Origin of the sequence: Streptomyces sp. NPDC005774 (assembly GCF_042871645.1) — a bacterium.
Taxonomy (GTDB): domain Bacteria; phylum Actinomycetota; class Actinomycetes; order Streptomycetales; family Streptomycetaceae; genus Streptomyces; species Streptomyces pratens.
The window spans coordinates 109637-161380 of record NZ_JBIAIV010000015.1; the positions used below are offsets into that span (position 1 = coordinate 109637).

45 protein-coding genes, 1 tRNA gene, 3 pseudogenes and 1 riboswitch are annotated in these 51744 nt (G+C 71.3%); of the genes and pseudogenes, 32 read left to right on the forward strand and 17 right to left on the reverse strand.

Annotation, left to right across the window (positions count from 1 at the left end; genetic code table 11):
• Nucleotides 1-207 precede the first annotated feature (207 nt).
• Together ACFYQA_RS16505 and ACFYQA_RS16510 are read right to left on the reverse strand one after the other, a co-directional pair.
• Entirely contained in the window at nucleotides 208-1227 is a 1020-nt protein-coding gene (locus ACFYQA_RS16505; protein WP_388917506.1) for a hemolysin family protein, read from the reverse strand.
• Nucleotides 1224-2579 carry a hemolysin family protein gene (locus tag ACFYQA_RS16510; protein WP_388917509.1) on the reverse strand — a complete coding sequence of 452 codons (1356 nt, stop codon included), beginning with the start codon at nucleotides 2577-2579 and terminating at the stop codon, nucleotides 1224-1226. Before ACFYQA_RS16510 ends, ACFYQA_RS16505 begins: the two co-directional genes overlap by 4 nt.
• Before the next feature lie 327 nt (nucleotides 2580-2906).
• Here ACFYQA_RS16510 and ACFYQA_RS16515 point away from each other — a divergent pair, with 327 nt between their 5' ends.
• The 8 genes and pseudogenes from ACFYQA_RS16515 to ACFYQA_RS16550 all read left to right on the forward strand — a co-directional run.
• Nucleotides 2907-3305, forward strand: a complete 399-nt coding sequence (locus ACFYQA_RS16515) for a cell division protein SepF (RefSeq protein ID WP_388917512.1) — start codon at nucleotides 2907-2909, stop codon at nucleotides 3303-3305.
• A gap of 161 nt (nucleotides 3306-3466) precedes the next feature.
• Nucleotides 3467-4732 carry an ATP-binding protein gene (locus ACFYQA_RS16520; protein ID WP_388917515.1) on the forward strand — a complete coding sequence of 422 codons (1266 nt, stop codon included), beginning with the start codon at nucleotides 3467-3469 and terminating at the stop codon, nucleotides 4730-4732.
• Nucleotides 4733-4781: 49 nt separating this feature from the next.
• Entirely contained in the window at nucleotides 4782-5093 is a 312-nt protein-coding gene (locus ACFYQA_RS16525) for a nucleotide pyrophosphohydrolase (RefSeq protein WP_388917641.1), read from the forward strand.
• Nucleotides 5094-5341: 248 nt separating this feature from the next.
• Complete coding sequence (locus ACFYQA_RS16530; RefSeq protein WP_388917518.1) at nucleotides 5342-5812, forward strand: DUF6099 family protein; 471 nt, start codon at nucleotides 5342-5344, stop codon at nucleotides 5810-5812.
• Between the two features lie 225 nt (nucleotides 5813-6037).
• Nucleotides 6038-6208 carry an HNH endonuclease gene (locus tag ACFYQA_RS16535; RefSeq protein WP_388917644.1) on the forward strand — a complete coding sequence of 57 codons (171 nt, stop codon included), beginning with the start codon at nucleotides 6038-6040 and terminating at the stop codon, nucleotides 6206-6208.
• Between the two features lie 48 nt (nucleotides 6209-6256).
• Entirely contained in the window at nucleotides 6257-6664 is a 408-nt protein-coding gene (locus ACFYQA_RS16540) for a hypothetical protein (protein ID WP_388917521.1), read from the forward strand.
• Nucleotides 6665-6747: 83 nt separating this feature from the next.
• Nucleotides 6748-7671: an LLM class F420-dependent oxidoreductase gene (locus ACFYQA_RS16545; RefSeq protein WP_388917524.1), complete on the forward strand. Its 924-nt coding sequence runs from the start codon at nucleotides 6748-6750 to the stop codon at nucleotides 7669-7671.
• Between the two features lie 438 nt (nucleotides 7672-8109).
• Nucleotides 8110-8319, forward strand: a pseudogene (locus ACFYQA_RS16550) (GNAT family N-acetyltransferase); the annotation flags it as partial.
• Nucleotides 8320-8417: 98 nt separating this feature from the next.
• Here the strand turns inward: ACFYQA_RS16550 and ACFYQA_RS16555 are convergent.
• On the reverse strand, nucleotides 8418-8549 hold the full coding sequence (locus ACFYQA_RS16555) for a hypothetical protein (RefSeq protein ID WP_388917527.1): 132 nt from the start codon (nucleotides 8547-8549) through the stop codon (nucleotides 8418-8420).
• A gap of 490 nt (nucleotides 8550-9039) precedes the next feature.
• Nucleotides 9040-9663: a TetR/AcrR family transcriptional regulator gene (locus ACFYQA_RS16560; RefSeq protein ID WP_388917530.1), complete on the reverse strand. Its 624-nt coding sequence runs from the start codon at nucleotides 9661-9663 to the stop codon at nucleotides 9040-9042.
• Between the two features lie 70 nt (nucleotides 9664-9733).
• Here ACFYQA_RS16560 and ACFYQA_RS16565 point away from each other — a divergent pair, with 70 nt between their 5' ends.
• From ACFYQA_RS16565 to ACFYQA_RS16575, 3 genes and pseudogenes are all read left to right on the forward strand, one after another.
• Nucleotides 9734-10342 carry a peroxiredoxin-like family protein gene (locus ACFYQA_RS16565; protein WP_388917533.1) on the forward strand — a complete coding sequence of 203 codons (609 nt, stop codon included), beginning with the start codon at nucleotides 9734-9736 and terminating at the stop codon, nucleotides 10340-10342.
• Between the two features lie 372 nt (nucleotides 10343-10714).
• Nucleotides 10715-10987, forward strand: coding sequence for a CopG family transcriptional regulator (locus ACFYQA_RS16570; RefSeq protein ID WP_388917536.1), 273 nt, complete (start codon nucleotides 10715-10717; stop codon nucleotides 10985-10987).
• Nucleotides 10984-11440: pseudogene (locus ACFYQA_RS16575) on the forward strand (PIN domain-containing protein). The gene ACFYQA_RS16570 and the pseudogene ACFYQA_RS16575 overlap by 4 nt, the downstream one beginning before the upstream one ends.
• 184 nt (nucleotides 11441-11624) lie before the next feature.
• Here ACFYQA_RS16575 and ACFYQA_RS16580 read toward each other — a convergent pair.
• Both ACFYQA_RS16580 and ACFYQA_RS16585 read right to left on the reverse strand, forming a co-directional pair.
• A tRNA-Gly gene (locus tag ACFYQA_RS16580) sits at nucleotides 11625-11740 on the reverse strand.
• A 1283-nt stretch (nucleotides 11741-13023) separates the two neighbouring features.
• Nucleotides 13024-13296, reverse strand: a complete 273-nt coding sequence (locus ACFYQA_RS16585) for a hypothetical protein (protein WP_388917539.1) — start codon at nucleotides 13294-13296, stop codon at nucleotides 13024-13026.
• A gap of 259 nt (nucleotides 13297-13555) precedes the next feature.
• Here ACFYQA_RS16585 and ACFYQA_RS16590 point away from each other — a divergent pair, with 259 nt between their 5' ends.
• The 4 genes from ACFYQA_RS16590 (at nucleotide 13556) to argF (ending at nucleotide 20289) form a co-directional block, all read left to right on the forward strand.
• Complete coding sequence (locus tag ACFYQA_RS16590) at nucleotides 13556-15019, forward strand: 3' terminal RNA ribose 2'-O-methyltransferase Hen1 (protein WP_388917542.1); 1464 nt, start codon at nucleotides 13556-13558, stop codon at nucleotides 15017-15019.
• Nucleotides 15016-17619 (forward strand): polynucleotide kinase-phosphatase, encoded by a 2604-nt coding sequence (locus ACFYQA_RS16595; RefSeq protein WP_388917545.1) that lies wholly within the window; start codon nucleotides 15016-15018, stop codon nucleotides 17617-17619. Before ACFYQA_RS16590 ends, ACFYQA_RS16595 begins: the two co-directional genes overlap by 4 nt.
• A gap of 312 nt (nucleotides 17620-17931) precedes the next feature.
• Nucleotides 17932-19155 carry an arginine deiminase gene (locus ACFYQA_RS16600; protein ID WP_388917548.1) on the forward strand — a complete coding sequence of 408 codons (1224 nt, stop codon included), beginning with the start codon at nucleotides 17932-17934 and terminating at the stop codon, nucleotides 19153-19155.
• A 126-nt stretch (nucleotides 19156-19281) separates the two neighbouring features.
• Nucleotides 19282-20289 carry an ornithine carbamoyltransferase gene (argF, locus tag ACFYQA_RS16605; RefSeq protein WP_388917551.1) on the forward strand — a complete coding sequence of 336 codons (1008 nt, stop codon included), beginning with the start codon at nucleotides 19282-19284 and terminating at the stop codon, nucleotides 20287-20289.
• A gap of 27 nt (nucleotides 20290-20316) precedes the next feature.
• Here the strand turns inward: argF and ACFYQA_RS16610 are convergent, their stop codons facing one another.
• The 3 genes from ACFYQA_RS16610 to ACFYQA_RS16620 form a co-directional block, all read right to left on the reverse strand.
• Complete coding sequence (locus tag ACFYQA_RS16610; RefSeq protein WP_388917554.1) at nucleotides 20317-20766, reverse strand: ATP-binding protein; 450 nt, start codon at nucleotides 20764-20766, stop codon at nucleotides 20317-20319.
• Nucleotides 20767-21062: 296 nt separating this feature from the next.
• Nucleotides 21063-21875 (reverse strand): PaaX family transcriptional regulator C-terminal domain-containing protein, encoded by an 813-nt coding sequence (locus ACFYQA_RS16615; RefSeq protein WP_388917557.1) that lies wholly within the window; start codon nucleotides 21873-21875, stop codon nucleotides 21063-21065.
• Between the two features lie 127 nt (nucleotides 21876-22002).
• Nucleotides 22003-24291, reverse strand: coding sequence for an LLM class flavin-dependent oxidoreductase (locus ACFYQA_RS16620; protein WP_388917560.1), 2289 nt, complete (start codon nucleotides 24289-24291; stop codon nucleotides 22003-22005).
• Between the two features lie 92 nt (nucleotides 24292-24383).
• Between ACFYQA_RS16620 and ACFYQA_RS16625 the strand changes: the two genes are divergently transcribed.
• Together ACFYQA_RS16625 and ACFYQA_RS16630 are read left to right on the forward strand one after the other, a co-directional pair.
• A complete protein-coding gene (locus ACFYQA_RS16625; RefSeq protein ID WP_388917563.1) occupies nucleotides 24384-24908 on the forward strand; it encodes a MarR family winged helix-turn-helix transcriptional regulator in 525 nt (174 codons plus the stop codon).
• Nucleotides 24909-24964: 56 nt separating this feature from the next.
• Complete coding sequence (locus ACFYQA_RS16630; RefSeq protein WP_388917566.1) at nucleotides 24965-25444, forward strand: DUF6299 family protein; 480 nt, start codon at nucleotides 24965-24967, stop codon at nucleotides 25442-25444.
• An 80-nt stretch (nucleotides 25445-25524) separates the two neighbouring features.
• On the opposite strand, the gene ACFYQA_RS16635 is transcribed toward ACFYQA_RS16630, so the two are convergent.
• Nucleotides 25525-26586 (reverse strand): PucR family transcriptional regulator, encoded by a 1062-nt coding sequence (locus tag ACFYQA_RS16635; protein WP_388917569.1) that lies wholly within the window; start codon nucleotides 26584-26586, stop codon nucleotides 25525-25527.
• Nucleotides 26587-26883: 297 nt separating this feature from the next.
• Here ACFYQA_RS16635 and ACFYQA_RS16640 point away from each other — a divergent pair, with 297 nt between their 5' ends.
• The 3 genes from ACFYQA_RS16640 to ACFYQA_RS16650 all read left to right on the forward strand — a co-directional run bounded on the left by ACFYQA_RS16640 (nucleotide 26884) and on the right by ACFYQA_RS16650 (nucleotide 34843).
• Nucleotides 26884-27258: a hypothetical protein gene (locus ACFYQA_RS16640; RefSeq protein WP_388917572.1), complete on the forward strand. Its 375-nt coding sequence runs from the start codon at nucleotides 26884-26886 to the stop codon at nucleotides 27256-27258.
• Nucleotides 27259-27546: 288 nt separating this feature from the next.
• A complete protein-coding gene (locus ACFYQA_RS16645) occupies nucleotides 27547-29592 on the forward strand; it encodes a flotillin family protein (protein WP_388917575.1) in 2046 nt (681 codons plus the stop codon).
• A gap of 73 nt (nucleotides 29593-29665) precedes the next feature.
• Nucleotides 29666-34843 carry a DNA repair ATPase gene (locus ACFYQA_RS16650; RefSeq protein ID WP_388917578.1) on the forward strand — a complete coding sequence of 1726 codons (5178 nt, stop codon included), beginning with the start codon at nucleotides 29666-29668 and terminating at the stop codon, nucleotides 34841-34843.
• Between the two features lie 233 nt (nucleotides 34844-35076).
• Here the strand turns inward: ACFYQA_RS16650 and ACFYQA_RS16655 are convergent, their stop codons facing one another.
• Both ACFYQA_RS16655 and ACFYQA_RS16660 read right to left on the reverse strand, forming a co-directional pair.
• Entirely contained in the window at nucleotides 35077-35502 is a 426-nt protein-coding gene (locus ACFYQA_RS16655) for a Fic/DOC family protein (RefSeq protein WP_388917581.1), read from the reverse strand.
• A complete protein-coding gene (locus tag ACFYQA_RS16660; RefSeq protein WP_388917584.1) occupies nucleotides 35499-35849 on the reverse strand; it encodes a type II toxin-antitoxin system Phd/YefM family antitoxin in 351 nt (116 codons plus the stop codon). Before ACFYQA_RS16660 ends, ACFYQA_RS16655 begins: the two co-directional genes overlap by 4 nt.
• A 565-nt stretch (nucleotides 35850-36414) precedes the next feature.
• On the opposite strand from ACFYQA_RS16660, the gene ACFYQA_RS16665 reads away from it, so the two are divergent.
• Nucleotides 36415-37215 (forward strand): SGNH/GDSL hydrolase family protein, encoded by an 801-nt coding sequence (locus tag ACFYQA_RS16665; RefSeq protein WP_388917587.1) that lies wholly within the window; start codon nucleotides 36415-36417, stop codon nucleotides 37213-37215.
• A 22-nt stretch (nucleotides 37216-37237) separates the two neighbouring features.
• Nucleotides 37238-37663, forward strand: coding sequence for a cytochrome P450 (locus tag ACFYQA_RS16670; RefSeq protein WP_388917590.1), 426 nt, complete (start codon nucleotides 37238-37240; stop codon nucleotides 37661-37663).
• Nucleotides 37664-37739: 76 nt separating this feature from the next.
• Here ACFYQA_RS16670 and ACFYQA_RS16675 read toward each other — a convergent pair whose 3' ends face one another.
• From ACFYQA_RS16675 to ACFYQA_RS16690, 4 genes are read right to left on the reverse strand one after another with little or no spacing between them, the layout of a single operon-like run.
• Nucleotides 37740-38591: an energy-coupling factor ABC transporter ATP-binding protein gene (locus tag ACFYQA_RS16675; protein WP_388917593.1), complete on the reverse strand. Its 852-nt coding sequence runs from the start codon at nucleotides 38589-38591 to the stop codon at nucleotides 37740-37742.
• Nucleotides 38588-39337, reverse strand: coding sequence for a cobalt ECF transporter T component CbiQ (gene cbiQ / locus ACFYQA_RS16680; RefSeq protein ID WP_388917596.1), 750 nt, complete (start codon nucleotides 39335-39337; stop codon nucleotides 38588-38590). Before cbiQ ends, ACFYQA_RS16675 begins: the two co-directional genes overlap by 4 nt.
• 6 nt (nucleotides 39338-39343) lie before the next feature.
• Nucleotides 39344-39733 (reverse strand): energy-coupling factor ABC transporter substrate-binding protein, encoded by a 390-nt coding sequence (locus ACFYQA_RS16685; protein WP_388917599.1) that lies wholly within the window; start codon nucleotides 39731-39733, stop codon nucleotides 39344-39346.
• On the reverse strand, nucleotides 39733-40509 hold the full coding sequence (locus ACFYQA_RS16690) for an energy-coupling factor ABC transporter permease (RefSeq protein ID WP_388917602.1): 777 nt from the start codon (nucleotides 40507-40509) through the stop codon (nucleotides 39733-39735). Before ACFYQA_RS16690 ends, ACFYQA_RS16685 begins: the two co-directional genes overlap by 1 nt.
• 29 nt (nucleotides 40510-40538) lie before the next feature.
• Nucleotides 40539-40747, reverse strand: a riboswitch (cobalamin riboswitch).
• 249 nt (nucleotides 40748-40996) lie between these two features.
• On the opposite strand from ACFYQA_RS16690, the gene ACFYQA_RS16695 reads away from it, so the two are divergent.
• From ACFYQA_RS16695 to ACFYQA_RS16735, 9 genes and pseudogenes are all read left to right on the forward strand, one after another.
• Nucleotides 40997-42604 carry an ABC transporter substrate-binding protein gene (locus tag ACFYQA_RS16695; RefSeq protein ID WP_388917605.1) on the forward strand — a complete coding sequence of 536 codons (1608 nt, stop codon included), beginning with the start codon at nucleotides 40997-40999 and terminating at the stop codon, nucleotides 42602-42604.
• Nucleotides 42605-42624: 20 nt separating this feature from the next.
• A complete protein-coding gene (locus ACFYQA_RS16700) occupies nucleotides 42625-43593 on the forward strand; it encodes an ABC transporter permease (RefSeq protein ID WP_388917608.1) in 969 nt (322 codons plus the stop codon).
• 5 nt (nucleotides 43594-43598) lie between these two features.
• Entirely contained in the window at nucleotides 43599-44510 is a 912-nt protein-coding gene (locus ACFYQA_RS16705; RefSeq protein WP_388917611.1) for an ABC transporter permease, read from the forward strand.
• Complete coding sequence (locus tag ACFYQA_RS16710; RefSeq protein WP_388917614.1) at nucleotides 44507-45499, forward strand: ABC transporter ATP-binding protein; 993 nt, start codon at nucleotides 44507-44509, stop codon at nucleotides 45497-45499. Before ACFYQA_RS16705 ends, ACFYQA_RS16710 begins: the two co-directional genes overlap by 4 nt.
• A complete protein-coding gene (locus ACFYQA_RS16715; RefSeq protein WP_388917617.1) occupies nucleotides 45492-46196 on the forward strand; it encodes an ABC transporter ATP-binding protein in 705 nt (234 codons plus the stop codon). The genes ACFYQA_RS16710 and ACFYQA_RS16715 overlap by 8 nt, the downstream gene beginning before the upstream one ends.
• A gap of 118 nt (nucleotides 46197-46314) precedes the next feature.
• Nucleotides 46315-47151 (forward strand): helix-turn-helix domain-containing protein, encoded by an 837-nt coding sequence (locus ACFYQA_RS16720; protein ID WP_388917647.1) that lies wholly within the window; start codon nucleotides 46315-46317, stop codon nucleotides 47149-47151.
• Nucleotides 47139-47348: a DUF397 domain-containing protein gene (locus tag ACFYQA_RS16725; protein WP_388917620.1), complete on the forward strand. Its 210-nt coding sequence runs from the start codon at nucleotides 47139-47141 to the stop codon at nucleotides 47346-47348. Before ACFYQA_RS16720 ends, ACFYQA_RS16725 begins: the two co-directional genes overlap by 13 nt.
• A 111-nt stretch (nucleotides 47349-47459) precedes the next feature.
• Nucleotides 47460-48221, forward strand: a pseudogene (locus tag ACFYQA_RS16730) (IS5 family transposase).
• 42 nt (nucleotides 48222-48263) lie between these two features.
• Complete coding sequence (locus ACFYQA_RS16735) at nucleotides 48264-48887, forward strand: DUF4291 domain-containing protein (RefSeq protein WP_388917623.1); 624 nt, start codon at nucleotides 48264-48266, stop codon at nucleotides 48885-48887.
• A gap of 320 nt (nucleotides 48888-49207) precedes the next feature.
• On the opposite strand, the gene ACFYQA_RS16740 is transcribed toward ACFYQA_RS16735, so the two are convergent.
• Nucleotides 49208-50536, reverse strand: coding sequence for a vanadium-dependent haloperoxidase (locus ACFYQA_RS16740; RefSeq protein WP_388917626.1), 1329 nt, complete (start codon nucleotides 50534-50536; stop codon nucleotides 49208-49210).
• 830 nt (nucleotides 50537-51366) lie between these two features.
• Between ACFYQA_RS16740 and ACFYQA_RS16745 the strand changes: the two genes are divergently transcribed.
• A complete protein-coding gene (locus ACFYQA_RS16745; protein WP_388917629.1) occupies nucleotides 51367-51543 on the forward strand; it encodes a hypothetical protein in 177 nt (58 codons plus the stop codon).
• Nucleotides 51544-51744: the final 201 nt, after the last annotated feature.

Consider the following 51744-nt stretch of genomic DNA (forward strand, 5'->3'; position numbering starts at 1 on the left):
CGGCCGGCCAGGCGCTCCCCCCCCCCCGCCCCCGCACCCCCACCCGCCCCCCCCCCCGCCCCCCCCCCCGGCCCCCCCCCCCCCCCCCCCCCCCCGCCCGCCCGCCCCCCCCCCGGGGGGCCGGCCGGCCTTCTTCGTACTTGTGGTGCCGGTGCCGGTGCCGGTGCCGGTGCGGGTGCCGGTGCTGGTTCCGGTGGAGGCGGTGGGTCAGCTCCTGGCCGGCAGCATCAGCCGGGCCAGCAGGTCGTCCAGGGTGACCAGGCCGGTCAACCGGCCCGTGTCGTCCCGGACGACCGCGAGGGTGCCCCGGCGGCGGCGCAGCACATCGATCGCGTCGGCGACCGTCGTGGTGTCCGTCAGTTCGGGCACCGGGCGGGCCAGCTCGCGGGCGCTCGTGGCGCGGCCCCGGGCACGGGCGACCAGCGCGTCGCGCGCGTGGAGCGCGCCGAGGACGGTGGTGCCGTCACGGACGAGCAGCCGGGTCCGGTCGTACGCGGTGGCCACCCGCAGCACCTCGTCGACGTCCGCGTCACCCTCGACGGAGTCGATCTCGTCGGCCGGGATCCGCAGGGCGGAGACCGGGGTGTCGGGCTCGGTCAGCGAACGGGTGAGCAACTGCGAGTCGGTCTTGCTGATCAGACCGAGCCGCTCCGACTCCACCACCAGATGGGTGAGCTGTTCACGGTCGTGGACCGAGGCCAGCTCGTCGCGCGGGCTCACCCGGCACAGCCGTACCAGTGCGTTGCTCACCACGTTCAGCACGTGGATCAGCGGCCGCACGACCTTCACCACCGCCCGGAACGACGGGGCGAGCAGCATCGCGGAACGCTCCGGGTGGGCGATCGCCCACGACTTGGGCGCCATCTCGCCGACCACCATGTGCAGGAACACCACCACGGTCATCGCGACGGCGAACGCCACACCGTAGCTGACCGCGCTCGGCAGACCCAGGCTGTGCAGCAGCGGGTCCAGCTCGTGCGAGATCGCGGGCTTGGACACCGAACCCAGACCCAGCGTGCACACCGTGATGCCCAGCTGGGCACCGGCGAGCATCAGCGACAGCTCGCGCATGCCCGCCAGAGCGGCACCGGCGCCGCGCCGACCCTCGGACGCCGCCTTCTCCATACGGTGCCGTTTGGCGGCGACCAGCGCGAACTCGGCCGCCACGAAGAACCCGCTGCCGATCAGCAGCAGCACGGTCACGAAGAGAGCCATCGGGAAACTCATGCGGGCTCCTCCGTCTTCCCGGCTTCCTCCGCTAGGGACACGATCCGGGTGAGGCGCACCCGCTCGGCGACATGCCGGTCCAGGGTGCGTACGTCGATCACCGCGTGGCCGTCCTCGGGCAGCTCGACGGTGACCCGGTCACCCACGGTGGGGAAACGGCCCAGCCGGTCCACGATCAGCCCGGCCACGGTCTCGTAGTCGTCCTCCTCGGGCAGCCGTACACCGGTCGCCTCGGCGACCTCGTCCAGCCGGCGGCCCGCGTCCACGAGCCAGCCGTCGCCGTCGGAGACCGCCAGTTCGGAGACCTTGTCGGACTCGTCGGCGATGTCACCGACCAGCTCCTCTGCGATGTCCTCGTAGGTGACGATGCCGGCCACGCCGCCGTGCTCGTCGAGGACGACCGCGAACTCGTCGTCCTGTTCGCGCATCCGCGCGACCGCGTCCGGCAGCGGAAGCGTGTCCGGCAGCAGCAGGGGCCGCCTGGCCATCGCGCCGGCGGTGGCGCCGGCCAGCCGGCCGGCGGGCACCGCCATCAGCTCGCGCACGCCCAGTACCCCCGCGACGTCGTCGGGGTGGTCCCCGAGCACGGGGTAGTTGGAGTGGCCGTGCGCCGCGATCAGGCCGACCGCCTCGTCGGCGCCCGCCTCCCCGCGGACGAAGACGGCGTCCGCGCGCGGCACCATCACCGTGTGCAGGGTCCGCTCGGAGAACTCCAGCGCGTGGTCCAGCAGGGTGGCGGTGTCCCCGGGCAGTGCCCCGCTCTCGTGGGACTCGCCGATCAGATGGCCGAGCTCCTCCAGCGTGGCCCCGTGGTGCAGCTCCTCGACCGGCTCGATGCCGATGCGGCGCAGCAGCCGGGAGGCGGCGTTGTCGAAGATCCGCACCAGCGGTCCGACGACCTTCAGATACGCCAGGGTCGAGCCGGCCAGCGCCTTCGCCAGCCGCTCGGGCACGGCGATGGCGAGGTTCTTCGGGGCCAGCTCGCCGAGCACCATCTGGACGACCGTGGCCAGCACGAAGGCGAGCACGACGGAGACGCCGCTCACGGCCGCGTCCGGCAGTCCGAGGCCGGACAGCGCCGGCCGGAGCAGCGCGGACACCGACGGCTCGGCGATGAAGCCGACGACCAGACCGGTGACGGTGATGCCGAGCTGGGCGCCCGACAGCATGAAGGAGAGCCGCTCCAGCACCTTCAGGGCACGGGCGGCCCTGCGGTCCCCGGCCTCGGCCTCACGGGCGAGGGCGAGCCGGTCCACGGAGACGTAGGCGAACTCCTGGGCGACGAAATAGCCGGTGCCGGCGGTGAGCACGAACACGGCGAGCAGGCCCAGCAAGGCCTCCAGGGCACTCATCGAACACCACCCCGCCGGGTGCCGGTTTCAACAGGTGTGTGACGGGATGGTCGGGGACTGTGTCCCGGGGGGTCCGTCGATCTGGCGGACACGTGCGTGGCTCCTCGTATATGTGCTGGTGGGGTCTGTCAGCGGTCCAACGATTCCGACGGGGGTCATGTTCCCGCAAGAGGCCGGACCGCACCCGTCCGGGTGCGGGGCGGGCGGCTTCACGTCTTGCGGCATGCCGGGCGGCCCGGGGTGGTGGAGTGTGTCGCATTGGGCCGAACGGGTGGCCATGCGTAAGAATTGCCCGATGCAGACAGTCAGCGCGACCCAGGACGGAGCATGCCGGTGAACAGCCACGATGTCACCGACGAGCAGTGGGAGGGGCTCGCCCAGGTCGTGCCGCTGCGGGGCCGCGACGCCTGGCCGTCCTCGGTGGGCCACCGGCCCATGCCCGAGGCCGAGACCGAGGCGCGACGCCGCTTCGTGGTCCTGAGGGTGAACGTGTTCGCGGACGCCCGCGACGTCGCGGAGACGCTGATGGCCGGGATACCGGTCCTGCTCGACCTCACCAGCGCGGAGGGCGACGTCGCCAAACGGATCCTGGACTTCAGTACCGGCGTCGTCTTCGGCCTGGGCAGCGGCATGCACCGCGTCGACCGCAACGTCTTCCTGCTGACCCCGGCCGGCACCGAAGTGGCGGGCCTGATGCAGGGCGTCGGGATTCCCGGGGACGGTTAGGGCCTGCCCGCCGGGCAACCCGCCGGGCAACCCCCCGGGCAGACCCCCAGGCAGGCCCCCGGCTCCCGGGAGTGAACGAGCGGGCGCCCGCTTCGCCCGATCGTGGGAAGTCCGCACAAGCGGAACGGTTCGCCCCGCGCCGTAGCCCTAACGTCCCGCACATGACCCTGCCTCACCCGTCACCACCGTCCACGTCATCCCTGTCCCCCTTCCCGCCCCTCTCCCCGCCCTCCGTCGCCCCGTCCGCCGGGGCCTCCTACGGGGAGGGCGGTACCCAGGGGCGCCCGGACCGGCCGCACCTCACCGAACTGCTGCTGTCCGCCTTCGCCGGGCACCGCAACACCGGGCTCCCGCTCGGGCCCCTCACCCTGCTGGCCGGGTCCAGCGGCAGCGGCAAGACCAGCGCCCTGCGAGCCTACGAGGCGCTCGCCCGGCTCGGAGGCGGGGCCGAACTCGGCGAGGCGTTCACCGAACCGGACGCGTGCGTGCCGGAACGGGCCCGCGCCGACGCACAGGACCGCCGGGGCTTCCGCATCGGCTGCACCGCCGACGGCCCCGAGGGCCCGGTCCGGCTCGAGATCGCCGTCCAGGCGGAACCCGGGCTGCGGATCGTGGGGGAGCGGCTGACGGCGAACGGTGTGGTCCTGCTGGAGACCGCGCTGCGCGACCCCCGGCGCCACACCGTGCAGGCCGCCTGGCACACCGCCGGGTCCACCCCGGTCACCCGCGGCCCGCTGCCCGACGACCGGCTGGGCACCGCGCTGCTGCCGCTGCGCGTCGCCGGCCGGACACCCGGCGAGCGCAGAGTGCTGGCCGCCGCCGAGCAGATGGTGGTGGCCCTGCGCTCGGTCTTCGCCTGCGATCCCCGGCCCGACGGCATGCGTGACCCGGTGCCGACCGGCACCGGGCGACTGCTCGGCGGCTGCGGCAACCTCGCCGACGTGTTGTGGCGCACCCACACCGAGTGTGCGATCCGGTACGGGCTCCTGGTGTCCGCCGTGCGCGCCGGATGCGCCGGGCCGGTCGCCGGCCTGCTCGCCGAGCCGTACGGCGGTGGACTGGTCCGCGCCCTGCTCGACCGGGGCGACGGAATCCGTACCGAACTCGGACGGCTCGGCGACGGCGAGCTGCGGTACGTCGCGCTCGCCCTGGTGCTGCTCACCGGACCCGGCGTACTGGAGGTCGACGCACCCGGCGAGGTCCCGGCCGCACTACAGACCCTCACCGTGCTCGCCGACGGGCTCGACCGGGGTATGGACCCGCACCAGCGCGCGGAAATGCTGCGGCTGGCGGCGCGGATGTGCGAGCGCGGCCACATCCGGCTGGTCGGCTCGGTGAGCGACGCCTCCTGGGTGGCGGGAGTGGACGGCGTCACGGTGGTACACCTGGGCCGTGACCGACACGCCCGAACCGACGCGCCCCAGTGACCCCGCCGCACCCGCCGCCTCCACCGCCCCCGCCGGCCCGCCCGCCCCGCTGGACGTGCCCGGACTCCAGCGCAGGCTCGCCGAGTTCGCCGCGGCGCGGAACTGGGAGCCGTACCACACCCCGAAGAACCTGGTCGCCGCGCTCAGCGTGGAGGCGTCCGAACTGGTCGAGATCTTCCAGTGGCTGACGCCGGAGGAGTCGGCCCGCGTCATGGAGGACCCCGACACCGCGCACCGCGTCGGCGACGAGGTGGCCGATGTGCTCGCGTACCTCCTCCAGTTGTGCGAGGTGCTCGGTATCGACCCGCTGGCCGCACTGGACGCCAAGATCGACCGCAACGAGCACCGCTTCCCGGTCTGAACGGCCCTCCGCGGAATTGCTCCTCTGCGGACTTGCCCCAGGGGACTGCCCCTCCGCGGACCGTCATTCTGCGGAGGGGACTTCTCCGCCATCACTCTCCGCAGTCGACATGTCGACCGTTTTCGAATTGTTGTCCCCGGTTTCCCACCTTCCGGCAGGTGTTCTGTCTCAAACGGTCTCACTCTGGGTAGTGAACAGGGAAGTTGGGTGGACGCGTGGGCAGCGCGTCGGACAGACAGGGGCGGCGCATGGACGCTGTGCGGCTCATAGAGGCAAGCAGAAGGGCCCTCACCACCGCCGGCGGCGTGCCGGAACTCTCGGCCGAGGTGTGGCAGGCGCAGGCACTCGCGCAGGCCATAGGCAGTCGCCTCGCGGTCACCGGCCCGCCCGAACTGCGCGGCGAGGCCTTGGGACTGACCGAGCTGGCGGGCCGCGGCTGCGGTGTGCTGGACACCCCGAGGCTCGGGGCGGGCGAACTGCGCGCGGCCCTGCTCACCGACCTGGGCGACGCCCGGCAGGTCCTGCTGCACCTGGGCGGACTCCTCGGCGAGGTCGGTATCGCGCTGGTCGGCATGGCCTCCGCGGCGGACGGCGAGGCCTCGTACTGGCAGTGCGTGGAGGCCATTGACGCGGCGGACGAGTCCCGCGACCGCGTCCTGGAGATGCTCCGCAAACTGGCGGACCGCGACCGCACCCTCGCGGAACGCGAGGCGGGCTAGGGCGTGCCCTGGAAGTCGGTGAGCCGGCTGGTCGGCCGTCCGGGGTGATCACGGGCGGCCGACCAGATGCTGAGGTCGCTGATCATCATGAACAGCGCGTCTTCGGACGGGTCGCCGATACGGTCGACGGCGCTGCGGTGAAGCCCGACACCTGCTACCGAGGAAAAGTCACCTTCGCCGTCGAGCAGGGCAGCCGGCCCACGCGGCCACGACGTCGGCCACGGCCTGGACGCCCGGCACCCGTTCGGCTTCACCTCCGACCACCTCGTCCCGCTCTCCCGCGGCGGCCAACCGCTCGACCCGGCCAACGCCCGGCCCGCACACCGGCGGTGCAACAGCAGCCGCGGCAACCGCACCACCACCGCCAAGACGGAACGACGTTCCAGGCAGTGGTGAACCTCTCGGAGGCGGTAGTTCCGACACCGCGACGGGAAGAACCAGTCCATGGACGATCCACAGACGAACCGCACACCTGCCGATCAGGCCATCGACCAACGTCTGTGGGAGTGGGTAGTACACGAAGACTCCATGATCTACGAACGCGGGAATCTCTTCCTGGTCGCACAGTCCCTACTGGTCGTGGCCTACTCAACCGTACTGACAACCGATCAGACAGCGGCCCGGGTGATCGCCGCGTTCGGGCTCCCCCTCACGTTCGTCTGGCTGTACGCAGGACACCGACACCTTCGGTACTCAACTGCAGTACAGGCCCGAACAGCAGAAAAGCTCCCAGACTATGCCGCGACGCGAGAAGCGACACGGCAAGCAGGCGTGCGCGCCACACCGGTGATCGTCTATGCCCTCCCGTCCCTGGCCAGCGTCATGTGGGTCGTGCTCTTAGCGATCAGCTAGGAGCGACACGGGCAGAGCACGGGCGCGACACGGCACGACGGACCGGCCGGGTCCTGCCGGGTCCGAGCAGGCAGGATGGGGGGATGGATCTCCGTATCTTCACCGAGCCCCAGCAGGGGGCCACCTACGACACCTTGCTCACCGTCGCCAAGGCCACAGAGGACCTCGGCTTCGACGCCTTCTTCCGCTCCGACCACTACCTCAAGATGGGCTCCGGGGACGGTCTGCCCGGCCCCACCGACGCCTGGATCACCCTCGCCGGTCTCGCCCGCGAGACCAAGCGCATCCGGCTCGGCACCCTGATGACCGCGGGCACCTTCCGCCTCCCCGGCGTCCTCGCCATCCAGGTCGCCCAGGTGGACCAGATGTCCGGCGGCCGCGTCGAACTCGGGCTGGGCTCGGGCTGGTTCGAGGAGGAGCACAAGGCGTACGGCATCCCCTTCCCGAAGGAGAAGATGGCCCGCCTGGAGGAGCAGCTGGAGATCGTCACCGGCCTGTGGGCGACGGAGACCGGCCAGACCTACGACTTCCACGGCACCTACTACGACCTCACCCGGTCCCCGGCACTCCCCAAGCCGGCCCAGGCCAAGGTCCCGGTGCTCATCGGCGGCCACGGCGCCGTCCGCACCCCCCGGCTCGCCGCGCGGTACGCGGACGAGTTCAACATGCCTTTTGCCTCTATTGAGGACAGTGTGCGCCAGTTCGACCGGGTGCGTGCCGCCGCCCAGGAGGCCGGCCGTGACCCGGGCGACCTCGTGTACTCCAATGCGCTGATCGCCTGCGTCGGCAAGGACGAGCAGGAGGTCGCCCGCCGCGCCGCCGTGATCGGCCGCGAGCCCGACGAACTGCGGACCAACGGGCTGGCGGGCACCCCCGCCGAGGTCGTCGACAAGATCGGCCGCTACGCCGAGATCGGCGCCCGGCGCATCTACCTCCAGATCCTCGACCTGTCCGACCTCGACCACCTGGAACTGATCTCCTCCCAGGTCCAGTCCCAGTTGGGCTAGCCCCTCCGGCCGTGCGTGCAGCCCGGCCCCGCAGGCCTGCACGCACTCCCGGCAGGCCTGCGGACGGAGTCCCGGCAGGCCCCGCGCACGGAGTCCCGCCGTCCTCGCTCGTGATCCCGCAGAAGGGGGGCACGGGGACGATTCGCACTTCAGCTCGCCCCAGACCTGCTTGCCCCAGCGGTACAGGTCGGTACCCCAGCGCTCGGTGAGGGAGTCGACCAAGACCATTCCGCGCCCCCGGACTTGGTCGCCATTGGAGTCGGTCCGCATCGTCGGGACGACCTCGGAACGGTCGACGACCCCGAGACGGACCCGGTTCGCGGAGGAGCGCGAGACGATCACGCGGATCGACGCGAGACGCCCGTGGTCCACGGCAGTGGAGACCAACTCGGTGATGACTACCGTGGCGTCGTCGATCCGGTCCTCCAGACCCCAACGTGGCGGAAGACGGGAACGGCGGAGCTGGTGACGCGGGCGCTCCTGGAGGACCGGCACGAGGACCTCGTGGTCCTGCTCGTCGACACCGAGTACCCCGGAGTGCGGGCGATGTACGAGTCCTGGAAGTTTCGGAAGGTCGGTGACCGCCAGCCCTTCCCGGACTCGCCGTTGTACGCCGTGATGCCGGCCGAGCTGCCTCTGAAGCCATAACCCCGCAACGGGCCCGGCGGTACTCGGCCAACCCTCGCACCGCCCGGGAGCGAGGATCCTGGACTCAGGACGAGGCGCCCGATCTGCCCAGGCGACGCTCAGCCTTCCTGCGCGTCGTCCGCGAGCGGAGCGGTGTCCTCGGCCGGCGGGGCTTTGACGGTCACAGGCTGATTGATGTCGAGGAAGGTGATGGTCAGGTCGAGCGGTCCGCCATTGGTGTCGCCCCGCATGTCGGGCTGGGCCTGTACGCGGAACTGCTTGGCATGCTCGTCACTCTGCGTGGTACGGAAACAAGAGCGGACATTCCCACAACCCCCATGGTGGATGGCAGATCCATGCCGAGGCCGCGAGCCTGGCCGGGTATGTCGTGAGGTCTGATGGGGCCTTGTGAGGTAGGCGCGTCAGACGTACACGCACCACGTTCGGCGGTCGTACTCTCAGCTTGGGAAGCGACGGCGCTTGCGCGGACTTCATGGGGCTGACCTGCGTCGATTCGTTGGGCCGACGCCGTCGCGCGGGCCTGACCGCACCGCTGGTGACCGTGGTTGTCCGCTGTTACGGGCACGCTGTGGGCACGGCTTCGAGACATGGCGGGCGGAGTGCCCGCACGAACGGGCTCTGCGTCTGGCTCGGCTGGTTCGGACGGCCGGGTCGGGAAGCCTTCGCGAGCGCACAACCCTCTGCGCCCGCCAGGCGCGGTCGTCGGAAGAGGGCGCGGGATCAACCGCCTTGTGCGCCGAGGCCGTCGAGCAGTAGGGCGAGCCCTCCCAGGAACTCCTGGCCGGCGTCGACGTTTCGGGCGTCCCGGGCGGTCTCGGTCATGTGCGGGAACTCGGCGGGTGGCAGCTCGGTGATGGCTGTCGTCCCTGAACCGGACAGGGCCCCGAGGTGTTCCAGCTGGATCGCTCCGATGACATAACTGAGCAGGCCGCGCAGGGCGACGACCCGCCGCTCGCCCTCGATGCCCGCCTCGGTGAGGACGGCGAGCACGGCCTCCGACCAGCGCAGCACCCCAAGGGAGTGGTGCCGGTGAGCGATGGCAAGGGGGACGACCTCCGGATGGGCGCCCACGGTGTCGCGCAGACGCCGCACCATGACCTCGACCCGCTCACGCCATGACGCGCCGGGATCCGGCGGCTCGGTGTCCACGGCGCTCAGCACGAGTTCGACGACGAGCCTTTCGAGTTCCTCGCGGTCGTGCACGTACCGGTAGAGCCCCATGGTGCTCACCCCGAGCTCCTGGGCGACGGCGCGCATCGACAGCCCGGCTAGCCCGTCGCGGTCGGTGACGGCGAGAGCGGCCGAGGCGAGCTGACCGGGGGTGAGGGAACGTGGGCGTGGCATGACAGTTGACAGCGTACGGCATACGCTTACGCTGGTGGGCGTACGGCATACGCCTACGGAGGGAACGCCCATGCGCAGGTCCCGCAGTCCGGTGGAGCCCGGCTCCACCGTGGATGAACGCAGTCTCACCGCTGTCTCCGGCGACCAGGTCGCCGTCCCCGACCCCGAACGGCTGATCCACCTCCAGTTCCGGCGTTTCGCCGGATGCCCGGTCTGCAACCTGCACCTGCGGTCGGTGGTACGGCGGCACCGGGAGATAGAGGCCGCCGATGTGCGTGAGGTCGTGGTCTTCCACTCACCCACCGAGGAACTGGCGCCCCACACCACCGATCTCCCGTTCGCCGTCGTCGCCGACCCGGCCAGACGGCTGTACGCGGAGTTCGGCGTGGAACGGTCGCCCCGGGCCCTGCTCAGCCCGCGCGCCTGGGGGCCGGTCGTCCGGGCGGTCCTCAGCGGCGTTTGGAACGTCGTCCGCGGACGGGAGCACCTGCCCTCCATCAGCCCGCACGGCGGCCGACTCGGCCTTCCTGCCGACTTCCTCATCGCACCTGACGGCCGCGTCCTCGCCGCCAAGTACGGCGAGCACGTCTACGACCAGTGGTCGGTCGACGAACTGCTGGAACTGGCGGCCCGCAGGGGCGCACAGACGATCGACCGGGTGGCCGATGACGAACGCTAGGAGGCGGTCGGCGCGGGAGCGGCCGAGCTCGGTGCCGATGAGGTGCTGATCGGCCTGGTCAGGGCCCGGGTGCCGGCTCGCCCTCGGCACCGGCATGCAGAGCGTCGACTGAACCTCCGGGGAGCCGGCCGTCTTCCCGCCGTATGCGACGGTCGGCCCGGCAAGTCGCCGACCTCTTTCGTCATCATGGGCGAGGCGCTTCACGGGCGGAGGATCGCCGGAAAGCGGTTCTGGGGGTGTCGAGCGGCGAGCGGCACACGCCGGTGCTGCCTCCACTGGAACGGGGCCTGTCCGCGGTAAGGAGCAGGTTCGCGTGCGAGGGCCAGAGGGCTACTGGCATACATCATTCTGGTACATGGCCGGCTTTGGTACATGCCCATGAAGCGCACGAACGTCTATGCCGACCCCGAGGATCTGGCGATCATCAAGGAGGCGGCCAAGCGTCGAGGGATGAGCGAGGCCGAGATCATCCGGCAGGGGATCCATCTCGCGGCCATGGCGAACCGGGTCCGGGACGAGCCGTTGTTCTCACGCACGTTCGAGGGGCCGGGCCGTACGCCGTCCAAGGCGGAGGTCCGTGACGCGGTCGCCGACGCGGTCCGTCGCGAGACGGGCTCCGACCCGCATGCCGGAACCGCCACGTGATCATCGTCATCGCCGACACGTCCGGCCTCCTTGCCGCCCTTGACTCGACGCACCCGGAGCACGGGGCGGCGAACGAGGCGATCATGTCCGCAGGGCTCCTGGTCATGTCTCCGCTCCTGCCAGCCGAACTGGATCACGTCGCCACGCGCGAGCTCGGGCGTGAGGCCGCCCCCCAGTGCGGTCGACGACCTGCGGCGCTGGATGACCCGGGGCCGCGTCGTCATGCCGGAGACCACGGAGGACCACCTGGGCGCCGCTCAGTCCGTCCGTGTTCGCTACGGCTCCCTGGACCTCGACCTCGACCTCGACCTCGCCGACGCCGTGAACGTGGCCCTCGCCGCCTACTACGACACCGACGCGATTCTCACCCTCGACCGACGCGACTTCCGTGCCGTACGTCCTCTGGGGCGCCACAAGTCGTTCCGGGTCCTCCCCGGCGACCTGCCGCTCTGACGCGACCCTCCGGCATCGAAGTCCCGGCCGTCGGAGTGGAAGTCTTGGCTGCCGGAAGGAATTTGCCCGCCCAGCGCTCGTGCCCTCTGCGTGTCCGGTCTTCGTGTGGTTGACGGGCTGGAGACTGGTGGAGAATCTCCGGCAAAACACCAGCCCCAGGCCGCTGACCTGGGGCTTCGACAAGAGCGGGTGACGAGAATCGAACTCGCGCTCTCAGCTTGGGAAGCTGATGTGCCCATGGGCGAGTTCATGATCTGACCTGCAGCGGGGCGCTGTCGTCGCCCAACTGGCCGTCACTCGATGTTCCCTTGTTCCCCGTTGCTGCCCGTCCGTTCCTGCTGGATCGGGCACGCTGGGGCACGGGCGGCGCTCTCCCGACTTCCCGGGATGGAGGTCGGGAGGAGCCTCGCCGGGTCTAGTCGACGGTCACCCGGTCGTCTGCGGCCGTCGGGCTGATACCGCGCTCACCGCAGAGCCGCAGACCAGGACTGCTGACAGCGCGATCAAATTGGTCAGGACGTCTTGGATTTGTGCGACGGGGACGATCACGATCACGATGACGACGAGGACGGTAGCCCGGTCTCGCAGTCGGGAGATCGAAGGTGGGTTCGCTGAGGTCAGACTCATAGCAGTACCTCCTGGGTGCCCGCCCGCCGATGGCTGCTCTTGCCGGGAAGCCTGCGTGGCGATCGGTGGGCTTTCGCGTTGGGCCACTGTGGTGTAGGTCTCCCCTCGGTGCGCAGGGAAGTAACGATGCGTAAGGGTGATCTAATCCATGGTCACGAAATGCGGGAGGTGTGTGAAGTCATGACAGCTGCGATGTGAACGGTAAGGCTCACCCGACGAGGCCGGTGGAGTCTCCATGGTCGAGCCAAGCTCCCTCGAGTGCGATCGGTGGCCGAAGAAGTGGCATTGGGCCTTGCCGACCTGGGGCTTCCCGAGCGACCAACGCTGTGACCTGTGGCTTGGCCGTCGATGGTTGTCAATGTTGGTCGCCTTCGGCTGCCTTCGGACGGCCCCGTCACGGCCCGGATATCGTCTTGGTCCTTCGTCGGGCCGGGTCCGTCGGCATTCCGACATTGAGGGGGCGGGCATGGCGCTGGGCCGCAAAGGAACACGGCGCGTAGTTGTCGGCGGCACGATCTACCGCTGGCGGCTACGGCGCAGGCCCACCTACAGTCAGGCTCTCTGCTGGTCGCCGTGCACGTACGCCGTGGAACACGCGGATCATCCTGGAACGGTCCTCGTCGTCACCACGAACCAAGCTCATCCTGGCAACTGGCTCGGAGTTCCGGGCGGCCCGGTACTGCCCTCCGATGTCGCCGAGGCCATCGCAACAGCCCTACGGCAGGGTTGGACGCCCACTGATATGGGCTCACCGTTCCAGCTCGACCAGTCCGTTGGCTTCGCTCCCTTGCCTTGAGGCCGCTGGGAGAGCACCGCTTCAGGGGCGGGGCGGGGCGTTCTGCCCGTGACCCGCGGCTTCCGTGGCCGAGCCGACAGGCGCAGGGACGCGCGCCAGTTACCCCTCTTGGCCGGGGTGGACCGCTGGATCCGGCACGACTGTGGCACGCGGAGGCGGGCTAGCTCTCGTCCTGGTCCTCCAGGCCGAAGTTCTCCGGCAGCTCCCTCATGGAGGCTCGTACGTCCGGCCGTGTCGCCTGCTCCGCGGCTGTCTTGAAGAGTCCTGCCAGATGCAGACGGTCGGCCGGCGGAAGGCGCCCCAACGTGTCGGCGAGATCCTCGAACCAGGTGGTAGCCAGATCGGGGTCGACCTCTTCATCGCTCGTCATGTCGATGGCGGTGATCAACTGAGCCATGGCGGTGGCAAGGGTGGTCAACAGCCTGTCGTTCACGGCCCATGCCTCCTGGGAGATCAACAGGCTGTAGCGTACAAACAGCTGTAGGCCGCCGACGAGAGGGCTCTCAGCTTGGGAAGCTTGGGCCATCCACGGGTGGCTGCCCGGCTGACCTGCGGTGGAGCGGCGACGGGTGGAGCGGTGACGGATGGAGCTTCCCCGTGTGGCCGGGCGCCTGCCGGCCTGGTGGGGGTCCGCTGTTGTTGCGAGATAAACAAGTACCGGCATGGGCCCGACGCCACCCATACTCGGTTACGTGTTCCTGACGATCTCGACCACCGGCGACAAGACCAACCCCGCTACCGACATGGGTTTCCTCCTCCATAAGCACCCTGAAAGCCCCTTCTCGGCCCATCTGTCCTACGGCACCGCGCACGTCCTCTACCCCGAGGCGGACGCCGAGCGCTGTACGGCGGCGCTGCTGCTGGAGGTGGACGCGGTGGCACTGGTCCGGCGCGGCAAGGGCAAGGGCCGCGGCGGCGCCCCCGACGCGGCCCTCGCCCAGTACGTCAACGACCGCCCGTACGCGGCGTCCTCGCTGCTCGCCGTCGCGCTCAGCGGTGTCTTCTCCAGCGCGATGCGCGGCGTGTGCAAGGCCCGCCCGGAACTCCCCGGGCAGCCGTTGCCGCTGCGCATCGAGATACCCGCGCTGCCCGCGCGGGGCGGCCCGGCCCTGGTCGGGCGGCTCTTCGAGCCGCTCGGCTGGACGGTCACGGCCGACCCGGTGGCTCTGGACACCGAGTTTCCGGAGTGGGGCGACTCGCGGTATGTGCGTCTTGTTCTGGAGGCGGACACCCTCACTCTCGCCCAGGCCCTGCGGCACCTCTACGTGCTGCTCCCCGTCCTCGACGACGCCAAGCACTACTGGGTCTCCTCCGACGAGGTGGACAAGCTGCTGCGCGCCGGCGAGGGCTGGCTGCCCGGCCACCCGGAGCAGAAGCTGATCACCAGCCGTTACCTCACCCGCCGCTGGTCGCTGACCCGTCAGGCGCTGGAACGGCTCGAGCTGGTCCGGCTGGCCGAGGCGGACGACAGTGACGTCGAGGAGATCGACAACGCCGTCGGGGCGGACGCAGAGTCAGAGGAGAGGCCGACCCCGCTCGCCGTGCAGCGCCGGGACGCGATCGTTGCCGCGCTCGGTGCCTCCGGCGCCACCCGTGTTCTCGATCTCGGTTGCGGGCAGGGCCAGTTGGTGCAGGAACTGCTGCGGCACCCGGCCTTCACCGAGATCGTCGGCGCCGACGTGTCGATGCGCGCGCTGACCATCGCCTCCCGCCGGCTCAAGCTGGACCGCCTGGGGGAGCGGCAGGCGGCGCGGGTGAAGCTCCTCCAGAGTTCGCTGTCGTACACCGACAAACGGCTCAAGGGGTACGACGCGGCCGTGCTCAGCGAGGTGATCGAGCACCTCGACCTGCCGAGGCTGCCCGCCCTGGAGTACGCCGTGTTCGGCGCGGCCCGCCCCCGCACGGTCCTCGTGACCACACCGAACGTCGAGTACAACGTGCGCTGGGAGAGCCTGCCGGCCGGGCACGCCCGGCACGGCGACCACCGCTTCGAGTGGACCCGCGAGGAGTTCCGTACCTGGGCGGCCAAGGTCGCCGAACGGCACGGCTACGACGTCGAGTTCGTACCCGTGGGGCCGGACGACCCCGAGGTCGGTCCGCCCACCCAGATGGCCGTGTTCGTGACCGGAGAAAAGAAGGAGGCGAAGGCGGCATGAGCGACGAGACCACCGGCGCCCGGCCCGGCGACAGGGGCAGCGAGAACGAGGGCCGGATCCCGAGTCCGGGCCGCGGCCGGGCCCTGCCCGTCACCGATCTCTCCCTCGTGGTGCTGATCGGCGCCTCCGGCTCGGGCAAGTCCACCTTCGCCCGCCGCCACTTCAAGCCCACCGAGGTCATCTCCTCCGACTTCTGCCGCGGTCTGGTCGCCGACGACGAGAACGACCAGAGCGCGTCCGGGGACGCCTTCGACGTCCTGCACTACATCGCGGGCAAGCGGCTGGCCGCGGGCCGCCGCACCGTCGTCGACGCCACCAGCGTCCAGCAGGACGCCCGGCGTCAACTGATCGAGCTGGCCAAGCAGTACGACGTGCTGCCGATAGCCGTGGTGCTCGACGTGCCCGAGGAGGTGTGCGCCGAGCGCAACACGGCCCGTGCGGACCGTGCGGACATGCCCCGCCGGGTCGTCCAGCGGCACATCCGCGAACTCCGGCGCTCCCTGCGGCACCTGGAGCGCGAGGGATTCCGCAAGGTGCACGTCCTGCGCGGGGTCGAGGAGATCGAGAACGCCACCGTCGTCACCGAGAAGCGGTACAACGACCTCACCCACCTCACCGGCCCCTTCGACATCATCGGCGACGTCCACGGCTGCGCCGCCGAACTGGAGTCTCTGCTCGGCGCGTTGGGGTACGCCGACGGCGTGCACCCCGAGGGCCGCACCGCGGTCTTCGTCGGTGACCTCGTCGACCGCGGCCCGGACAGTCCGGGCGTGCTGCGCCGGGTGATGTCGATGGTGAAGTCGGGCAGTGCGCTGTGCGTCCCCGGCAACCACGAGAACAAGTTCGGCCGGTACCTCAGGGGCCGCCAGGTCCAGCACACCCACGGGCTCGCCGAGACCATCGAGCAGATGGACCGGGAGAGCGAGGAGTTCCGTTCCGAGGTGAGGGAGTTCGTCGACGGTCTGGTCAGCCACTACGTCCTCGACGGGGGCAGGCTCGTCGTCTGCCACGCCGGTCTGCCGGAGAAGTACCACGGCCGCACCTCCGGCCGGGTCCGCTCGCACGCGCTGTACGGCGACACCACCGGCGAGACCGACGAGTTCGGCCTGCCGGTGCGCTACCCGTGGGCGGAGGACTACCGGGGCCGTGCCGCCGTCGTCTACGGCCACACCCCGGTCCCGGAAGCCACCTGGCTCAACAACACCATCTGCCTGGACACCGGTGCCGTCTTCGGCGGCAAGCTCACCGCGCTGCGCTGGCCGGAGCGGGAGCTGGTCGACGTACCGGCCGAGCGGGTCTGGTACGAGCCGGCCCGCCCGCTGCGCACCGAGGCCCCCGGCGGGCAGGACGGCCGCCCACTGGACCTCGCCGACGTGCACGGCCGCCGGGCCGTGGAGACCCGGCACGCCGGCCGGGTGGCCGTGCGCGAGGAGAACGCGGCCGCCGCGCTGGAGGTCATGAGCCGCTTCGCGATCGACCCACGCCTGCTGCCGTACCTCCCACCGACCATGGCCCCCACCGCCACCTCGCGCCTGGACGGCTACCTGGAGCACCCGGCCGAGGCGTTCGCCCAGTACAAGGAGGACGGGGTCGAGCGTGTCGTGTGCGAGGAGAAGCACATGGGCTCGCGCGCGGTCGCCCTGGTCTGCCGGGACGCGGACGCGGCCGCCCAGCACTTCGGTGTCGAGGACGGCCCGGCCGGATCGCTCTACACCCGCACCGGCCGCCCGTTCTTCGACGACACCGAAGTCACCGAAGAGATCCTCGGCCGGCTGCGCACGGCGATCACCGACGCCGGGCTGTGGGACACCCTCGGAACCGAATGGCTGCTGCTGGACGCCGAGTTGATGCCGTGGTCGCTGAAGGCGTCCGGGCTGCTGCGCTCGCAGTACGCTGCCGTGGGCGCCGCCTCCGGCGCCGTGTTCCCGGGCGCGCTCGCGGCCCTGGAGAGCGCCGCCGCCCGGGGCGTCGAGGTGGGGGGACTGCTGGAGCGCCAGCGTGAACGGGCCGGCGCGGCCGAGGCGTTCACGCAGGCGTACCGCCGCTACTGCTGGACCACCGAACAGCTGGACGGCGTACGCCTCGCCCCGTTCCAGATCCTCGCGGTCCAGGGCCGCAGCCTCGCCGGGCTGCCGCACGACGAGCAGCTCGCCCTGCTGGACCGCATGATCGAGCACGACGCCACGGGTCTGCTGCAGACCACCCGGCGTCTGTACGTCGACCCCGCCGACCCCGAGTCGGTGCGGGCGGGCGTCGACTGGTGGCTGGAGATGACCGGACGCGGCGGCGAGGGCATGGTCGTCAAGCCGGTCGGGGCCCTGGTCCGCGACCCTAAGGGCCGTCTGGTGCAGCCCGGCATCAAGTGCCGGGGCCGCGAGTACCTGCGGATCATCTACGGCCCCGAGTACACGCGCCCCGACAACCTGGCCCGGCTGCGCGGCCGCTCTCTCGGCCACAAGCGGTCCCTGGCGATCCGCGAGTACGCCCTCGGCCTGGAAGCCCTGGACCGCCTCGCCGACGGCGAGCCGCTGTGGCGGGTGCACGAGGCCGTCTTCGGCGTCCTGGCCCTGGAGTCGGAGCCCGTCGACCCGCGGCTGTAGGGGACGGGACGGACGCGTACGGCGACCCGGCCGGTCCGGGCGGATCTCCCCCGCCGGGACCACCGGGACCGCCCGACGGCCGGGACCACCGGGACCGCCCGACGGCCGGGACCGTCCGACCGCCCGACGGCCGGGACCGTCCGACCGCCCGACGGCCGGGACCACCGGGACCGCCCGACGGCCGGGACCACCGGGACCGCCCGACGGCCGGGACCGTCCGACCGCCCGACGGCCGGGACCGCCCGGCCTGCGGCCGAGGTCCGTCCCGGCCGCGGAGGGGTGAACAGCCCGCCGGGTGGTCAGGATGGAGACATGACCTACCACGTCGACTCCGAGGCCGGAAGGCTGCGCCGTGTCATCCTGCACCGGCCCGATCTCGAGCTCAAAAGGCTCACCCCCAGCAACAAGGACGCCCTGCTGTTCGACGACGTGCTCTGGGTGCGCCGGGCGCGCGCCGAGCACGACGGGTTCGCCGACGTCCTGCGCGACCGGGGGGTCACCGTCCACCTCTTCGGTGACCTGCTCGCCTCCACGCTGGACGTCCCGGCGGCCCGCTCGCTCGTCCTGGACCGTGTCTTCGACGAGAAGGAGTACGGCCCGCTGGCCACCGACCACCTGCGCGCGGCCTTCGAGACGCTGCCGTCGGCGGAACTGACCGAAGCGCTGGTCGGCGGGATGACCAAGCGGGAGTTCCTGGACGCCCACCCGGAACCGACGTCCGTGCGCTTCCACGCCATGGAACTCGACGACTTCCTGCTCCGCCCACTGCCCAACCACCTCTTCACCCGCGACACCTCCGCCTGGATCTACGACGGCGTCTCCATCAACGCCATGCGGTGGCCCGCCCGGCAGCGCGAGACCGTGCACTTCGAGGCGATCTACCGGCACCACCCGCTCTTCCGCGACGAGGACTTCCACCTCTGGTCCGAGGGACAGGCCGACTACCCGTCCACCATCGAGGGCGGGGACGTCCTGGTCATCGGCAACGGCGCGGTGCTGATCGGCATGAGCGAGCGGACCACCCCGCAGGCCGTGGAGATGCTCGCGCACAAGCTGTTCGCCGCCGGGTCCGCCGAGACCATCGTGGCCCTCGACATGCCGAAGCGGCGCGCCGTGATGCACCTGGACACGGTGATGACGATGGTCGACGGCGACACCTTCACCCAGTACGCGGGCCTCGGCATGCTCCGTTCGTACACCATCGAACCCGGCTCGGGGGACAAGGAGCTGAAGGTCACCGACCATCCGCCGGAGCACATGCACCGCGCGATCGCCGCCGCGCTGGGGCTCAGCGAGATCCGGGTGCTGACCGCGACCCAGGACGTCCACGCCGCCGAGCGCGAGCAGTGGGACGACGGCTGCAACGTCCTGGCCGTCGAGCCGGGCGTCGTCGTCGCCTACGAGAGGAACGCCACCACCAACACGCATCTGCGCAGACAGGGCATCGAGGTGATCGAGATCCCCGGCAGCGAGCTGGGCCGGGGCAGGGGCGGACCGCGCTGCATGAGCTGCCCGGTCGAGCGGGACGCGGTATAGGACCTCTCGTTCGGATCGTGCCGGGCGCAGGCACCCGTCCGGTGCCGTCGGCACCCGCTTGCATATAAATTCTGATACTTGTATACAGTTACATTCATCCCCGTACCCGCAGCTCTGGAGCGCCCCATGGCGACAGTCCCGACCGCCCTCGCCGGCCGCCACTTCCTCAAGGAAGTGGACTTCACCGCGCAGGAGTTCCTCGGCCTGCTCGACCTGGCCGCGGAGCTGAAGGCCGCCAAGAAGGCCGGTACCGAGACCCGGTACCTCCAGGGCAGGAACATCGCGCTGATCTTCGAGAAGCCCTCGACGCGCACCCGCTGCTCCTTCGAGGTCGCCGCCGCCGACCAGGGCGCCTCCACGACGTACATCGACCCGAGCAGCTCGCACATCGGGAAGAAGGAGTCCGCGAAGGACACCGCGCGGGTGCTCGGCCGGATGTTCGACGCGATCGAGTTCCGCGGCGACTCCCAGGCCACCGTGGAGACCCTCGCCGAGTACGCGGGAGTGCCCGTCTACAACGGTCTGACCGACGACTGGCACCCCACCCAGATGCTTGCCGACGTACTCACCATGACCGAGCACAGCGCCAAGCCGGTCACGGGGATCTCCTTCGCCTACCTCGGCGATGCCCGCTTCAACATGGGCAACTCCTACCTCGTCACCGCGGCCCTGCTGGGCATGGACGTGCGCATCGTCGCCCCGAAGACGTACTGGCCCGCCCAGGAGGTCGTCGACCGGGCGCGCGCGCTCGCGGAGTCCAGTGGGGCCCGCATCACGCTCACCGAGGAGATCGCCGAGGGCGTCGCGGGCGCGGACTTCGTCGTCACCGACGTCTGGGTCTCGATGGGGGAGCCCCAGGAGGTCTGGGACGAGCGGATCACCGCCCTCGCGCCGTACGCGGTGACCATGGAGGTGCTGCGGGCCACCGGCAACCCGGACGTCCGCTTCCTGCACTGCCTGCCGGCCTTCCACGACCTGGGGACACAGGTCGGCCGCGAGGTGTACGAGAAGCACGGCCTGGAGTCACTGGAGGTGACCGACGAGGTGTTCGAGTCCGCCCACTCGGTCGTCTTCGACGAGGCGGAGAACCGGATGCACACGATCAAGGCGGTCCTGGTGGCGACCCTGGCCTGAGCGAGGACGGAACCCGCCGCGGTCCGCTCAGTCGGGCCTGCGCTGACGCGGCACCGCCGGCAGCCGGAACCACACGGCCTTGCCGGACTCGGTCGGGCGGTGCCCGCACGACGCGCTCAGGGCGCGGATCAGCAGCAGCCCGCGCCCATGCTCCTGCCAGGGGTCCGGCTCGCTGCGGGACGGGCGGGTCAGATCGCCGGGCGGCTCCGGATCGGTGTCGTGCACCTCGACCCGGCACCCGGTGGGCAGCAGCTCCACCACCAGCTCGATCGGATGGCCCCCGGAGGTGTGCTCCACGGCGTTGGCCACCAGTTCGGCGGTGAGCAGCTCCGCGGTGTCGCGGTCCGCGGCATGCTCCCGCTCGGCCAGCGCGGTACGGACCAGCGCACGGGCGACGGGCACGGCCGCGGTGGTGTGCGGCAGTGCGACGCGCCAGGAGGCGGAGGTCGAAGGTTCGTACACGCTGTATCCGATCATGGAGAGCAGGCAGGCGGTCCTGCTTTCAATTACTCAATGGTACGGCGCCACCCCCAGGAGGTGTCGTCGACCTGTGACGGACGTCATGCTTCCGGGAGTGCAGCCGTGAGGGCTTCCCTCGCCCGCCGGACAACCCCCGGAACCCGCCGCACCGATCATGCCCAGTCCACCTGTGGCGCAATCATGACGATGGTCACGGATGAGCGATGACGGCGGTGGTCACGGACGAGTGACGCCACCGGCGGAGGGAAGCCTCGCGAGCCGTGCGTCACCCGTCACATGTCACGTGGCACGTGTCACAGGCCCGCGAAGACCGCCCCCGCGTCCCGCAGGCGTGCGTGCAGACCGTGGAAGACGCTCGCCGAGCGGGTTCCCGGCCAGCCCTCGGGGAGCAGCCCGGGAGGCAGCCCGGGGTCGGTGTAGGGGAGGTGGCGCCAGGAGTCGAGGGCGAGGAGGTAGTCGCGGTACGCCTCCTCGGGAGGGGTGTCCTCGCGCTGCCGCCAGGCGTCCAGCACGTGTGCGTGACGGTCCAGGAACGCCTCGTGCTCCGCGGCGATCCCGGCCAGGTCCCACCAGCGGGCGACCGCCTCGACGGTGGGCGTGAACCCGAGGTGCTCGCCGCGGAAGAGGTCGACGTAACCGTCCAGCCCCAGCCGCTCCAGGGTGTGCCTGGCCTCCTCGTGCAGCCGGGCCGGCGCGATCCACACGCCCGGGGCGGCGGTGCCGAAGCCGAGGCCGGCCAGGCGGGAGCGCAGGAGGTGACGCTTCTGCCGCTCGGACTCCGGCACGGAGAACACGGCGAGCACCCAGCCCTCGTCCCCGGGACGCGCGGAGGCGTGGACGCGGCGGTCGCTGTCGTTCAGCAACCGGCGGGCCTCCGGCGAGAGTTCGTAGCCGGCCGCACCCTGGACGGTACGAGCCGGCAGGAGCAGCCCGCGCCGCTTGAGCCGGGACACCGAGGAACGCACGGCGGGAGCTTCGACGCCGACCGCGGCCAGCAGCCGGATCAGCTCGGCGACGGGCACGGGGCCCGGCACGAAGCGGCCGTACGCGCCGTAGAGCGTGACGATGAGAGACCGTGGGGCAGGCTGGTCGGACACGTTGATCATCTTAGGTCGTGCCGATCGGCATCCTTCCCCCGGGCATCGGTATCACACCTGGTCATCTCCCGTACCGGACAAGGAGGTTCCGGTACGGGGGAGGCGGGGCGAGGTGATCAGGGGGTGCGGGAGCGGTTCATGCGCCGGGCGACGCGTCCGCGTCCGCCTGACGGATCGGGAAGTTGGCGCTGAAGACGTTGTCAGGGTCGTAGGTGTGCTTGACCCGACGCAGCCGGGCGAGGTTGGCGCCGAAGGCGTCGGTGAGGCGTCCGGGGCGCAGGTCGGTGTCGAAGGACAGGTAGAGGCCGTCGGTGTGCGGCGCGACTTCCGTGTCCCAGGCCTCGTTCAGCCGGTCCTGCGATGCGCCCATGGCGGTGAGCAGGAAGTTCTGGTGCCGGTGCGGGTAGGCGGTCGCGTCCGGGGCCAGGTCGTGCGCGGCCCCGCCGGTGGCGCGGATCTGGAGGAAGTACGACAGCCCGGAGCCGGCGACCCGCCCGAAGGCGCGGGCCACGTCGTCGTCGAGGTGGGTGACCAGGCCGGAGCGCACGGCGGGGTTCCCTCCCCCGGAGTGCTGCCTGTCCCCCTTCTGCACCACGCCCGGGTACGGCAGCACGTAGCCCTGGTGGTCCAGCAGCGGACCGGCCCCGGCGAGCCGTTCCAGCTCGCGCACCGCGGCCGTGGTGTCGTCACCGGCGTACACGGTCATGAGCTGGGCGATCGCGTCCTGGTCCTTGCCGTGCCGGGCGGGGGACAGGATGAGGAAGCTCGTCAGCTCGCGCGGAGCCGCCTCCATGGCGGCGCCCCAGCGCCGCAGCAGCCCGGTCGTGTCCCGGGCGTCCAGGACCATCCGGGAGAAGACGACGTCGCCGAGTTCCATCGCCTCGACCTCCACCCAGGTGACCACGCCGAGGTTCCCGCCGGCGCCCCGCAGACCCCAGAACAGGTCCGGGTGCTCCTCGCTCGACACGCGCAGCACCCGGCCGTCCGCGGTGACGACCTCCGCGGCCACCACATGGTCGATGGTCAGGCCGTACGCGCGGCCGAGCAGGCCGATACCACCGGTGGTCGCCAGACCGCCCACGCCGACACCGCCGTAGTCCCCGGAACTGATCGCCCACCCGTGGGGGGCCAGGGCCTCGGCGACCTCGCCCCAGGTGGCGCCGGCCCCGAGCCGCACCCGGCGCGTCGCCGGGTCGACGACCTCCACGGCATTGAGCGCGGCGACGTCGAGCACGATGCCGCCGTTGTTCGTGGAACGGCCGCTGATTCCGTGCCCCGCCGACCGTACGGCGAACGGGACGTCCTGGGCGCGGGCGTACGCGAGACCCGCGACGACCTGCTCGGTGGTGCGCGGGCGGAGCAGCAGGCCGGGGGAGCCGGCGCGCAAGTAGTTATGGCGTACGGACTCGTAGGCGCGGTCGCCGGGTTCGACGGCGTCGGCGGCCAGGTCGGCCGGGACGCCGTCGTAGTCGATGCCGTCCCGGCGCAGGGCGACGGCGGCCTTGCCCCGGCGGGCCGCCGCGGGCACGACATCGGCAGCGGTCCGCTCGCGCGCCACCGCCTCGCGGACGGCGGGCGCGATCTCCTCGCCGTACACCTGGATGAACCGCGGGTCGTCCGAGCCGAGAACGAAGGTGCTGATGCCGTCCTGGAGAACGAGACCGGTCAGCTCCTCCACCCACTGCTCGACGGGGCCCCGCAGGAATCCCTGTCCGGCGGCGCCGATTTCGCCGTTGATGTTCAGCAGGCGGCGCACCTCGGAGGGGTGCCGTCCCGCCTCTTCGGCGGCCTCGTCGACGATCTTGTTGCCGCGTTGCAGGTCGCCGTCCTTCATGTAGCCGAGGGACGGCAGCCAGCCGTCGGCCTTCGCCCCGGTCAGCCGCAGCATCCTGGGCTTGTAGGCGCCCAGCCAGATGCCCACGTCGTGGGCGGGGGCCGGGCCGCGCTTCGCGCCGTCGACCCGGTGGTACGTACCGTCCACTCGCAGCACTGAACGGTTCCCGGCGTCCCACATGCCGCGGATGATGTCGATGGCCTCGCTCAGCGCCTGCACGCCCTGCCCCGGAGTGAGACGACGGCCGCCCATGGCCTCGATGGCGTCCCAGAACGCCCCGGCGCCCAGGCCCAGTTCGAAGCGGCCGCCGGAGAGCAGGTCCAGGCTCGCGGCCGAGCGGGCCAGCACGGCCGGCGGACGCAGCGGCAGGTTCATGACGTTGGCGGAGAGACGGACGCGGTCGGTGCGCGCGGCCACGTACGACAGCAGCGTCCAGGTGTCCAGGAAGGCCGGCTGGTAGGGGTGGTCCTGGAACGTCACCAGGTCCAGTCCCGCGCGCTCGGACACCTCGGCCAGCGCCACCACCTGCTGCGGCTCGCGGTTCTGCGGGGTGAGGAACGTGCCGAAGGCGGGTGCGTGGCCGTAGTCCATGATGCGGGCCCCTTTCTGCTAGATAATCTGTGTTACAGACTATATTTAGAGCAACTCATCTTGGCCGCATCGTATTCCGTTAGGGTGGAGAGGTGACTGTCCGAGAGCAGAGCCAGGGACGGAGCCGAGACGGCGAGCCGTCGATGTTGGGGTGGTCGCTCACCGTGCTGCTGCGGGAGTGGAGCGCACGCGTCGAGCGTGCGTCGCGCGACCTGCCGCACGGAGTGCGCGGCTACCAGGTGCTGGCCGCCGTCGTGCGCCAGGCGCCGCCCACGCAGGCCGCGCTCGCCGCCCGGCTCGGCATCGACCGCACCGTGATGACGTATCTGCTCGACAGGTTCGAGGAGTGCGGGCTGGTGGAGCGCCGGCCGGACCCCGCCGACCGGCGGGCCCGGCGGATCGAACCGACCGACCACGGCCGCGCCGTGCTCGCCGACCTCGACACACGTGTCGAGGAGGCCGAGGACGAGTTGCTGGCCGGTCTGCCGGCCGAGGACCGGCGCGTCCTGCTGGCACTGCTCGAACACGCCGCCACCGGGGCCTCCCCCGGCGAGGACCGATGCGCCGCCGTCGCCGACACCCTGTCTCCGAAGGAGACGGGGGCGGGGACGGTGTGAGCCGCGCTCCGGGGCTGCGGGGCGCTGCGGGACTGCGGGCGTCGTGCCGTCGTGCCGTGTCCGTATCCGTATCCACTTCGGCACCCGTGCCCGGGTCCGCGCGTCCCGTCCTCGTCCGCGCGGCGGCCTGTGCGGCGCTGCTGCTCGCCGCCGCCGTGGCCGCGCCCCCGGCGGCCGCCGCACCTGCTCCTGTCCACGAGACCGTGACGGTGGACTCCGGGGGCCTGATCGCCGACGACGGCACGGTCACCCTCTCCGGCACATACCGCTGCCTGGACGCCTCCGGGCCGGTCCTCGTCGGCTCCTCCGTCCACCAGGGCACCGCCCACACGTGGTACGGCGTCGGCGGCACCCTGGCGGTGTGCGACGGCGAGACCCACGAGTGGGAGAACACCGGACGGGTCCCCTCCGAGGCTTTGGAGGCCGGCACCGCCGACGTCGAGGCCACCCTCATCGAGCTGCGTTCGGTCGACGGCCTGCTGCTGCCCGTGTTCCACGCGGTCCAGCAGCAGGAGGTCACCCTGGCCCGCGGCTGAGTGACCCGCAACCGGGCGGGTGGCGCCCGCCTGCCGTTCGGCCGGACCGGACCGCGCCGGCCTGTCCGCCGGCCCCCGGATCAGAGCTGTTCGTCCGGCCAGGCCAGCAGGCGGGCGCCGATGACCGCGGTCTGGAGCATGTAACGGTGGGCGGGCTCGGCCGGGTTGGCGCCGGTGAGCTTGTGGATGCGTTCCAGACGGTACGTCAGGGCGCGCACGCTCAGTGAGAGCCGGCGGGCCGCCTCCGCCGCCACGCAGCCCGAGTCGAAGTACGCGGTGAGCGTGTCGAGGAGCGGTTCGGCGCCGCCCCGGGCCGAGGTGAGCGGGCCGAGGGTGTTGTGGACCAGGTCGGACATGGCCTGGCGGTCGCGGGCGAGGACGGGGTAGACGAGCAGCTCGGCGGCGCGCAGCACCGGCTCGTCGAGCCCCAGCCGTTCGGCTATCTCCAGTGTGCTCAGGGCCTCTTCGTACGACTGGACGACCCCGCCGGGTCCGGACTGCGGGCGGCCGATGGCGACCTGGCCGCCGTCGGTGGCGGCGTGCGCCTGCTTGGCGAAGTACGTGAGCACCTCGCCCTGGTGCCCCGGTGCGACGCACAGCAGTCGTCCGTCCTTGGTGGTCAGCAGGATGCTGCGGTCACCGAACCGGGAGATGAGGGCCTGTTCCACCTGCCGCGGCACGGCGTCCCCCTCGTCGTAGGCGACGGGGCCACGGGCGACGGCGACCGCGTGCTCGTGGGAGAGCCGCAGGCCGAAGCGTTCGGCGCGCTCGGCGAGCCGGCCGAGGTCGCTGCGGCCGTAGAGGAGGTCGTCGATGAACTCCCGCCGGGCCGCCTCCTCCTGACGGACGGCCAGCCGCTGCGCCCGCTCGTAGCCCTCGGCGAACGCGTCCACCGCCTGCTGGACGGCGGCGAGCGCCTCCTCGGCCGAGTCGTCCCGGCCGCGCGGCCAGGCGTCACGTGCGGCGGTCAAGTGGGTGCTTACCAGGGCGCGCAGTCCGAAGCCGGCCTCCGCCGCCCGTTCCCCCAGGTTCCGGCGGGAGGCCAGCTCGTCGCGGGACAGGCGCCGGCCCGTGGCCGCGACCTCCCCCAGGATCTGGGCATAACCTTCGAGATACTCCTCGGGAATCTCCCGCTCCGCCACATCGCCCCCCGAATCCTGACGCGTCTTTGATGCGTCCTTGACGCCGCCCTGACGCGCGGTTTGATCGACACCCGGCATGCAGACCCTAGTGAACATTGCCGGAACCCGGCAATGCGGGGGCGGTGGTCGGCCGGGCATCATGGTCCGCGGGGAGCACCGCGGACGGTTCCGGTGCCTGGCACCGGCAGGTGCGGGGCTCCGGAACCGGCGAGGCCGGTGCGGTCGGCGGCGCGAGCCGTCAAGAGGGACGCGGCACGCGGGACGCGGGGACCGGGAAAGGGGTGGCAGGGGATGTACATGATCGCGGATGCCGCCACGGGCCTGCCCACGCTCCTGCTCACCGCCGCCCTCGTCGTGGCAGCCGGCTTCTGGCTGCTGGTGGCCGTCGGCGTCACCACACCGCAGGCCTTCGACTCGGACGCGGATCTCGACGCCTGGGGGATGGGCGGGGTGCCGGTCGCCCTCGCGCTCTCCCTGCTGACCCTGTTCGCCTGGCTGCTGGCCACCGGCGTGACCGTGCTGCTGGACGCGCACGTCCCCGAGGGACCCGGCGCCGGACTGCTGCGTCTGCCGGCCCTGGCCGGAGCCCTGCTCGTGGCCTGGCGGCTCACCCGCTTCTTCGTGCGTCCGCTGCACCGCCTGCTGCCCGACGAACCCGAGCCGTCCCGTTAGTTCCGCGGGCTCGGCGGGCTCGGCGGGCTCGGCGGGCTCGGCGGGAACCGGGGCGGTTCGCCCGGCGTGTCTCGTGGCGGAGCCGGCGCGCGGCTCCCGTGCGGACCGCGAGTGCCGCACCACCGGGCCACCGCCACACAGCCGTCACTTCGAACGACACGTCACCACCACGCCGTCACCGTGCCGTCCGGGCCGGGCGGCACCGGGGCGGTCCCGCCGCCCCACCTTCCGGCGCCCGGCGCCGACCTGTCACTTCCGTCCGTCACCCAGCTCCGAAGGACGTATCCCATGGATGCTGCCACCGTGGGCATCGCCGTGCTCGTCGGCGTCTGCCTTCTCGTCGTACTCGTCGTGCTGTTCCTCATGTCCAAGCTGTTCCGGAAGGTGGAACAGGGCAAGGCGCTCATCGTCTCCAAGGTCCGCAAGGTCGACGTGACCTTCACCGGTCAGGTCGTGCTGCCGGTGCTGCACAAGGCCGAGGTGATGGACATCTCGGTGAAGACCATCGAGATCACCCGGGCCGGCAAGGAAGGCCTGATCTGCCAGGACAACATCCGGGCGGACATCCGCATCACCTTCTTCGTCAAGGTCAGCAAGACCGTGGAGGACGTCATCAAGGTCGCGCAGGCCGTCGGCACCGCGCGGGCCAGTGACCGGAACACGCTGCAGGAGCTGTTCCACGCGAAGTTCTCCGAGGCGCTGAAGACCGTCGGCAAGCAGCTGGACTTCACCGACCTCTACACCAAGCGTGAGGAACTGCGGTACCGGATCATCGAGGTCATCGGTATCGACCTGAACGGCTACCACCTCGAGGACGCGGCGATCGACTACCTGGAGCAGACGCCGCTCGCCCAACTGGACCCGGGCAACGTGCTCGACGCGCAGGGCATCCGCAAGATCACCGAGCTCACGGCAATAGAGCACGTCCGCACCAACGAGGCCCAGCGCGGCGAGGAGAAGGAGATCACCCGGCAGAACGTCGACGCGCGCGAGGCGATCCTCGAGCTGGAGCGCCGGCAGACCGACGCCGAGATCAAGCAGCGCCGGGAGATCGAGACCGTGCGGGCCCGCGAGGAGGCCGAGACGGCCCGGGTGATGGAGGAGGAGCGGCTGCGCGCGCAGAGCGCCTTCCTGCGCACCGAGGAACAGCTCGGCGTGCAGCGCGAGAACCAGGCCCGTGAGGTCGCCGTCGCCGCCAAGAACCGCGAGCGGGTCATCGCCGTGGAGAGCGAGCGCATCGAGAAGGACCGGATGCTCGAGGTCATCGCCCGCGAGCGGGAGACCGAGCTGACCCGGATCGCCGCCGACAAGGAGGTCGAGGCTCAGAAGCGCGACATCGCCGAGGTCGTCCGGGAGCGGGTCGCGGTGGACCGTACGGTCGCCGAGCAGGAGGAGTCGATCAAGAGGCTGCGGGCCGTGGAGGAGGCCGAGCGGGAGCGGCAGGCCGTCATCATCGCCGCCGAGGCGGAGGCGCAGGAGAAGCTGGTCAAGGACATCAAGGCCGCGGAGGCCGCCGAGGTGTCCGCCACGCACCGTGCCGCCGAGCAGCTGACCCTGGCCGAGGCCCGGTTGAAGACCGCCGACCTCGACGCCCAGGCCAAGCTGCGGATGGCCGAGGGCATCCAGGCCGAGGCCGCCGCCGAAGGGCTGGCCGCCGTGCAGGTCCGCGACAAGGAGGCCGAGGTCATCGAGAAGGCCGGCCGTGCCGAGGCCGAGGCGTCCGAAGCCCGGATGCGTGCCGAGGCCGAGGGTGCGCGGGCCAAGGCGCTCGCCGACGCGGAAGGCATCAGCAGCAGGCTCAGGGCGGAGGCCGCCGGTCTCACCGAGAAGGCCGCGGCGATGGCCGCGCTGGACGAGGCGTCCCGCGGACACGAGGAGTACCGGCTGCGCCTGGAGGCGGAGAAGGACGTACGGCTCGCCGGGCTCGAGGTGCAGCGGCAGGTCGCCGAGGCGCAGGCCACGGTGCTCGCGACCGGTCTGGAGAGCGCCGACATCAGCATCGTCGGCGGGGAGTCCGTGTTCTTCGACCGGCTGATGTCGTCGATCGCGCTCGGCAAGGGCATCGACGGGCTCGTCCAGAACTCCGGGACCGTCCAGGCCCTCGCCGGCCCGTGGCTGGACGGATCGGCGAGCTTCCCCGACGACCTGAGCCGGATCCTGGGCTCCGTGTCGAGCGCCGATGTACAGAACCTGACGGTGTCCGCGCTGCTCATGAAGCTGATGAAGTCGGACGGCGAGAACACTGGCCAGATCAAGCAACTGATTGAAAGAGCTGGGGAGTTGGGCCTCGCGGACACGCCGTTGGCCGCGCTGAACGGCCACGCCAGGGCCTGACCACCCCCCCCGGTCGGGGAGCCGCCGCACAGGGGACGGCGGCTCCCCGACCGCTCCTTTTCGAGAGGCAGCCATGACCATCGGCACCCAGGAGACGCCCGGCACGGGCACACACCGGCAGTCCGGCACGGGCACCCGTGACCGGTCCGCCGCGGGCGCGCACGATCCGGCGGGCGCGGGCAGCACCACAGGCACCACGGCGGGCACCGGCGTCCACGAGACGGTCGACGGCGGCACCTACCAGGTGCTGCGCGACCGCCTGACCGGGCAGGCCGTCGAACTCGCACGGCGTACCGAGGAGTTGAACCGGCTCCGGATCGACACCTTCGGATCCGCCGAACTGCGCCTGACCGGCACCGAACGGCTGCGCACCGACCGCGCCGGCGTGCCCCGCGACATCGTCGCCGTGGGTGACGTGCTCCTCTTCGGCCACGGGGCCCAGCCCCGCCCGGAGACGGACACCGCCGTCGGCGACGTCCTCGCCGCCCACGACCGCGACCTGAACCGGCTGCCCGACGACGCCGTGCCCGGCCTCCTCGACGACCCCGTCTTCGTACGGGAGTTCGCCGCCCTGCACCGCTACTACCGCCAGGCCCGCCTGCTGCGGCTGCGCCGCGTCGACGGCAGGCTCCTCGCCGTGTTCCAGACCGGCGAGAAGGCCGGCGACATCCGCGTCCTGCGCTGGTCGGTGTCCGAGGACGGCCGGGCGGTCTTCCTCGACGCGCGCGGCGACCGCGACCACGCGCGCACCCCCGCCCCGGACATCGAATGGGTCCGCACCACCCGCGAGGACCACGTCCTCGGCCGGCACCCGCACGTCTCCGTCCAGGGAGAGGTCTTCGTCGACACGCTCGGCGGCACCCTCACCGTCAGGACGGACAGCGACACCGAAACCCCCGACGGCATCCACACCGAACCGGTCGACGAGCCGCTCCAGTCCCTCGCCGACGCCGAGATCGCGTACGCCCGCGTCGGCGCGCTGATCCTGCTGCGCGTCCTGCCCTACAAGGAGACCGCGCACCGCCACCTCGTCTTCAACACCCTCACCCGCACCGTGGTCCGCCTCGACGGCATCGGACAGGACTGCCGGCGCCTGCCCGGGGACCAGGGCGTCGTCTTCCCCGGCGGCTACTGCCTGGCCGCCGGCACCCACAAGACGTACGGGCTCGACACGGACGGCATGGAGTTCGAACGCGAGGTGCGCTCGCCCAACGGCGAGGACGTGCTGTACGCCTTCCACGCACCCGGCCGGGGCCGCGCCCTGCTCCTGTCGTACAACGTGATCCGCAAGGAGGTCGCCGCACCGCTGAGCTGCCACGGCTGGGCGCTCTTCGACGACGGCGCGCTGACCCTGCTGCGGCCCGACGGCGACGAACCCGCCCGCGTCCACCCGCTCCAGCTGTGGCACTCGCCCTACGTCTCCGACACCCACGCCGCGGGCCGGCCCGTCGGCGACGGCCCCCTCGACCGGGTCGGCAACGCCGACCTCGTCCGCGGCATCTCCGACTGCCTCTCCCTGGTCCGCTCGGTCACCGAGACCACCCCGACGACCGAGGTGTACGAGGCGCTGGCCGCCGCCTGCGTCCGCACGGCCGACGCCCACCACTGGCTCGACGAACCCGAACTGGGCGACCTGCGAAGTCCGTTGGAGGAGGTGCGCACCACCGCCGAACAGGTCCTGGCCGAGTTCGAGACCGTACGCGACCTCGGCCGCCGCGCCGCCGCAGCGCTCGACGAGGCGGCCGCCCGCATCGGCTCCGTGGTGCGCCGGCTGCGCGGCGAGCAGCCCCGCGAGGCCGCCGCCTGGGTCGAGGGCCTCACCGAACTCCGCCACGCCCAGGGCCATCTGCTGACCCTCAAGGAGCTGCGGTACGCCGACCACGCCCGCATCGACGAACTCGCCGACGAGGCCGGAGCCGACCTCGCCTCCTTCGGACAACGCGCGGTCACCCACCTCGCCCACGAGGACGCCTTCGCCGCCCACCACGCCGACGTCGAACGCCTTCTCGCCGACGCCGAGCAGATCGACACCGCCGCCGAGGCCGTCCCCGTCGCCGCACGCCTGGACGAACTCGCCGACAGCCTGAGGACGGTGACCGAAGTCGTCGCCGGACTCGACATCGGCGACGCGACCGTCCGCACCGCCGTACTGGAACGCGTCGCCGAAGCCCTCGGCGGCGTCAACCGCGCCCGCGCCACCCTCGACGCCCGCCGCCGCGGACTGCGCGACCGGGAGGCCCGCGCCGGATTCGCCGCCGAACTCGCCCTGCTCGGCCAGACCGTCACCGGCGCCCTCGCGGCCGCCGCCGACCCCGAGTCCTGCGACGAACAACTGACCCGTGTACTGGCCCAGTTGGAAACCCTGGAGTCCCGCTTCGCGGAGTTCGACGATGTGCTCGGCGAACTCGCCGACCAACGCACCGAGATCTACGAGGCGTTCGCCGCCCGCAAACAGAGTCTCACCGACGCCCGCGCCCGCCGCGCCGAACAGCTCGCCTCCGCCGCCGAACGTGTCCTGGAGACCATCGCCCGCCGCTCCGCGGCCCTCGCCGACACCGACGAGGTCAGCACCTACTTCGCCTCCGACCCCCTGGTCGCCAAGGTCCGCCGCACCGCCGGCGAACTGCGCGACCTCGGCGACCGGGTCCGGGCCGAGGAACTCGACGGCCGTCTGCGCTCCGCCCGGCAGGAAGCCGCCCGCGCACTGCGCGACCGCACCGACCTCTACGCCGACGGCGGTCGCGCCCTCCGCCTGGGCAGCCACCGCTTCGCCGTCACCACCCAGCCCCTCGACCTCACCCTCGTCCCGCAGGGCGACGGCCTCGCCTTCGCCCTCACCGGCACCGACTACCGCGCCCCCGTCACCGACCCGGCCCTCGCCGAGGGCCGCCGCTACTGGAACCGGCACCTGCCGTCCGAGTCGACCGAGGTCTACCGCGCCGAACACCTCGCCGGCCGCCTGCTGCACGAGCACGGCCCCGACGCCCTGCACGGCGCCGACGACCTCGCCGCCCTCGTACGCAGGGCCGCCGAGGAAGCCTACGACGAGGGATACGAGCGCGGCGTCCACGACCACGACGCCACCGCCCTGCTCACCGCCGTCCTGCCCCTGCACGGCGGGGCAGGACTCCTGCGCCACGAGCCCGCGGCCCGCGCCCTCGCCCTGCTCCACTGGACCCACGGCACCACCGCCGAGGAACGCGCCGACCTCACCCGCCGGGCCCGCTCCCTCGCACGCGTCCGCGACGCCTTCGGCCCGCCCCCGGCCCTCGCCGACCTGTGCGCCGAACTCGCCCGCAGGATCGGCGACTGGGACGGCGGCCGGGGCGGTGCCTGGGACAGATACGGGAGCGGTGGCCGAGGCGGTAACGGCGGCGCCGGTACGGGTGGCGCACCGGCCCGCCCGGAGGCAGCCGCCGCCTACCTCTTCGACGAACTCACCACCGGCCCGGACGGGTTCGTCATCAGCGGGCAGACCCGCACCCTGCTCGACAAGTTCCGCCGCACGGTCGCCACCGAGGCCTACGACGAGGACCTGCCCGCCCTCGGAACCCTCGCCGACCGCCGCCAGCTCGTCGAGGCCTGGCTGACCGCGTACACCGCCGCCACCGGCAGCCGGCTCACCCCCGGCGACCTCGCCGAGGCCGTCGCCGCCGAACTCTGCCCGGACCAGCCCCGCCACGAGTCCGACGCGCCCCTCACCGTCACCGTGGAGGGCCTGCTCGGCACCCACCCCCGCGTCACCGACCGGCGCCTCACCCTGCGCCTGGACGAATTCCTCGCCCGAACCGAGGAGTTCAGGGACCGCGACACCCCCGCCTTCCGCGCCTTCCAGCGCCGCCGCACCGCCCTGGTCACCGCCGAACGCACCCGGCTGCGCCTGGACGACCACCGCCCGCGCGTGATGTCGTCGTTCGTCCGCAACCGCCTCGTCGACGAGGTCTACCTCCCGCTCATCGGGGACAGCCTCGCCAAACAGCTCGGCACCACCGGCGAGTCGGGGAGCACCGGCACCGGCGGCCTGCTGCTCCTCGTCTCCCCGCCCGGCTACGGCAAGACCACCCTCATGGAATACGTCGCCGACCGGCTGGGCCTCGTCCTGGTGAAGATCAGCGGACCGGCGCTCGGCCACTCGGTGACCTCCCTCGACCCGGCCGAGGCGCCGAACGCCACCGCACGCCAGGAGATCGAGAAGATCAACTTCGCGCTGGCCGCCGGCAACAACACGCTCCTCCACCTCGACGACATCCAGCACACCTCGCCCGAACTCCTCCAGAAGTTCATCCCCCTGTGCGACGCCACCCGCCGCGTGGAGGGCGTGTGGGAGGGCGAACCGCGCACCTACGACCTGCGGGGCAAACGCTTCGCCGTCTGCATGGCCGGCAACCCCTACACCGAGTCCGGCGACCTCTTCCGGGTGCCCGACATGCTGGCCAACCGCGCCGACGTATGGAACCTCGGGGACGTCCTCACCGGCAAGGACGACGCCTTCGCGGCCAGCTTCGTGGAGAACGCGCTCACCGCCAACACGGTGCTCGCCCCGCTCGCCGGCCGCGACCGCGGCGACCTCGACCTGCTGATCCGCCTCGCGGAGGGCGACCCCACCGTCCACGCCGACCGGCTCACCCACCCGTACGCGCCCACCGAACTGGAACGCGTCCTGGCCGTACTGCGCCATCTGCTCACCGCCCGCCGCACCGTCCTCGCGGTGAACAAGGCCTACATCGCCTCCGCCGCCCAGTCCGACGACGCCCGCACCGAGCCGCCGTTCCGCCTCCAGGGCTCCTACCGCAACATGAACAAGATCGCCCAGCGGATCCAGCCGGTCATGAACGACGCCGAACTCTCCGCCGTCGTCGACGACCACTACGCGGCCGAGGCGCAGACCCTCACCACCGGCGCGGAGGCGAACCTGCTCAAACTCGCCGAACTGCGCGGCACCCTCACCGCCGCGCAGGCCGACCGCTGGGACGAGGTCAAGGCCGCCCACCTGCGCACCCGCACCCTCGGCGGCCCCGACGACGACGCCCTCACCCACGCGGTCGCCGCCCTCGCCCTCCTCGGCGACCGCATCGCCGCCGTCGAATCGGCCATCATCCGCGCGGCCGACCCCCGCCGGATCATGGCCCGTCCGGCGGAACGCCACGCGCTCCGGCTGGAGGGGCGGCCGGAGAGGGCCAGACCGGTGGGAGACGGAGGTCCGAAGCCGGAGGAAGGTCTGGAGAGGGGCGGGGACTCGGAGGGGGAGTGAGGGGAGACGTGCTGCACACGGCGCCGGGCCCGCATTGCCCGATGCCGTGCGTTGCCGCCGCGCGAAGGTTGAATCTGCTGTGCAAGGCCCTCAGCTCGTGGTGACGAGTTCGTCGAGCAGCCGCTCCAACAAGTAGTTGTCGCCGAGGAAGCTCTTCACCGAGGTGTCCTCGTTGCGCTGAGGGTCCAGGCCCGACCAGTTCAGGTTGTATCCCGCGTCGGCGCTGAGCTGCGTCAGGAACCCCGCTGGGCACGGCCGTTGCCCTCGCGGAACGGGTGGAGGACGTTCATGTCGCCGTACAGCTCGGCCAGTCGGATGACGAATTCCCGCCGGGGGAGACCCCGCAGCTGTCCGGAGGAGGCGAGACGGCCGAAGACCTCTCCGGCGTAGGACACGAGATTCCTCGCCGGACAGAACGGCGTGCGCTTGGCGATGTTCACGGTGCGTAACTCGCCTGCCCACGAGTAGAGGTTGCCGAAGATCGCGGCATGGAACGCCTGGTGATGGCCGAGGTCGTACGCGCCGGGCAGAGGGCGTTCGGCGAGCATGACGAGGCGCGCCCGGGTGATGTCCGCCTCCGCTGCCGCGAGCAGTCGAGGGTCGGTGATGCCGAGCTTGTTGCGCAGCACGCCGTTGGGCAGGGTGTACGGATCGTTCACCCCGCCCGCCGCTGTGAAGTCGGTCGGTGGCGGGCGATCGCGCGGGCGACAAGGGTGTCCGCGTCGAGGTCGCCCTTCACATACTCCTCGGTGTCCCGGTCGGAGGCCTCGGAGGCGTGGAGCCCCTCGGCCTCGATGGAGCCGGTGGCCGAGGCGACGGCCGCACGCCGTGCCGCTCGACCGCTCAGCGCCTCGAAGGCCTCGACGGACAGAAGGACGCCCTGGGGCTTGCGGTGGGCGCCGATCAGGACCGGGTCGGCATCCGCGCCGGACTCCGACAGCTCGGTCAGGATCCGCGACAGTCTCGCGCGCGCGTCGCTGACGGTCACGACCTCGGGAATCTCCACGCTGCCACCGTACCCATATAGAGGCTTGATTCTGTACAGATTCCAGTACGGATTCAGATGGGATGCGGGATGAGGTGAGGGCGTGGTTCGCCGTACCGGCCCACCTTGAAAAGTGGCGTGAACTAGGTCAATCGGCATCACGTTGAAGCCGCTCGCTCTGTCACACCCCCGCGATAGCCTCACCCCGTTGGCTCACCACCCGGCAGAAAAGGCCCGCCCCATGCCGTCGTCCCCGTGCGCCGCCTCCGGCCTGCCGTCGGGAATCTGTCGGTGATCGGGCGGAGAGGCCGGTGACCTGACGGGGCGACCGGGGCCTCCCGAGGTCTTCGGAGGGTGCCGCCGTGACCGTCCTCGGGGAGTGGGGCGGCGACCCCAAGGCCCCGACTTCGCTGATCCCGGGGCCGATTGAAGGTTTGCCCGCGTGTGGAGCGGATCGGCGGAATGATCATTGAGGCATTCCGGACGACTTTTCTCCTGGGTGTTACCGGCGGGTAGTCGGTCCTGCTACAAACACGATTGCTTCATCAACTACCTACCCGCCCCCTTCCCGAAAGGGTTGATTGTCATGTCAGCGTCATTGCGTTCTCTTCGGGCTTCCGTGTTGGCCCTCACGATGGGTGCCGCGGCCGTGCTCGGCCTGGCGCAGCCGGCCGCGGCTGCGGGCGACCACTACGTGGCTCTGGGCGACTCCTACTCCTCCGGAGTGGGCGCCGGGAGCTACACCTCCGAGAGCGGTGACTGCAGACGCAGCACCAAGGCGTACCCCCAGCTCTGGACGGACGCGAACGCTCCCTCCTCGTTCAAGTTCGTCGCCTGTTCGGGTGCGACGACGACCGGCGTGGCCGGCGGCCAGCTGGGCGCGCTGACGACGTCGACCACGCTCGTCAGCATCACGGCGGGCGGGAACGACGTCGGCTTCGCGGACGTCATGCAGACCTGCGTGCTGCAGAGCGATGCGAACTGCGTCAGCCGTGTCAACACCGCGGTCTCGCAGATGCAGAACTCCCTGCCGGGCAAGCTCGACTCGCTGTACGGCACCATCCGCGCACGCTCCCCGAAGGCCCATGTGGTGGTCCTCGGATACCCCCGCTTCTACAAGCTCTCGGGCACGTGCATCGCCGGGCTCACCGAGACCGAGCGCGGGGCGATCAACAACGCCTCGGACGTGCTGAACGGGGTGATGGCGAAGCGGGCGGCCAACGCCGGATTCACCTTCTCCGGCGTGGTGGACGAGTTCACCGGACATGAGCTCTGCTCGGGCGACGCCTGGCTCCACAGCGTGTCGGTCCCGATCACCAACTCCTACCACCCGAAGGCCGCCGGACAGTCGGGAGGATATCTGCCCGCCTTCCGCTCCATGGCCTGACGGACCCGGGCGTTCCCCCCGCGTGCGAGGGCACCCCGCCGCCCTGCCGGGCCGGTGCCCTCGCACGCGCGCACACCGGGCACGGCTCCAACCTGCGAACCGCCCCGGTGGCACCGTGCCCGCCGGGGCCACCGTCACCTGTCTGATCGGCGCCGCCAACCGGGACGGGAACCGCTACCGCGACCCGGACCGCTTCGACGTCCTCCGCGAGGACCTCACCACCACGACCGCCTTCTCGGCCGCCGCCGACCACCTGGCCTTCGCCCTCGGCCGGCACTTCTGCGTGGGTGCCCTGCTCGCCAAGGCCGAAGTCGAGACCGGCGTGAACCAACTCCTCGACGCCATGCCCGACGTACGGCTCGCCGACGGCTTCGACCCCGTCGAGAAGGGGGTGTTCACCCGGGGACCGCAGTCCCTGCCGGTGCGCTTCACCCCGGTCGTGGACTGAGCCCCGGGGACGGACACGGGCTCCGGCCCACAGGAAAGGGAGCGCTCCGAACGACGTGGTCGGCGGGTGGAGCACTTCACGGGCCGGTCGCGGCCACTGCCGCCAGTTCCTCCGGGGTGAGAGGGACGGCGGCCGTGCCGGCCGGCAGTCCCCACGCGCGCAGCAGTCGCGCCGCCGCGATGCCCCACGGAAGCCGCAGTCCCGCCGCCGCGAGGAGATCCGTACGGGCCAGCATCGCGGCCACGGGCCCGGTACGCACCCCGGACGGCGTGAGCAGCGCGGCGTCGTCGGCCCAGCGCAGGGCGAGATCCACGTCGTGGGTCGCCATGACGACCGTGGTGCCCCGCTTACGCAACCCGGCGAGCGTGGCGAGCAGCCGCTCCTGACCGTCCGGGTCGAGGCCCGCGGTCGGCTCGTCCAGGATCAGGACGCGCGGCCGCATCGCCACCGCCCCCGCGATCGCGGTCCGCTTGCGCTGCCCGTAGGACAGTAGATGCGTGGGCCGTTCGGCGAGCGCGGTGATGTCGAGCGCGGCCAGCGCCTCCGCCACCCGTGCCCGTACCTCCGTGTCGGACAGCCCGAGGTTCAGCGGCCCGAACGACACGTCCTGGCCCACCGAGGCCGCGAACAACTGGTCGTCGGGGTCCTGCACCACCAACTGCACCGTCGTCCGCAGCCGGGTCAGCCCTCTGCGGTCGTAGCGAACGGGTGCTCCCTCGATGCTCAACTCACCGTTCCTGGGGCGAAGTCCACCGCTCAGCAGCCGCATCAGCGTGGTCTTGCCACTGCCGTTGCGGCCCAGTAGTGCGAGCGCGCGTCCCTCCCGCACCTCGAAGTCGAGGCCGGTGAGCACGGCCGGGCCGTCCTCGTAGGCGAAGGACGCGTCCCGCAGGGTGACCAGGGCGGGGACCGGGGCGGGAGCGCTCATGGCATCCGGCTTTCCAGGAGAAGGGCGACGGCGGCCAGTGCCGCGAGGAGCAGCAGGCTCACGGCCGTGAACCGTACGGAGACGCGCGCCTCGGGCACCAGGACGCGCAGTGTGCCGTCGTAACCGCGCCCGGCGAGCCCCGCCTGCAGCCGCGCCGCCCGGTCGAAGGACCGGACGAACGCCGTCGCACCGAGACCGCCCAGCGAACGCCAGGACGCCGCCCGGGTGGTGTGCCCGAGCCGGGCCGCCTGCGCCTGACCGATCCGGCGCACCGAGTCGAGCAGCAGGAAACTCATGCGGTACATCACCAGGGCCACGTCCACCAGCGGGGCGGGCACCCCGGCCCGCACCAGACGCGGCAGCAGGTCCGACATCGGCGTGGTGAAGGCGAACAGCAGGACCCCGAGGGACGCCGCCGAGGTACGCAGCAGCAACTCGCCCGCGCGCAGCGGCCCTTCGGGGGCCGGGGACACGAACCCGGCCGGCCCGCCCACCTGCACCAGCAGCGTGAGCGCCCCGGTGACGCAGAAGCCCAGCGGCACCCGGTAGGCACGCCACAACCGCCGGCCCGGCACCCCCGCCGGGCCCAGCAGCACCGCGAGCGCGGTCACCAGCACCAGGGCCGCGCCCGGCCACGGTGGTAGCGAGACCGCCAGCACGGTGAGCCCCAGCCCGAGTACCGCCTTGTCCACGGGATGACGGCGGCGCCAGCGACTGCTGTGCGCCGCCGCGTCGATCGGCAGCACGCGCGATCAGGCCCGGGGACCGGGGGAGACCGCCTCGCCGGGGCGGCCCGTGCCGGCGTCCGAGCCGGTACCGGGCGCCGGCTCCTGCTGCCGTGCCCGTTCCTCACCCTGTCGGCGCCCGCGCTGCACCCCGAAGTAGTACGCCAGGACCCCCGCACCGACGGCGGCCTGGAGGGCGAAGAGCCCCGACTCGATCTCGCCGGACGGAGGTTCGTACAGCGGCGAGAACCACGGCTCGTAGTCCGGTTCGAGCTCGGTGATGGCGGCCTCCGCCTCGCCGTCCGCACCGGCGAACGGCTCCTCCTTGTGGTCCCCGAGCCCGAGCGCCAGCGGCAGCACCGCGAGCGCGGCCACGGCGAGCAGCAGCAGGGTGTTGATCTTCGCGTTCCTGGTCATCACGCCACCGTCCCGGTACCGGTCGTCCCCGTCGTACCCGCCGTCTGCTTCATCTCCGGCTCCTTCTCCGTTCCCGTCGTTTCCGCCCCCGCCGTTGCCGACGCGGTCCGCTTGCCGGTCAGCAGCACGCCGAGACGGGTCAGTTCGCTCTTGCTGGACTGCACCAGCAGGCGCATCACCAGGACGGTCAGCAGCCCCTCGCTCACCGCGAGCGGGATCTGCGTGACGGCGAAGATGGAGCCGAACTTCCCGAGCGCACCCGGGAATCCACTCCCCGGGTCGGGGAAGGCGAGCGCCAGCTGCACACTGGTGACGCAGTACGTGGACAGGTCGGCGACGAACGCGCCGCAGAACACCGCCGCCATCAGCGGTGCCCCGGACCGCCGCGCCAGCCGGTACACGCCGTACCCCGCCCACGGCCCGACGATCGCCATCGAGAAGACATTGGCGCCCAGCGTGGTCAGCCCGCCGTGGGCCAGCAACAGGGCCTGGAACAGCAGGGTGATGGTGCCCAGCACCGCCATGATCGGCGGCCGGAACAGGATGGCGCCCAGCCCGGTGCCGGTGGGGTGGGAGCAACTCCCGGTCACCGAGGGCAGTTTCAGCGCGGACAGAACGAAGGTGAACGCTCCCGAGGCGCCGAGCAGCAGCGTGCTCTCGGGATGTTCCCTGACTTCACGGATGAGCGACCGGGCTCCGTGGACGACGAACGGCGTAGCCGCGACGCCCCAGGCGACCGCGTGCGCCGGTGGCAGAAAACCTTCGGCAATGTGCATGGCTCAGCAGACCCTCTCCAGCACCTCGTGGATGGTTGACGCGCCTTGGCCGGTCTCCTGGCTGACGGGTACCACCGCCCGAGCTCCGCCTTCCCGGGTCCCAGGTGGACCCAGTGGCTGCCCGTCGGTCCTGTCGGGGACAGGACCAGGGGCCGGAGCCGGACTTCCCGATCACAGTGGCGAGGGCCGCACCGGTATCGCACCGGATTTCCCGTTCACCAAGGCGTGGCGACAGTAGACCCGGACCCGGCCCGGTGACAAGCGGGTGCCGGGGGCGCGCGGACGGCGTTCCGCAGCTCGTCTCCCGGCGCACACCCGCGGCCTCGACGGCGGGGGTGCGCAGGTGGGGCGGCGGTCACACATGCGCCGCCCGCCCGGGCGGCCACCGCGCGCCGAAGCGTCGGCATGGGGGGCCGGGGCCCTGGGCAGAACCTTGCTGCAATTAATATGCAATAAAGAATTCCAGTCAGCAGAGGTGTGAGATTCGATGACGACCCGACGAATACGGCGTACCACCGGCGCGGCGGCCACGGCCGCCGCGTTCTCGCTGGCCGCCGCCTGCTCGGCGCCGACCGGCGGCTCGGACGCCGGCACGGGCGGCGGCGGGTCCGCCGAGTCCGTGGTGATCGGGGTCCCCAACGAACCCGACACCCTGAGCCCCCTGCTCGGCTACGGCAAGGACGGCAACTCCAAGGTCTTCGACGGGCTGCTCGCCCGCGACGCCGACCTGAAACTGAAGCCCGCGCTGGCGAAGGCCCTGCCCGAGATCGGCGACGACGGCCGCACCTACACCTACACCCTGCGCCCGGGCGTCGAGTTCAGCGACGGCGAACCCCTCACCGCCGAAGACGTCGTCTACACGTACCGCACGATCCTCGACGACAAGACCAACAACGCCGCCAAGAGCGAACTCGACGCCGTCAAGGAGGTCCGGGCGGACGGCGACGACAAGGTCGTCTTCACCCTCAAGTACCCCTACGCGGCCTTCGCCGCCCGCACGGTGCTGCCCGTCGTCCCCGAACATATCGCGGGCAAGCAGGACCCCAACACCGGCGCCTTCAACACCGAGCCGATCGGCACCGGACCGTACGTCCTCACCGGCTGGAGCAAGGGCGAGAAGCTCACCTTCAAGGCGAACCCGGACTACTGGGGCGGCGCACCGAAGGTGAAGAAGCTCACCATGGCGATCATCGCCGACGACGACGTCCGCGCCACCCGGCTGCGTTCCGGCGACCTCGACGGCGCGACCCTCCCGCCCAACCTCGCCGCCACCTTCAAGAACGACGACGACCGCACGACGTACCAGGCCACCACCTACGACTTCCGCGCCGTCACCCTCCCCACCGCGAACAAGGTCACCGGCGACACCGCGATCCGCCGCGCCCTCGACCTCGCCGTGGACCGCAAGGCCATGGTCGACAAGATCCTCGACGGCGCCGGCCGCCCCGCCTACGGGCCGCTGCCCCTCGACGACCCCTGGTACACCAAGGACGTCGAACGCCCCCAAGACCTCGCCGAGGCCGAGAAGATCCTCGACCGCGACGGCTGGAAGTCCGGCAAGGACGGCATCCGGGCCAAGGACGGCGCCCGCGCCACGTTCACCCTCTACTACCCCTCCGGCGACAAGGTCCGCCAGGACCACGCCCTCGCCTACGCCTCCGACGCCAAGAAGGCCGGCATCGACGTCAAGGTCGAGGGCGCCACCTGGGAGGTCATCGAACCCCGGATGGGCAAGGACGCCGTCCTCGCCGGCTTCGGCAGCACCGGCGACCCCGACTTCGGCCTCTACACCCTGCTGCACTCCTCCCTCGCCGGCGACGGCTTCAACAACATGCCCCACTACGACAACCCCGCCGTCGACAAGGCCCTCGACACCGGCCGCCGCAGCCAGGACCCCGAGGACCGCAAGGCCGCCTACGACGACCTCCAGCGCGCACTCGTCAAGAACCCCGGCTACACCTTCCTCACCCACATCGACCACCTCTACGTCCTCGCCGACCGCTGGGAAGACCTCACCACCCAGGTCGAACCGCACGAGCACGGCTTCGCCAGCGGCCCCTGGTGGAACGCCGAGGACTGGCAGCCCAAGAAGTGAAGACCCTCCCCTGGGGAGCGATGGGACATCTCGTGGCACGGCGGGCCCTGCTCGCCGTGCCCGTCCTCCTCGTCGTCACCTTCGGCGCCTTCGCCCTCGCCGCCGCCTCCCCGTTCGACCCCGTCAAGGCCTACGCCGGCACCGCCGCGCTCGGCGCCGACCAGGAGACCCTGGACCGGCTCCGGGACAACCTCGGCGTGGACCAGCCCTTCACCGCCCGCTGGTGGGAGTGGCTGACCTCCGCCGTCACCGGCGACCTCGGCCAGTCCAGCGTGCTGCGCCAACCGGTCGCCGACGCGATCGGCGAGCGGATCGTGTGGTCCACGCTGCTGTGCGCCGTCGCCTTCGCCGTCGCCGTCCTGCTCGGCACCCTGCTCGGCGTGCTCGCCGCCCGCCGCCCCGGCTCGCTCCTCGACCGGACGGTCACCTCCCTCGCGTACTCCCTGGAGGCCGCGCCGGTCTTCTGGATCGCCCTGCTCGCCGTCTGGCTGTTCGCCCTCCAACTGGACGTCCTCCCGGCCGGCGGCCTGACCGACACCGGCAGCGAGTACGTCACCGCCGGACAGGTCGCGAGCCATCTGATCCTCCCCGCCGGCGTCCTCGCCGTCTCCCAGCTCCCCTGGTTCACGCTCTACGTACGCCAAGGCGTCGGCGACGCCCTCGCGGAGGACCCCGTACGCGGCGCCCGCGCCCGCGGCCTCGGCGAACGCACCGTCCTGCTCGGCCACGCCCTGCGCTCCGGACTCCTGCCCGTCCTCACCCTCATCGGCTCCCGCGTCCCCGAGCTCATCACCGGCGCCCTGCTGGTGGAGACCGTCTTCAGCTGGCCGGGCATCGCGGCCGCCACCGTCGAGGCGGCCACCGCCGTCGACTTCCCGCTCCTGGCCGCGCTGACGACCCTCGCCACCGCCGCCGTCCTCGCCGGGAACCTCCTGGCGGACCTCCTGTACGGACTGACCGACCCGAGGGTGAAGCTCAGTGAGATGTGATTCCGATGGCTGACACCACCCTGGAGAAGGCGAGCACGGCCGGGTCCGCGGCCCCGGCCGTCGCATGGCGCTCGCGCGGCACCGCCCGCCGCTCCACCCACACCCTGCGGCTGCGCGTCTCCGCCGCACTGGTCGCCGTGACCGCCCTCGCGGTCCTGCTCATCCCCCCGCTGGTCCAGCTCGACCAGCAGGCCGTCGACCTCGCCTCGAAACTCCTTCCGCCCGGCCGGTCCCACCCCTTCGGCACCGACGACGTCGGCCGCGACCTGCTGCTGCGCTGCGTCTACGGCCTGCGGGTCTCCCTGCTCGTAGGCGTCGTCGCGGCACTCACCGCCACCGTGATCGGCACCGCCGTCGGAGCCGCGGCCGGGGCCCTCGGCGGCTGGGTCGACCGCCTCGTCATGCGCCTGGTCGACACCATCTCCTCCGTTCCGCACCTGCTGCTCGGCATCTTCATCGTCGCCATGTTCCGGCCGGGCGTCTGGCCCGTGGTGGTCTCGGTCGCCGCCACCCACTGGCTGTCCACCGCCCGCATCGTCCGCGCCGAGGTCCTCTCGCTGCGCTCCCGCCCGTACATCGACGCGGCCGTCTCCGGCGGCGCCTCCCGGTGGCGGGTCGTCCTGCGCCACCTGCTGCCCGGCGTGCTGCCGCAGGCGGGACTCGCCGCCGTCCTGATGATCCCGCACGCCATGTGGCACGAATCGGCGCTGTCCTTCCTCGGCCTCGGCCTTCCCACCCACACCGCCAGCCTCGGCACCCTCATCCAGGACGCCCGCGGCACACTGCTCGCCGGGCAGTGGTGGCCCACCCTCTTCCCCGGCCTGTTCCTGATCATCCCCACCCTCGCCATCGCCGGACTCGCCGGAGTGTGGCGGGAGCGGATCAACCCCCGCCGCCGATCGGAGCTGATGCTGTGACCGAGCGACCTCCCGTCCTGTCGGTCCGCGGACTGTCGGTGCGCTTCCTGGTGCCCGGCTCGGGCCCCGTCGCCGCCGTCACCGACGCGCACTTCGACGTCGTACCCGGCGAATGCCTCGCCCTGATCGGCGAGAGCGGCTGCGGCAAGTCCGTCCTGGCCTCCGCCCTGCTCGGCCTGCTCCCCGCCAACGCGCAGACCGCCGGCCACGCCCTGCTCGGCGACCTCGACCTGATCGCCGCCGACGAACGCACCCTCGCCCGCACCGTACGCGGCCGGCGCATCGGCCTCATCCCGCAGAGCCCCGCCGCCCACCTCACCCCCGTCCGCACCATCCGCGCGCAGACCGAGGAGACGGTCGCCGCCCTCACCGGCGTCCGCGGCCGCGCGGCCCTGCGCGCCGCCGCCGAAAAGGCCGCCGCCCGCGCCGCCTTCCCCGCGGACCACCTCGACCGCCACCCGCACGAACTCTCCGGCGGCCTCGCCCAGCGCGCCGCCACCGCCCTCGCCCTCGTCGGCGACGCCCCCCTGCTGCTCGCCGACGAACCCACCACCGGCCTCGACCGCGACCTGGTCGACCACACCGTCGACGAACTGCGCCGCCACGTCGACGCCGCCGGTGACGGCACAGGGGAGGGCCGGGCCCTCCTGATGATCACCCACGACCTGGCCGCCGCCGAACGCATCGCCGACCGCGTCGCCGTCATGTACGCGGGCCGCATCGTCGAACTCACCGACGCGGAAACCTTCTTCGGCGCCCCCGGCCCTCGCCACCCCTACAGCCGCGGCCTCCTGAACGCCCTTCCCGACCGCGCCTTCACCCCGATCCCCGGCATGCCCCCCGAACTGGGCGCCCTCCCCGAAGGCTGCGCCTTCGCCCCCCGCTGCGACCACGCCACCGCCCGCTGCACGACCCTCCCACCCCTGACGGAGACGGTTGCCTGCCACCACCCGCTCCCAGTCGAGGCCCTGGAGGACGTCCGTGCTTGAACTGCGCGCCATCACCGCCGGCTACGACCGCCGGGCCCCCGTCGTCCGCGACGCCACCCTCACCGTCGCCCCCGGCGAAGCCGTCGGCCTGCTCGGCCCCAGTGGCTGCGGCAAGTCCACCCTGGCCCGGGTCGCCGCCCTCCTCCATCGCCCCGACGCCGGCACCGTCACCGTCGACGGCACCCCCGTACGCCACTTCCGCCACCGCGCCCCCCGCTCGCTCCGCACCGCCTTCGGCGTCGTCTTCCAGCAGCCCCGCCTCTCCGCGGACCCCCGCCTGAGCCTCACCGACCTGATCGCCGAACCCCTGCGCGCCACGGGCCGCCGCGACACCGTCCCCGACCGCGTCCCGGAACTGGCCTCCACCGTCGGCCTCACCCCCGACCTCCTCGCCCGCCGCCCCCACGAGGTCAGCGACGGCCAGCTCCAACGCGCCTGCCTGGCCCGCGCATTGGTGCTCCGACCCCGCTGGCTGATCTGCGACGAGATGACCGCGATGCTCGACGCGTCGACCACGGCCGCGCTGGTAGCGGTGGTCGAGGCCTACCGCAGCGAAACCGGCGCCGGCCTCCTGACCGTCGGCCACGACCAGACCCTCCTCACCCACTGGTGCGACCGCACCCTCCACTGGAACACGGTGACGTCCCCGGAAAAGGGAGCGGCCGCGGAGGGAGCGAGACAGGGTGAATTCGCGTGAATAACTCACTGTGACCCAACATCGCGCATTACGTTGCGTATTCAGTGCGCTACGAGGGCGTGGTATGACTCTCCGCCGGGAAGCGCGCCTTCCGTAACGTCCATGGAGGTGAGCGGCCCTGTCGCAGCGTCGCGTCGTCACGAGCCGCAGCCAGGAACCGCGTCAACGGTTCGCCGAGGAGCTACGACGGCTGCGGGCCCAGAAGGGCGTCAGCCTGCGGCAGCTCGGAGAGCGGCTGGGCTGGGACTGGTCGCTCTTCGGCAAGATGGAGAAGGGCGACACGCTGGGCAGCCCCGAGGTCGCCCAGGCTCTCGACCAGTACTACGAGGCTCCGGGGATGCTGCTGGCTCTGTGGGAGTTGGCCGCCGGGGACCATACGCAGTTCCGTGAGCGGTATCGGCGGTACATGGCGCTGGAGGCACAAGCGGTGAGCCTGTGGCACTTCGGGGTGAGCGTGGTGCCGGGGCTGCTGCAGACGGAGGAGTACGCGCGGGAGGTGCTGATGGCGGGCGGGATCAAAGGGTCGGAACTGGAACGGCAGATCAAGGCCCGGATCGGGCGCCGGGAACTGCTGGAAGGCGCAGACCCTCCGCCGTTTCGAACGATCTTCGCCGAAGCGGTCCTGCGTACACCGTTGAAGAACGAGGGGGAGTGGCGGGCCCAACTGACCTACCTGGGTGAGATGGCCGAGCGGGAAAACGTAACGGTGCAGGTCCTCCCGCAGAGGGCCGGGGTCCATGGCCTGGTTGCTACGGATGCATGGTTCTTGCGGCTCAAGGACGGTCGTCCGGTGGCGTATACGGAGAACGCTCACTCGGGCGAACTCATCGAGGAAAGCGCGCGGGTCGAACGCCTGCAACGTGCCTACGATGTAGTGCGCGACAAGGCCATGTCTCCTGCCGAGTCGCAGAAGTTCATCCTGCGCCTGTTGGAGGAAACGCCGTGCGATCCATAGACCCGGGTGCCGTGACGTGGCGCAAGAGCAGCTACAGCAATCCGGATGGCGGTGCCTGCGTCGAAGTCTCCGACGAGTTCACCTCCGTCGTCCCCGTGCGCGACAGCAAGACACCGGATGGCCCGGTGCTCGTCCTGGCTGCGGAAAGCTGGACCTCCTTCGTCACTGCTGTGGTACGCGATGAGTTGGGTGCCTGAGCCACACAACGGAGGTCACTGACGACCCCGTGGACCGATCGTCGAGTGCGGGGCCGTCCAGGAGAATTCATCTCATTTGGCTCGGTAGGCTGTCGGTCGTGGTGGGAATCGTTGAGCGGCTGGTGCCGGAGGCTCCCTCAGGGCGGCGGCCGGCGTCGGCACGGTGACCGTGAAGTGCTGGCAGCGATTGTCTTTGTGGCCATGTCGGGCTGCACGTGGCAGCAGCTTCCCGCAGCGTCGTTCGGGCCGTCCGGTGCGACGGCTCACCGCCGGTTCACCGAGTGGTCGAAGGCCCGGGTCTGGGTCAAACTCCACCGCCCGGTTCTGGACGAACTCGGCTCCGCGGCGACCTGGACTGGCCGCGGTGCGCGATCGACTCGGTGAACATGCGGACCCTGAAAAGAGGGACCTGACGGGTCCGAATCCTGTCGACCGGGGCAAGTACGGCTCGAAGACCCATTCGATCACCGAGCGGACCGGTATGCCCCTGTCCGTCGGAATCTCCGACGCCAACGTCCACGACAGTCAGGCCCTGATTCCCTCGTCAAGGGCATCCCGCCCGTCCGCTCCCGGCGGGGACCCCGCCGGCGCAGGCCCGGCAAGCTCCACGCCGACAAGGGCTACGACTACCGTCACCTGCGGCAATGGCTGGCGCAGCGCGGTATCCGGCACCGCATCGCTCACAAGAGCATCGAGACCTCGCAGCGGCTAGGGCGTCACCGGTGGGCCATCGAAAGCACCATGGCCTGGCTCGCCGGCTGCCGCCGACTCTACCGCCGCTACGAGCGCAAGGCCGAGCACTTCCTGGCCTTCACCAGCATCGCCTGCACCCTCATCTGCTACCGCAGACTCGGTGGCCTCCCGCCGCGGTAATTTCGATGGCGCGCGCGAAGCGGTGTGTCCACTCTGGTCCGCGTGACAGAACCCAAGCATCAGATCCGAGCCCTGCACACGGATTCCACGGTCACCGTCTACCAGGCGTACGCGCCGGAGATCGGTCTGCCGGCGGCCCGGGAGAGCCGTTTCCCGGCGGTGTGGCAGCGGGACCGGATGACTTGGATCAAGCCCAGCTTCCTGTGGATGATGTACCGCTGCGGCTGGGGCTCCAAGGAGGGGCAGGAGACCGTTCTCGCTGTCGAGATCGCCCAGGACGGCTTCGAGTGGGTGCTGCGCCACGCCTGTCTGTCGAGCTACGTGCGCGGCGTCCACCCCGACCGCGCCACCTGGCAGCGTCAGTTGAAGCGCTCGCCCGCCCGCGTGCAGTGGGACCCGGAGCGGGACCTGCACCTGCAACCCGTGCCGTACCGGTCCCTGCAACTCGGCCTCTCCGGCGAGGCCGCACGACGCTACGCGGACGAGTGGACGGTCGCCATCCGCGACGTGACCCCGCTCGCCCATGAGATCCACACACTCGTCAGCGGCGGCGACCTCGGCCCGGCGGCTCGACTGCTCCCCCAGGAACGTCCCTACCCTGTTGCGGGCGAACTCCTGAACCACCTACGTCCGGGCGAGCAGGCCGGACGACCAGCCGTCGGTTGAGGCGGGTCACACGGCAGCACATGCTCGCCGGGACGGGCGTCACGCTGAGTACCCACAACGGAGGGCTCAAGAACAGCGGTTGAGGAGCAGGAACGGCCGCCCCGGTAGCCGATCCGGACGACCGAAGCTGAGGGCCCGGGGTTTCCGGGGCCCTCAGCCGCGTGATGTGATCGCCTTCTTGCCGGCCGGGCATTCGACAATGGCCGACCCGAAGTCAACGCCGAGAACGGCCCTACCGCGGCCGGCAGCGCCACCTGAAGTCATCTTAGGGGCGGCCAAGAGAACCCGGCTCGACGCCGGGTCCTCTTCGGCTCTGTGGTTCAGTCGGTGTCGTTGCCGCACTTCGGCTCGGCGAGCCTGTACTGCCGAGCAGTTCGTGTCGGCGGGGACGGCTGGGTGCCGTCCTTGGCGACTGGCTGGAAGTAGTGGTCCAGCGCCCAGGCGGCCACGTGGGTGCCGGCCCGGCAGCCGGCTACGTCCGCCGTGCGGGAGTGGACGCCGCCCCACACGCGGGCGTCGACGACATCCCGGTTGAGGTCGTTGGCGGACCCGTAGAACCGCGTGGTGCCGGTGACCTCGGAGGAGAGGTAGAGGTCGATGCGCGAGGTGCCGAGGAGGCCGGTCAGGGCGCGTGCCACGGCAGCGGCGACGGTTGTATGGCCGGCGATGTAGTCCGGGTGTGGTGGGGTGAGGAGCAGCGGCTCCCAGGCCGGGTCTGCCGTCGTCGCGGGGTTGCCGTCGGTGTCGGCGAGGCGGATGGCGGTGATCGGCCGCCAGGAGCCGTAGTGGAGCTTGGCGTCCCATGCGGTGACGACGGCGTCGGTCGCCGACGCGTTCACCGCGGCGAACAGCCGGGCCGTCTCGGCGATCCCGAGCCGGTGCCGGGCGGCGTGGTCTCGTACGGCTGTCTGGACCTGTGCGACCAAGTTGCCGCTGAAGAAGAGGGCGGTCTCGGTCTGCTGCGCGCTCCTGCCCGAGCCGGTCTTCGCGCCCATGGCTTTCAGCTCCTGCAAATCCTCGGCGTAAGCGGTCGAGGAGAGGGCGGGCGGTCCGCCGGGGCGGAACTGCTGCGGGGAGGCGAGCAGGAGCGGGCGGAGCCTGGCGAGCCAGGTGTCGATGAAGGGCTGGAACGCGGGCGGGGTGGGCCGCCAGACCCCCGGTGCCGGGAAAGCGGTGAAGGGAACGTCCGCGAACCGGCCGTCCCCTTCCCGGAGTTCGATGATGCGGGCAGCAGCGCGCCTTCCGTAGTCCACGCCCCGGTCTCTGGCCTGACCGGCCGGAAGAGCGGCGAGCGAGTCCGTGTAGGCGGTGTCGAGCCCCTCCTTGAACGCAGGGAAGAAGGTGAGTAGGACGTCGTGGGCCGCAGTGGCGGCGGCCGCCGCGGAGGATGCCTTGGCCGGACCGCGCTTGCGCCACTTGTACAGGGCGTAGCCGCCTTCGATCCCCACCACGGCGTTGTACACGGCGACGGAGACGAACCCCTCCCAGATCGCTACCTGCCCGGAGGGGCGGGGGCCGAGGCTCGTCTTGATCGTGTCGATGGCGATGGCGTTCCACTCGCGGACCACGGCTGCCGGGTCTGCCGCGGTCCGGGTGTCCGGGTCGGGGGGACTGGCCGCGGCGGTGAGCATCACGAGGGCGATGGCCACGGCGGCGCAGATGAATGCTCGGACACGTGAACGCGGAGGAAAGGGAAGAGGGGGCTCTTGATGCACAGCGTGCTCCCTAGGTCGAGTGCCCAAGGCTTAGCAACAGTCCACTGGGTGAGCAAGACAACTCGCCGCGAATCGGGCGGGCCCAGGGCGCCCTCGAACGCCTCGCTGACCGTTACGAGGAAATCACCGCCGGACAGACCCTGCACCCACCCCGGGCCACGGTGACAGCGCTGCAAGGGGCAGCGTCGCGAACCTGCTCGCCTGCCTCGGCACCGAAGGCGATCAGGCGCTCCCGTTCGCCTTCGACTGGCGGGTGCCCTTCGACAACAACGGCACAGGCCATCCGGATGGTCAAGGTCCAGCAGAAGGCAGCCTGGCAGCATCAGGTCAAGCGGTCATGCTTGGTCGGGCAGCCGGAGCACGCGGTCGTGGAACCCGGCTGCGTTGAGGGCTCAACAGCGCCAGGTTCACGTACTGACACGCCATCACACGCCAACGAGCTTCCTGGAGGTCCCCGATCCGTTGGGCTTGCTCCGGGTTGATGGGTTGGCGTCAAAGGTCTGTGAGCGAGCCTTGACCTGGATCATCAAGCCGCGTTCACAGACTCCATCCGTGACCGAGCCGCTTCGTTTCATCCGGTTGACGTAGATGCCTCCTCAGAGATCCTTCGAAGGGACGGGTCGTTGGGCCTGCCAGACAGATCGCAGTTTGGCGACCGCTCGCTGCGCTGCCTCGCGGGGGTTGGGGCGCGGGGCGGGGGCCCTTGGGCCGGCCAGGTCCCGACCGTTGAGCGACTGCGCGAGAACGGCAGTCCAGTCGCTCCGGTGCGCCACGGCGACGTGTCCGTCCTCGTGCACCGCTTCGTCCTGCCAATCATCGGGCGGTGCCATGAGGACATGAAGAGAGTGTTCATCGAGCCATTCCAGGCCCAGAACCTGCCGACCGAGTTCGTGCTCGATGAGAGAAGTGACCACGCCCGTTTTGAGGTGCGGAAGAATTAGCTCGCCCTCGAAGAAGTAGCCACCGTCACACCTTCCGGTGCCTAGCGCGAGCAGCGAACGCCTGGGGTGGGGGGTTCCCCCCGAGAAGTGGACACCAGTTCGTGTTGTTATGCGGCGAGTGTCATGTTAGCCGACTGCTTCTCGTAGGCGACGGGGCTGAGCTGTCCGTTCCTGGAGTGCCTGCGCCTGGTGTTGTACCTC

Excerpts from the sequence above, each read along its gene's own strand:
- ACFYQA_RS16505 (WP_388917506.1), bottom strand. The coding sequence starts at position 1,227 with ATGAGTTTCCCGATGGCTCTCTTCGTGACCGTGCTGCTGCTGATCGGC.
- ACFYQA_RS16510 (WP_388917509.1), bottom strand. The coding sequence starts at position 2,579 with ATGAGTGCCCTGGAGGCCTTGCTGGGCCTGCTCGCCGTGTTCGTGCTC.
- ACFYQA_RS16515 (WP_388917512.1), top strand. The coding sequence starts at position 2,907 with ATGCCGGTGAACAGCCACGATGTCACCGACGAGCAGTGGGAGGGGCTC.
- ACFYQA_RS16520 (WP_388917515.1), top strand. The coding sequence starts at position 3,467 with ATGACCCTGCCTCACCCGTCACCACCGTCCACGTCATCCCTGTCCCCC.
- ACFYQA_RS16530 (WP_388917518.1), top strand. The coding sequence starts at position 5,342 with ATGGACGCTGTGCGGCTCATAGAGGCAAGCAGAAGGGCCCTCACCACC.
- ACFYQA_RS16540 (WP_388917521.1), top strand. The coding sequence starts at position 6,257 with ATGGACGATCCACAGACGAACCGCACACCTGCCGATCAGGCCATCGAC.
- ACFYQA_RS16545 (WP_388917524.1), top strand. The coding sequence starts at position 6,748 with ATGGATCTCCGTATCTTCACCGAGCCCCAGCAGGGGGCCACCTACGAC.
- ACFYQA_RS16555 (WP_388917527.1), bottom strand. The coding sequence starts at position 8,549 with ATGCGGGGCGACACCAATGGCGGACCGCTCGACCTGACCATCACCTTC.
- ACFYQA_RS16560 (WP_388917530.1), bottom strand. The coding sequence starts at position 9,663 with ATGCCACGCCCACGTTCCCTCACCCCCGGTCAGCTCGCCTCGGCCGCT.
- ACFYQA_RS16565 (WP_388917533.1), top strand. The coding sequence starts at position 9,734 with ATGCGCAGGTCCCGCAGTCCGGTGGAGCCCGGCTCCACCGTGGATGAA.
- ACFYQA_RS16570 (WP_388917536.1), top strand. The coding sequence starts at position 10,715 with ATGCCCATGAAGCGCACGAACGTCTATGCCGACCCCGAGGATCTGGCG.
- ACFYQA_RS16595 (WP_388917545.1), top strand. The coding sequence starts at position 15,016 with ATGAGCGACGAGACCACCGGCGCCCGGCCCGGCGACAGGGGCAGCGAG.
- ACFYQA_RS16600 (WP_388917548.1), top strand. The coding sequence starts at position 17,932 with ATGACCTACCACGTCGACTCCGAGGCCGGAAGGCTGCGCCGTGTCATC.
- argF (WP_388917551.1), top strand. The coding sequence starts at position 19,282 with ATGGCGACAGTCCCGACCGCCCTCGCCGGCCGCCACTTCCTCAAGGAA.
- ACFYQA_RS16610 (WP_388917554.1), bottom strand. The coding sequence starts at position 20,766 with ATGATCGGATACAGCGTGTACGAACCTTCGACCTCCGCCTCCTGGCGC.
- ACFYQA_RS16615 (WP_388917557.1), bottom strand. The coding sequence starts at position 21,875 with ATGATCAACGTGTCCGACCAGCCTGCCCCACGGTCTCTCATCGTCACG.
- ACFYQA_RS16620 (WP_388917560.1), bottom strand. The coding sequence starts at position 24,291 with ATGGACTACGGCCACGCACCCGCCTTCGGCACGTTCCTCACCCCGCAG.
- ACFYQA_RS16640 (WP_388917572.1), top strand. The coding sequence starts at position 26,884 with ATGATCGCGGATGCCGCCACGGGCCTGCCCACGCTCCTGCTCACCGCC.
- ACFYQA_RS16645 (WP_388917575.1), top strand. The coding sequence starts at position 27,547 with ATGGATGCTGCCACCGTGGGCATCGCCGTGCTCGTCGGCGTCTGCCTT.
- ACFYQA_RS16650 (WP_388917578.1), top strand. The coding sequence starts at position 29,666 with ATGACCATCGGCACCCAGGAGACGCCCGGCACGGGCACACACCGGCAG.
- ACFYQA_RS16665 (WP_388917587.1), top strand. The coding sequence starts at position 36,415 with ATGTCAGCGTCATTGCGTTCTCTTCGGGCTTCCGTGTTGGCCCTCACG.
- ACFYQA_RS16675 (WP_388917593.1), bottom strand. The coding sequence starts at position 38,591 with ATGAGCGCTCCCGCCCCGGTCCCCGCCCTGGTCACCCTGCGGGACGCG.
- ACFYQA_RS16685 (WP_388917599.1), bottom strand. The coding sequence starts at position 39,733 with ATGACCAGGAACGCGAAGATCAACACCCTGCTGCTGCTCGCCGTGGCC.
- ACFYQA_RS16690 (WP_388917602.1), bottom strand. The coding sequence starts at position 40,509 with ATGCACATTGCCGAAGGTTTTCTGCCACCGGCGCACGCGGTCGCCTGG.
- ACFYQA_RS16695 (WP_388917605.1), top strand. The coding sequence starts at position 40,997 with ATGACGACCCGACGAATACGGCGTACCACCGGCGCGGCGGCCACGGCC.
- ACFYQA_RS16700 (WP_388917608.1), top strand. The coding sequence starts at position 42,625 with ATGGGACATCTCGTGGCACGGCGGGCCCTGCTCGCCGTGCCCGTCCTC.
- ACFYQA_RS16705 (WP_388917611.1), top strand. The coding sequence starts at position 43,599 with ATGGCTGACACCACCCTGGAGAAGGCGAGCACGGCCGGGTCCGCGGCC.